Here is a 57,671-nt window from a genome sequence, read left to right on the forward strand (position 1 = left end):
GGCGCGCTCGGCGCGGCTGGGGCGCTCGGGACGCTCCCCGCGCTCGGAGCGCTCGGGATGCTCGACCTTGACGGTCTGCGCGCCCTCCCCCGCCGCGATCTTGGTGGAGCGGCGGCGGCGCGGCTTGCGCGTCTCGTCAGCCGCGGAGGCCGACCCGCCGTGCGCGGCGGCCCCGCCGCGTCCCCGCGAGCCGCCGCGTCCCCGCGACTTCGCCGAGGAGCCCGCAGAGCCCTTGCCGCCCTCGGAGCGCTTCGCCTTGCCGCCCGGCGTGCGGCGCACCGAGCCGGCCTCGGCCAGCTTGTCGGAGCCGGTGAACTGCGAGGTGAGGAACGTCACCGGATCGGAGGCGTAGCCTGATGACGCGTCGGCGGTGGCGGCGTCCCACGCGTCGTCGCCCACGACGCTCGGGCGCGCGCCCTCCTCGGGCTCGTCGAAGTCGGCAAGCGGCACCTTCACGGGCTTCTCGCCCTCCACCTTCAGCGACACCACCTCGCGCGGCACGTCGAGCTCGACCACCTTGGCCGGCCCCGCGGGCGTCTGCACGGTGGCGTTGGCCTTCGGCGCGCGCGACTTGAAGTCCTTGTAGGCGTCGTACTCGTAGCGCAGGCAGCACATGAGGCGCCCGCACAGACCCGAGATCTTCTGAGGGTTCAGCGAGAGGTCCTGCTCCTTGGCCATGCGGATGGACACCGGGTTGAACTCGCCGCCCATGCGCTTGCAGCACAGCTCCTGCCCGCAGTGGCCCAGGCCGCCCACGATGCGCGCCTCGTCGCGCACGCCGATCTGGCGCATGTCGATGCGCACGTGGAAGTGCGCGGCCAGCTTGCGCACCAGGTCGCGGAAGTCGATGCGGTCCTCGGCCTCGAAGTAGAAGACGGCCTTGTCGCCGTCGAGCAGGAACTCCACCGACACCGGGTGCATCTCGGCGCTCGCCTCCGCCACCATGCGCTTGAACACGGGCAGCGCCTCGCGGCCCCGCTTCTCCATCTCGCGCGACCGCTCGACGTCCTCGTCGGTGGCGAGGCGCAGCACGCGGCGCAGCGGGGTCTTCAGGGCCTTTATCTCGGCGTGCGGCACCTCGATCACGTCGCTGGCCGCCCTGCCGAACTCGGTGCCGCGCGCGGTGTCGACCACCACGGGCGCGCCCTTGGGCACGTCGAGCTCGCCGGGGTCGAACCACAGCGTGCGGGGATTGTAGGCAAGATTAATCGGTGCGACCCGAACCATGCAGAACCTCTCTCACTTCGAACAGCAACGCGTCGATGCACGTTTCTGGGGATACATTATAGGCAAGCGCCTGCTCGGCCACGCGCACGCAGGACAGCGCGCGCGACGCGCGGGCCACGTCGGAGGTGCGCGCGGCGGCCTCGATGCTCTCGCGCGCGTCGACGTTGATGACCAGCTCGGGCGCGCCCGCGCACGTGGCGCACACGTCGCGCAGCCACGAGCCGATGATCGCGGTGGTCTGGCGCAGGTACTCGCTCGTCTTCGCCGTGATCTGGCGCTTGTTGCGCGCCTCGATCTGGCGGATGGCCGACTTCGCGAGGAAGTCGGCGTTCTCGGCCAGCTCGGCCTCCTGGGCGGCGCGCACCTCGTCGAGCGGCGCCTTCGACTTCTCCACGAGCGTGCGCGCGTACCCGATGACGTCCCAGTCGTCGGCGTGCGCGAGCGACGCCATGACCGCGAGCACCTCGCCGCGGAAGGCCAGCCGCTCGTTTCCCGGCGCGCGCAGAAACTCGATGGCGCGCGTGATGGAGCCGCCGCACGCCTCCACGGCCATGCGCGCCTGCGCGACGGGCGCGCCCGTGTTCTGGCTCACGATGCCCGCCGCCTCGGTGGCCGGGATGTGCCGGAAGGGCACCACCTGGCAGCGCGAGAGGATGGTGGGCAGCACGCTCTCGCGCGTGCGGCCGAGCAGGATGAGCACCACGTCGGCCGGGGGCTCCTCGAGGGTCTTCAGAAACGCGTTGGCCGCGCTCGTGCCGAGCAGGTCGACGCGGTCGAGGATGTAGACCTTCTTCTGGGCCTGGATGGGGGCGAGCGCCGTGTCGGCCACGATCTCGCGGATCTGCTCGACGAGGTAGCCCGACGCGCCCGCCGGCGCGAAGAAGCGCACGTCGGGGTGCTTCTGGCGCTTGATGCGCGCGCAGGCGTCGCACGCGCCGCACATGCCGCCGCGCGGGCCGCGCGGGCCCTTCGGGCACATGAGCGCCTGGGCGAGGGCGTAGGCGGCCGCCGTCTTGTTCGAGCCCGCCGGGCCCGTGAACAGGTACGCGTGCGTCACGCGCTCGGACTTCACGCTCGTGCGCAGGAAGTCGCGCACCTTCGGCTGGCCGAGTATGTTCTCGAACGCGTCAGCCACGGGCGCGCTCCTGGGACGACCGGGAAGCTCGCGGGGACTGGGACGCCCGGGACGTCGCGCCTGCTTGGGAAGCCCGGGGCGTCGCGCCCGCAGCGCGCCCGCCCGGCACGTCGAGCACGGCGAAGTACTCCTCGTCGCAGATGCGCGCGTCGGCCATCCAGGGGAACAGGTCGCTCAGCGCGTGGAAGATCATCGCCGCCGTGACCGAGCGCGGGCCGTCCGAGCTGATGACCCTCACGCGCGCGGAGTCCTCCTGCGCAATGGCCGCGAAGCCCGCCGCCACGCGCTCGTGGAACGCCGCGCCCGCCTGCTCGAGCCGGTCGGCGGCGGCGCGGCGCGCGCCCACGCGGACGAGCCCCTCCTCGGGGCCCCCGCACGTCATGAGCAGCGTGCGGTCGGGCATGATCCCGCGCGTGGAGAAGCGGTTGGCCGCGTCCACGAACGCGCGGTCGAGCCCGCGGCCGAACGCCTGGTAGGCCACCGTGGAGTCGAGGAAGCGGTCGCACAGGACCACCGCGCCGCGCTCGAGCGCCGGCTCTATCACCTCGGCGACGATCTGGGCGCGCGCGGCCTCGTAGATGAGCAGCTCCGCCTCGTCCGCCAAGCTCTCGTGCGCGGGGTCGAGCACCACCGCGCGCAGCGCCTCGCCCACCGGCGTGCCGCCCGGCTCGCGCAGGCGCACCACCTCCGCGCCCCGTTCCTCCAGGGCGTCGGCCAGAAACCCGATGTGGGTCGTCTTGCCCGCGCCGTCTCCCCCCTCGAAGGTGACGAAGACGCCGCGGCTGCTTGGTGCGGATGCGGTCATGCCCATGCGCGCTCCGTGCCCGCGCCTAGGCGCGGCTCGCGGCGCGAGCCTCGAGCGCGCAGGTGCGCACCGCGCGCGCCACGCACTCGGCCACGCGCGGGTCGAACGGGTCGGGCATGATGAAGTCCTCGCAGAGCTCCTCGTCGGACACGAGCGACGCGAGCGCCTCGGCCGCCGCGAGCTTCATGGGCTCGGTGATGCGCTCGGCGCGCGCCTCGAGCGCGCCCTTGAAGATGCCGGGGAACGCGATCACGTTGTTCACCTGGTTCGGGAAGTCCGAGCGCCCCGTGCCCACCACGCGCGCGCCCGCGGCCTTCGCCTCGTCGGGGAAGATCTCGGGCGTGGGGTTGGCCATGGCGAACACGATGGCGTCCGGCGCCATGGAGGCCACCATGTCCTGGCTGATGACACCGGGCGCCGACACGCCGATGACGATGTCGGCCCCGCGCATGGCGTCGGCGAGCGTGCCGCTTTCGTCCTCGAGGTTCGTCCACTGGAGCATGGCGCGCTGGGCGCCGTTGATCCCCTCGTAGCCCGACCACAGGATTCCCGCGCGGTCGCACATGGTGAGCGTGGTGAAGCCGTAGGACAGCAGCAGCTTCGCGATGGCGATGCCCGCCGAGCCCGCGCCGTTCACCACCACGCGCGCGTCCTCCTTGCTCTTGCCCACCAGGCGCAGCGCGTTGATGATGCCCGAGAGCACCACGATGGCGGTGCCGTGCTGGTCGTCGTGGAACACCGGGATGTCGAGCGCGTCGTTCAGGCGCGCCTCGATCTCGAAGCAGCGCGGCGCCGAGATGTCCTCCAGGTTGATGCCGCCGAACGCCGGCGCGATCTGGATGCACGCCTTGATGATCTCCTCGGTGTCCTGCGTGTCGAGGCAGATGGGGAACGCGTCCACGCCGCCGAACGTCTTGAACAGCGCCGCCTTGCCCTCCATGACCGGCATGGCGGCCAGAGGCCCGATGTTGCCCAGTCCCAGAACCGCGCTGCCGTCGGAGACCACGGCCACGGTGTTCGACTTGATGGTGTAGTCGTAGGCGGCGTCAGGGTTCTTCGCGATCACCTTGCAGGACTCGGCCACGCCGGGCGTGTAGGCGCACGCCAGGTCATGGCGCGTGGCGATGTCCATCTTCGGCGTGGTGGCGATCTTGCCGCGCCACTGCTCGTGCAGACCAAGCGACTCTTCTGCGATGTCCATGGGTTTTCCTCGCTATCGTGAAACGGCGGCGCCCGAGCGCCGTCGCGTTTGCTTCGTTTTCCTACTTAACCTCGATATTGTATACCTTATGCCTTTGCGCGCCCGCGAGGTCACGCATGGATTACACTATTCACAGAGGACATGCCTGCTCCTGCGGGCAAAAGCACCGAGCGATGAGGGAGAGACCTATGCCGCAAGGCAACCAAACCGCGCCCGCGCTCTCGCCTGAGCGCGTGGCGTCGGCAACCTACGACGCCATCCGTGAATGCGCCACCACGCTGCGCCCCGACTTCAGACGTGCCGTCAAGTCGGCGCTCGACAGCCTGCGAGCCGGCGACTCGGACAAGGGCGCCAGCGTCCTTGGGCAGATCCTGGAGAACGCGGCCATCGGCGAGGCTGACGCCGTGCCCATCTGCCAGGACACGGGCACCGTGTGGGTGTGCTTGGAGGTCGGAAGCGAGCTCGCAGTCCCCGGCAACGTGTTCTCGCAGGTGGATGACGCGGTGGCGCGCGCCTACGCCGACGGGCGGCTGCGCATGAGCGTGCTGGCCGACGCGCTGTTCGACCGCACGAACACGCGCGACAACACGCCTGCGTTCTGCGAGGTCAAGCTGGTGAGCGGCGCCGGCGCCACGCTGCACGTGCTGCTCAAGGGCGGCGGCTCGGACAACGCGAGCCGCGTGGTCATGCTGCCGCCGGGTGCCGGCGCGGACGGCGTGCGCAAGGTGGTGCTCGACTGCGTGCGCGAGAAGGCCGCGAACGCCTGCCCGCCGCTCGTGGTCGGCCTCGGCGTGGGCAGCACGTTCGACAAGGTCGCGGGCCTCGCGAAGCACGCGCTGCTGCGCGCGGTGGGCTCCCCCGCGCAGAGCGAGGAGGCCGCGGCGTTCGAGCGCGAGCTGCTCGACGAGGTGAACGCGCTCGGCATCGGACCGGCGGCGCTCGGCGGCTCGCCCACCGCGCTCGCCGTGCACCTCGAGACGGCGCCCTGCCACATCGCCGCCCTGCCGGTGGCGGTGAACATGGGCTGCTGCGCCATGCGCTCGAAGTCGGTCGAGCTCGTGCCGTGGGACGGCGGCACCGCCGCCTGCGCCGCCGACGCCGCAGGAGCTGCGGGCGCTGAGGCCGGCGAAGGCCCTCGGGCGAAAGGAGGCGCGCGATGAGCGACCCGATCAAGCTGACGCTGCCGCTGGCGCGTGAGGACGTGGCGGATCTGCGCATCGGCGACGAGGTGCTCCTCTCCGGCCCCGTGTACACCATGCGCGATGCGGGGCATGCGCGCGCGCTCGAGGCCCTGCGCGCCGACGGGGCGCTGCCCTTCGGCCTTGAGGGCGCCACGCTCTTCTACGCCGGGCCCACCCCGCCAGCTGCCGGCCGTCCCCTGGGGTCGGTCGGGCCCACCACCGCGAGCCGCATGGACTTCGCCACGCCAACGCTCATGGAGGCCGGCATCGTGGCGTGCGTCGGCAAGGGGAAGCGCTCGCCCGAGGTAGTGGAGGCATGCCGCGCGACGGGCAGCGTGTACTTCGCGTGCGTGGGCGGCATCGCGGCGCTCCTGGCCACGCATGTGGCGAAGAGCGAGCTCGTGGCCTGGGAGGACTTGGGCACCGAGGCGCTGCGCCGCCTTGAGCTCGAGGACTTCCCCGCCTTCGTCGCCGTCGACGCCCGCGGCGGCGACCTCTACCGCGCCATCGAGCAAGCCGCGCAGTAGGGGCACGAGCTTCGCTACTTCTTCTTGCGCGCAGGAGCCTTCTTCTTCGCGGCAGGCTTCTTCGCCGCCTTCTTCTTCTCCTCCTCGGCCTTGCCGGGGCAGTCGAAGTTCGGGCAGAGCTTCCACGGGCCGCGCGCGGTGGTCACGATCACCATCGGCGCGCCGCAGTGCTCGCACGCCTCGTCGGTGGCGGTGAGCTTGCCGTACTGGGGCAGCGGGTAGCGCGTCTGGCACGTCTCGAAGTTCTCGCAGGTGATCGAGCGCTTGAGCGTGCGCGGGTTGCGCCGCGCGATGAGCTTGGCGTCGACGCCCCTGTCGCCGCAGTTCGGGCACAGGCCCACCATCACCTCGGGCTCCTGGTTGGTGGGGCAGGCGGGGTCGATGCACACGGTGCGCGGCTTCGTGCGGAAGGCCGTCACCTTCACCTGCGGCATGCCGCAGGTGGGGCACGCCTCGGGCACGGACTCCACCTTGCCCTTCGGCAGCGGGTAGGTCACGTCGCAGTCGGGCCAGCCGGCGCACCCGATGAACATGGACTTCGTCTTCTGGCTCGCGCGCAGCTGCAGGTCGCGCCCGCACTTGGGGCACGGCCCCACGTAGGCGTCAGCCGCCACGGCGTCGGCGAGCGCGTCCTTGACCTCCTCGGAGTGCGGCATGAGGTCGGCCAGCTGCTGGGCCAGAAGGTCGCGCGAGGTGCTCACCACGGCCTCGCGCGTGGTCTTGCCCTCGGCGATGTTGTCCATCTCCTCCTCGAGCTCTGCCGTCATGTCGGGATGCGTGATGTGCGGCGCGAACTTGTCGAGCGCGTCGATCACCGCGATGCCGAGCTGCGAGGGCTCGATGGGGTCGTTCTGCACGTACTTCACCGCGTAGAGGCGCTCGATGATCGAGTGGCGCGTCGACTTGGTGCCCAGCCCCAGCTTCTCCATCTCCTGGATGAGCTTGCCCTGGCTGTAGCGCGCCGGCGGCTCGGTCTGCTTCTTGGTGCAGGTGGCGCCGTTGAAGGCCACCTGCGCGCCCTGCTCGAGGGCGGGCAGCTGCTCGTCCTTCTTCAGCCCGTAGGGGTAGATGCTGCGGAAGCCCGCCTGCACGAGCACGTCGCCCTTGGCCACGAAGGGCTCGCCGGCCACGTCGAGCGTGACCTTGGTGCCCTCCACCACGGCCGCGTCCGACAGCGTGGCCAGAAAGCGCCGCGCCACCAGGTTGTAGAGCTTGTACTCGGCGGCGGGCAGGTCGTCCGGCGTGGCCTTCGCCGTAGGGTAGATGGGCGGGTGGTCGGTGGTCTCCTTCTTGCCGCGCGTGGCGGTGAGCTTGCCCTTCGCGAGCAGCGCCTTGCACGTGGGGGCGTACGCCGGGTTGCCCGCGATGGTGCGCACCACCTCGGCGAGGTCGAGCGACGCGGGGTACACCGTGTTGTCGACGCGGGGGTAGGAGATGTAGCCGTCCATGTAGAGGCTCTCGGCGATGCGCATGGTGCGCGCGGGCGTGAGGCCCTCGGCCGAGGCCGCGGCCATGAGCGCGGTGGTGTTGAACGGCACGGGCGGCGGCACGCGGCGCTTCTTCTTCTCCACGGAGGCCACGCGCGCGCTTGCGGCGCCCGCCACGTGCTCCATGGCCGCGGTCGCCTCGGCCTCGGACTTGAAGCGCGCCGTGGCGTGCCCCGCCTCGAAGGCTCCCTCCCCCGCCCCGTCGGTGGGGCCGACCTGCGCGGCGGCGTCGAAGGCGCCCTTGATCACCCAGTAGTCCTGCGGGACGAACGCCATGCGCTCGCGCTCGCGCGCCACGATGAGCGCGAGCGTGGGGGTCTGCACGCGCCCTGAGGAGCGCACGTTGCCGTAGCCCGCGAACTTCACGAGCGTGAGGTAGCGCGTGAGCGCCGCGCCCCAGATCAGGTCGATGTCCTGGCGCGAGGCGCCGGCGGCGGCCAGGTTGTCGTCCATCTCCACCAAGTTCGAGAACGCGCCCTGGATCTCGGGCTTCGTGAACGCCGAGTAGCGCGCGCGGCTCACGGGGGCGGTCTTGTTCACCTCACGGCAGCACGAAAGCGCGTCCGAGCCGATGAGCTCGCCCTCGCGGTCGAAGTCGGTAGCGATGACGATGGAGTCGGCCTTCTTCGCGAGGTTCTTCAAGCTGCGGATGATGTCCTTCTCCTTGGGCAGCTTCTCGATGGGCGCGTACGCCAGGTACGGCAGCGCCTCCATCTTCCAGCCCTTGAGGTCGACGCCGTCCTCGGTGAAGGGCTTCTTCTTCTTGAAGGGCGGGCGCGCGAGCGTGGAGGGAATGCTGGCGGGGACGACCTCGCCGTCGGCGGTGACGCCCTGCCAGCCGCCGCGCTTCTTGTACACGAGCTGCGGCGCGAAGTCGGGCTCGAGGATGTGGCCGCGCAATCCGATGGTCACCCACTCCTCACCGTCGAGCTCGAACCGGTACACCGGCGTGTTGAACACCTTGTCGGACTTGGGCTTCGTCGCGCCGAGCAAGTCGGCGATCTTCTGGGCCGCGTCGTTCTTCTCGGTTACCACCAGCTTCACGCGGTTCCTCCTTCTCGTCTGCCGCTCCAAGCCTGCACGTGAAGGCAAGCCGCGGCGCTCAATCACACGATGACCCCACTTGTTTATTAACGTGTGCGGGGATGGCTCGCCTTCGGCGGGGCCGACGGCGAGGCTGCGCTCGGTCGGCGCAGCATGCGATAGCATACACGATTTAGCCGCGCGGCTGGGGAAATCCCGCAAATGCCAACTTTCAGGAGGCAGACTGGGCAGCCTGTGCGGCCTCCAGGGAAGATTGCGCGGCCAGTGCGGCCTCCGCGGCCGGGATGGCTTACGCAGCGGCGGCCTCCGGGGAAGCTGCGGCCTGCGCGGCCGCGGCTGCGGCCTCCTCGCGGACGAGGACGCGCTGCATGGCGGCTATCGCGCACTCGAGCTGCTCGTCGTCGGGCTCGTTGGTGGTGAGGTACTGCATCTGCATGCCCGGCCACAGGATCACCTTCACGAGCGGGTTGTCGGGGTGGCTCCCCGCCCACTTCACCGTGATCTCGTAGCTGATGCCCGCGATGAGCGGCATGAGCACGATGCGCGACGCGATGACGAGCGCGAGCTTCGGCGCGCCGTCAGGCACCCCGAGCCCCGCGATGAGCGCGTTCAGGGGAACGACGGTGTACACCAGGATGGCGATGATCATGACCATGATGAGGAACGCCGTGCCGCAGCGCACGTGCAGGCGCGGGAACCGCCGCGCGTTCTCGGGCGTGAGCGGCAGGCCGTGCTCGTAGCAGTGGATGGTCTTGTGCTCGGCGCCGTGGTACATGAACATGCGGCGGATGTCCTGCATGCGCCCGATGAGCCAGATGTAGAACACGAACACCGCCACGCGCAGCAGGCCGTCCACGGCGTTCCACGCAAGCGTGCTCTGGTCGTACTCGCCCACGATGAGGTTGGTGAGGAAGGCCGGCGCCACGATGAAGAGCACCACGCCGAGCACGAGCCCGAGCACGAGCGAGATGGTCATCTCGGCCCCGCTCAGCCCCCCGCCGGAGGACTCCTTGGGCCCCTGGGGCTCCTGGGCGGCGGGAGCCTCCTGCGCGCGCTCGTCCACCACCTCGAGCATGCGCTGGGCCCCGAGCGCGTCGATCATGGCGTCGGGGCGCCCGAAGTCGTCCTTCCAGGAAAACGCCTGGTCTTTGGCCACGGACGCCTCATCGGCTTCGACAGCGCGCTTGGCGGCGGGCTCATCATCGGCAGCATCAGCGCGCTTGGCGGCGGGCGCAGCTTGCGCGTCCTCGTCCTCGTCGGCGAACGCATGCTGCGCGGCGATCTCGAGCGCCTTGTAGCCGAGCATGAGCGACTCCACGAGCGCCGTGCACCCGCGCACGAGCGGCACGTGCAGCCAGCGGTTCTTCGCGCGACCCGACGCGAGGTCGTGCTCCTCCACGTAGATGCCGCCGTCCGGCTCGCGCACGGCGACCGCCCAGTTGAGCTTGCCGCGCATCATGATGCCCTCGAGGAGCGCCTGCCCGCCGACGTGCGTCTTGCGCGCGCCGTCCTCGGAAAACGCGCGCGACAGGTCGCTCCTCTTTCCCTTGCCGCCCACGTTAGCCCCTCTGAACGCTCGGGTACGGGTTGCCGCAGGTCATCTTGCCCTCCGGGCACACGCCGCGCACGCAGGGCGCGCCTGCGGCGGCGAACACGTACGGGGCGGTGGGGCGCGCGAGCTCGAGCATGCGGTGCGCCATCTCGCGGATCTCCCACTGGGCGCGGTTGCAGCAGCGCAGGTCGAAGAAGTGCAGCAACTCGCGCACGTTCATGGTGACGACGATCTTCGTCTCGGCGGCGTTCGGGAGGAGGTAGCGCGCGTCCTCCGCGGGAATCCCCAGCTCGACGAGCTTCGCGTACGCCTCCTTCGCCGCCTCGACGGCCTCGTCGAACACCTGGCTCGCCTCGGCGCTCTGCGCGACCGTGCCGGGCTTGATCGTCTCGAGGCCGCTCGTGAACTTCACGTAGCGCTGCGACTGCTGGTTGAAGCTGGCCAGGCGATGGCGCACGAGCTGGTGCGTGAGCGCGCGCGACACGCCGTCGATGGCGAAGGTGTAGCTCGCGTGCTCGAGCGTGGAGAAGTGGCCGCTCTCCATGATGGTGGAGAGCACCGAGCGCACGCGCTCGGCGGGCATGGTCTCCATGAGCTCGGAGGCGCCGACGGGCGCGTAGCACAGGCGCGCGGCCGTGGCGATGGCCCGCTCGGGGTCGGGGGTGTGGTAGAGCAGCTCAACCTGCATGAAGGTCCTCCTGGGTGTCAGCCGAGCGAGCGCTCGGTTCGGGCGTCGGCGCACTCGCGGCACGGCGCGCGTCTCGTTTCCTGACAGTATAGCGGCGGCGCGGACGCGGCCGGCCCTTCCTCCGACAAAACGCAAACCCTCGACGGCGAGCAGACACACGGGATGATGCTTGGGGTCGCTTGGAGGCTGAGGTCTGGCGGGGCTGGGGCAGAGCTCAGTCGCTCGAACAGTCCTGCTCGCGCGAAAGCGCCGCTGGCGCTTTCGGCTCGTGCGGAACTCGCTTGGTGAGCACCGCCCCAGTCCCGCCAGACCGGGCATCGCCAGCCCGCTCTTCAGCCTGCCCCAGCCCCCGCCGAATCGGGCGGATCCGCGGTGACTACGCCGGCGTCACCTCGTACTTCGCGTTGATCGGAGCAATGTCGGACTGGACGCTTCCCTCAGGCTGCACGTCGACCGTCGCCGGATCCCCGCCAGACTCCACCACGTCCATGAGGGCCCTCCACTTGTCAGGCTCGTTGGGGATCAGCCACAGCTCAGTGTCCGGGTCAATCCCGCCGAAGGTCGGGCCGCTCGTTCCGTACACCGTGAAGGAGTCCATCGACGCGTACTCCGCCGCGACCTTGAGCACGCCGCCGAGGGGGATGTTGGTCGTGACGTTCTGATACAGGTCAGACAGCGCCTTCTCGCTCCCGCCCTCGCTCTCGTACACGGCAGCCATGAGGCGCACGAACATCTGGCGGTCGACGACCTGGCGCATCATGTCGTTGTCAAGGTCGAAGTCGCTGTACGAGGTGCGCGCGCGAGAGAGGGCCATCGCGCGCCACGGCGTGAGGGTCTGCTCCCCCGCCTCGAAGACCTCGTTGGGGTAGTCGTTGGTGTAGAACGAGTAGTCCAGCGGGTAGGGCAGGTCGATGGGAAGCTCGCCGAAGTAGCCCACGATGCTCTGCAGCTGGTCAAACCCGATGATCGCATACTGCTTCACGTCGACCCCCGTGATGTCCTTGACGGCGGCGAGCGCCCCTTCGACGCCATCGCGCTCGTAAGCCATGTTGGCTTTGATCACGCTGCCGTCAGCGGTGACGTACGCCGTGTCGCGGGGAACGGAGATCAGGTACATCTGCTTGTTAGCGGGGTCAAGCTTGAGCAGCGCCATGAGGTCAGAGCGGCCCGGCGTGTAGCTCTCCCACGAGTCGTCGCCGATGACCAGCACATAGGGGTCAACCGTCTCCTCAGCGTGATCGCTCACCTCAAGCGACACGCGCGCATCAGATGACGACTGCTGCTCCTTCTGCCCCGAGCAGCCGCAGAGCGCCAAGGCAAGCAAGGCCGCAGAGGCAACGATGAGCGCGCCGCGCACGAGGCGCCCCGTCCGTCGAACGTTCTCCATGAACCGATCCTTTCGTAAAGCTTATCCCAGGCGCCGCAGCGCCCCAACATGCAGCTCACAGGGCAAGACATGAGCTTCCGATGCCCCCGAGCCTGCCTTAGAGGACCTCGGTCCCCTCAAGCTGGACCTTGCCGTCAGCGGACTGGCTCACGTCGACGATGCCCGAGGGATCCTGGCCCGCGTCGACCGCCTTCATGAGCTCGGCCCACTTCTGGGGAGCCTCGTCTGTCAGCCAGAGCTGCGTCTCCTCGTCAATGCCGCCCTCCGTGGGGCCCGTGCACGAGTACAGCACGACTTCGTCAGCTTGCGCCATCTTGGTGGCCCAGCTCACGAGGTCGTCAAGCGGGATGTCCGTCTGGATCATGCCCGAGAGCTTCTCGATCTCGCCGGGAATCGAGGGAATGGGCTGCGACAGGACCTGCTTCATGACGCCGACCATCATCGCTCGGATGTTAGCTTGGCGGATGGCGTCCTCGGAGACGCCGGCCTCGTAAGCTGTGCGCATGCGCGCGAGCGCGATGGCCTGCTCGCCTGTGAGAAGCTGCTTCCCTGCGTCAACGTGCACCACCGGCTCGTCGAGCGTGTACACCTGGTAGTCGAACGTGTAGGGAACGTCCACCATGACCCCGCCCAGGCTGTCGACGACTGATTGCAGCTGGTCGAACTCGAGCTCGACGTAGTGGGATATGTCAACGCCCGTCAGGTTCGACACGGCCTCGACGCAGGCGATCTCGCCCTCGCGCGAGAACACCTCGTTGAGCTTGACCTTCTGCCCGTCGATCTGATAGGGCGTGTCACGAGGAATCGAGACCATCGTGATCTGGGGCTTGTTGAGGTCAACGCGAGCGAGGATCATGGCGTCGCTGCGAGCGCCGTAGTCCTCCCAGTGGTCAGACCCGATGACGAGCACGTAGAACGGCTTCTGGTAGTCGGCCTCGGTGAGGATGCCCTTGAGCGCCGAGAGGTCGCCGTCGAAGCCGATGTTCGACTTGAGGTTGTTGTAATAGGCACCTGCGGCGATGCCGACGCCGAGGGCGATGACGAGGATGCCTCCCAGAATGCCGAGGAGGACCTTCTTCCACGTCTGCATCTTCTTCTTGACGGGCATGTGGGGAATCTGACCCGGAGGGTAGGTGCCGCCCGCGCCGTAACCGCCGCCCGCCGCCGCGGGGACGTAGCCGGCCTGGCTGTATGCAGGCCCCGACGCGTATCCCGTGCGCGACCGCTGGCCTGCCTGAGCCGCATTTGGACCGCCCGCGCCCCGAACCGCCCGCTGGCCTCGCGCGACACCGCCGGGCTGTGCCGCCGCCTGCTGACGTTGCGCCTGCAAACGGGGGTTGTTGCTGCCCGTCGCACGCGCGACGCCCTTGCCTACGTGAGCACGCCTTCCGCCCGAAGGGGAACCGCTGTCGTAGGGTGAAGTCATGACAAACTACTCCTTAAAAGTCGGCAAAACTCTCGTCAGTTTATCATCCCGAACCTGACTCTGACGAAATGACCAGCCATTCTACACGAGCGGCTAAGCCCTGCCTCAGCGCCTGGCGAGGCAAGGGCTAGAACGGAGGCGCGGGCTGGGGCGGTGCTCACCAAGCGAGTTCCGCACGAGCCGAAAGCGCCAGCGGCGCTTTCGCGCGAGCAGGACTGTTCGAGCGACTGAGCTCTGCCCCAGCCCGCGCCGGACCGGGCATCGTCAGCCCACTCTTCAACCTGCCCCAGCCCCGCCAGACCTGACACGCCCGCCATCAGGCGGCAGCATCTCCCCGAGCTGGCCCCTCCTTGAGCCTTCGCGCCAGAAACGCCAGCATGATCGCGGAGGCCACGGCGTAGGCGACGGAGACGGCGAAGCTCACGCCGTTCCCGCCGAACGCCTGCACGAGCACCACCGAGCACGGCAGCGACACCAGAAAGCCCGCGCCGTTGCCCACGAGGTTGCCGCGCATGTCGCGCACGGAGATGAGCAGGTCGCTCAGAAACGACACGTACGCCGTGAGCACCACGCACACGAGCGCCGGGTACAGCAGGTACACGTGCGCGGCGATGCTCGGGCCGAACACGAGCACGAGCAGGGGCTCGCCCGCGAACGCGAACAGCACGAAGCAGGCTGCGAACAGCGCCGCGATGCCCGCCGTCACCTTCCCCAGAAGGCCCCAGAAGCCGCGGCGGTCGCCGTCGGCGAACTTCTGCGCGAACACGCCGAGCAGCGGGTCGTAGAGGTAGCTCGCGCCCGCCTGCACCGCCACCGCCGGCGTGCACACCGACGCGTACACGCCGAGCGCCGCGTCGCCCGCCCACGCGCCCAGGTACTGGCGCGGCACCGTGGCCACGCAGATGTAGAACACCGCGCCGAGAACAGCCGGCAGGCACGTCCGCGCCAGCTTCCAGGCGCGCGCCGGGGTGATGGAGGGGCGCAGCGCGTCGAGCTTGCCCGCGCAGCGCACGTCGTAGACGATCACCGGGTAGGTCACGGCGATCATGGCGAGGATGGCCAGCGTGAGGTCGCCCGTGACGCCGAAGACGCCCGCGAACGCCGCCAGGAACAGGATGCCGCGCATCATGAGCGACTTGCCGCAGAAGTCCATGCGGAAGTTCTGCTGGTCGACGCCGTGCAGCACGTCGATGAACACCTCGCCCGCGCGGAACGCCAAGTAGAGGAGCACTGGGGCGTAGGCTGCCGTCGCGCAGGTGGCAAGCGCGTACGCCCCCACCGCCGCGAAGGCCACGCCTATGGTGATCAGGCGGAACGCCACGTACTCGTGCGCGGACACCGCGCGGTTGACGTCCGAGACCTGGTACGCGCGGATCTTGTAGAGCGCGATGTGCGCGAAGATGTTCGACACCGCCATGGCCAGCGCCAGCACGCCGGCGGCGTCGTAGGTGGGCGACAGCCGCGCCACCAGCACCGTCACCACCCACTGGGACATCAGGTAGACGAGCGAGCCTGCCGAGTTCCACAGCATGTTCCTCTTTATCGAAAGCTCCTGCATCTCCCTCGCTCCTCGCAGCCGGCTCGCAACCCTCTTATTTTCCCAGAAAACCTTGGTACAATGAGAGAACGCGACCAGACTGCACGGAAAACCGACGGCGCCGCGGCGCCGCGCCCAGCCTCGCCTGCGTGTACGGCAGATCTACCAACCGGGAAGGCGAATCTTGAAAGCGACCATCGACGAGGTCTACGACCCGCAAACGCTGCGCCGCCTGCAGCTTGTCGAGCTCGACATCCTGAAGCGGTTCGACGCCATGTGCGCCAAGCACAGCCTCGAGTACTTCGCCGTGTACGGCACAGTGCTCGGCGCCATCCGCCACGGCGGCATCATCCCCTGGGACGACGACATCGACATCGCCATGCCGCGCCGCGACTACGAGCGCCTCGCCGAGCTGGTGCCGCTCGAGTTCGGCGACGAGTTCTCGCTCCTCAACGGCCAGATCGACCCGCGCTACCCCTTCTGCACGAGCCGCATCATGAAGAAGGGCACCGAGTTCCGCATGCTCTCCATGAAGGACTGCCCCTTCGAGCTGGGAATATTCCTCGACATCTTCTGCTTCGACAACCTGCCCGACGATGAGCGCGCGCGCCGCCGCCTCGTGCGGAAGTGCTGGGTGCTCGAGAAGATGTGCATCCTGCGCAACACCCCCTTCCCCAACCTGCCGTACCGCGGGCTCAAGCGCGCGGTGACGTACGCCCTGTGCGCCGCGGGGTCGGTGTGCATGAAGGTGTTCCCACGCGCCAAGCTGCACGAGTGGATGCAGGGCGCCGCGCGCGCCTACGAGCACGAGGAGACCGGCTACATCGGCTGGCCGTTCGGGCTCGACCCCTCGCAGAGCATCTACCCCAAGAGCATGGTGTACCCGCTCACGCGCGCGCCGTTCGAGGACATGCAGGTGGTCATGCCGAGCGACCCGCACGGACAGATGCGCCTGTGCTACGGGGAGACGTACATGACGCCGCCGCCCGACGGGCAGAAGTCCTACATCGTGCCCTACCGCCTGAGCTTCGGGGACGAAGGGGAAGAAGGGACTGGGCGCGCCTAGCCCAGCTTGCTGCGCTCGCTGGGCCGAGAGCGGAGCTCATCCGTTCGGACAATCCCACTCGCTGCGCCCGGCGGGGCTGGGGCAGAGCTCAGTCGCTCGAACAGTCCTGCTCGCTCGAAAGCGCCGCTGGCGCTTTCGGCTCGTGCGGAACTCGCTTGGTGAGCACCGCCCCAGCCCCGCCGGGTGCTTGGCATTACTTCACGCCAGAAAAACCTGTCCCAACCTCCATCAAACCAGGCGGCATGCGTCCATGCCGCTAGCTTGTAATGCGGTACAGGCGCATGTCTCCTTCTGCCAGAACTGGCTCGAACCCGGGCGTGTTGTCGCTGATCGCGCTCACGCCCTGCCACTGCTGCCACTCGAACGTGAACAGGTGCCTGCTCCTCTCGAGCTTGGGGTCGCCCTGGTCGAGCAGCAGCAGATAGGTCGCTCCCACCGCGTCAACGGCGTCCCGCACGTCGGGCTCCGTCGCTATGCCGCGCAGCTGCTCGCGGATGAGGCGGCTCTCGGGCGTCTCGTCGCCCTTGCCGTAGGGGCCGTTGTAGCGGTAGTAGGTGTTCATGCCGCAGAGGGCGTAGGCGTACTCCGAGCCGTCATCGGGCATGTTGAGCACGAGGTCGCCCCGGGTGATCGCCGCCGCCTCCTGCGCGAACGCGCGCTCCTCGGGACTGAGGATGTTGTCGGCCGTCGGGTCGTAGGCGACACGCGTCGAGTGCGCGAGGTCGCCGAACGCCGTGCGAACAGGCCCTTCGCCAAGCGGACAGAAGCTCACGACGGCGAACGCCAGCACGCACGCGCAGGCCGCAGCCGCCGGGGCACGCCCGCCTGCCGCGCCCACCACCCGCGCGCTCGCCGCGGCATGCGCCGCGCGCGCCAGCCCCAGACTCGCAAGCGGGACGGCGTAGAACGCGAGCGATGACCCGAGGCGCGCCGCGTCGGTGTACCAGAAGCCCGCGAGCAGCTGCTTCGCAAGCCCGTCAGTGGCGAGCGTAACCACGTAGATGCCGCCCATGAGCGCGTACGCGCACAGGATCCAGGTGTAGCGTCGGTCGCGCCACGCCTGCGCCGCGCCCGCGAGCACGAGCACGCCGAGCAGCACCTGGGGCAGCGTCTCGCGATAGCTGAGCAGAAGCAGGTTGCCCAAGGCGGTCTGCGGGCTCGCGTAGGCGGGCCACACGTGCCAGACCACCTCACGCAGAAACGGCAGGCTGAACAGCGCGCACCAGATGGCGACGATGCACGCCACCGCCACAAGCGAGGCCAGGTTCCTGCTTCGCCTCGTGTCCCTGCCTTCGCCCAGAAGGCGCGGCACGCGGCGGGCGAGCTGCACGCAGTACGGGATGAGGAACACCGCGGCCGTGAACACGGCGTTCGGCTGGGCGAGCGCGAGCGCCACGATGCCCGCGGCGAACAGGCCTGCCGCCGCCACGCGCTCGCCGCGCGCGGCCCCCTCGGCGAAGATCGCCATGAAGAAGCAGATCACCGACGGCATGAGCGCGAAGGCGGCGAGGTTGGGGTACAGCGGCCCCCAGTTCACCATCTGCCAGGGAAACGCCGCGAACGCGAGCGCCGCGAACGCTCCGCACAGAAGCGCGCGCGGGTTGTCGCGAAACACGCAGCGCAGAAGCGCGAAGGCGCCCGCCGGGTACACCAGCCCCGCGAACAGGAAGTTCGTCGCATTCGCCGCCACCGCGACCGGCGCGCCGAGCGCGGACGCCGAAAGCGCCGCCGCAACGTGCCATGCCGTGGGGTAGAAGCTCCACCCCGCGATGGGCATGGTCGTCGCGCGCACCTCGGGCGCGTACGTCGCCACATCGAGCGATGACCAGCAGCCCGTTTCCGCGAACGTGCGGATCATGCCCAGATGGTGCATGCTGTCGAACGATTGTGTGAAGCCCTCGGGGCTGCTCAGCGAAAGCACGGTGAACCACGTGGTCACGACAAGACCTGCGCCCACGTAGAGCGCGAGGCACTTCGCGTCGAAGCGCTCGCGCAAACAGCGCGGCGCGCCAGCTACTTCGACCGCGCAGACGAGGCGTGCCGGCGCGCGCCACGGGCGCGACAGCGCGAACATGAGCGCGCAGGCCGCCGTCGCCAGCACGCCCACGCTCGCCCAACTCGCGAACACGCCGAGCTTGGCGTAGACGATGCCGAGAGCGCCGAAGAGCGCCACCGAGGCAACGGGCGCGCAGGCAAGCGCCGTCAGGCGACTCACCCGCATGCTCCTGATCAGAAGGTATCCCGGGACCCACAGAGAGGCCGCCTCCAGAAGGACGCACCCGGCGAAAAGCCCCCAAGCTCCCAAGCTGCTCAACGCCTCTCCCCGGCACCGCCCGCGTCAGCCGCGCGCGAGCCAGAGGCGGCAGCGGCTCCTGCGCCAGCGGCGGCAGCGGCAACCTCCGCGCCTGCGCCAGCGGCAGCAGCCGCGCGCGAGCCCGCAGCCTCCGCGCGCGCATCCCGGGCCGAGCATGCGGCACCGGACGCGGCGCCATCCGCGTCCGCATACCCGAAACGGCCCGCGTCCAAGTCAGTCAGCGCCTTCTCCTGGATGAGCTCAGCCTGCTTGGTGCGCAGCCGCGCGATCTCAGCCGTCATGTAGAACATCTTCACCAGCAGAACCGCGATCACGTAGAGGAACACGAAGTTGACCACCGACTGGAACCCGAGCACGTCGGCGATGACGAAGGCGAGGCGCGGGAAGACGGCCAGGATGACCAGGCTGAGCGCGAAGAAGAACCAGAACACCGAGTCGGCGACGGCGATCTCGGACCGCCTGATCTTCTTGAGGGCCAGCGCGAAGATGCCGACCGCGCCGATTATCAGCAGTATGGCAAACGGCGGCGTCACTTCAACCTCCTGAACCACTGGGCGACGAGGATGGAGATGCTCATGCGCAGCATGTACGACACCGACTTGGTGAGGTTCAGATAGCTCTCCCCCGCCATGCGGTCGCGCATCTCAACTTGCACCTCGGACACCTCGGTTCCCCGACGCATGAGGAACGCCAGGGAGTCGGGCTCGGGACCGAGGTCCGTCTCCTGCGCGAAGAGCCTGATCATCGAAGCGTCGAACAGGCGCATGCCCGAGGTGGGGTCCTTGACCGTCCGCCCCGTGGTCAGGCGGATCATGGCCGTGATCAGCGTCGACCCCATCATCCGCGCGGAGAGCGGCTTCTTCTGCGTCTGGAAGCGCGACCCGATGACGATGCTCGCGCCCGACTTCTCCGCCTCCTCCACCATGTGGGGGATGTAGGCGGCCGAATGCTGCCCGTCGGCGTCGAACTGGATCGCGTAGTCGTACCCGTTGCGATAGGCGTACTTCATCCCCGTGCGAAAGCCGCCGGCCAGCCCCATGTTGGCGCACAGCGACACGAAGCGGTATCCGCGCTCACGGCATATCGCAGCCGTGGCGTCGCGCGACCCGTCATCGACGACGACGTAGTCAACCCCCGGCGCGTTGAGGCGCAGGTCCTCAACGGTGGAGACGATGTTCGCCTCCTCGTTGTACGCCGGGACGATAGCGAGTATCTTCTCCCTCACAACCCTGTTCACTTCCCGGATGAAGACGGCGGGCCGTAAAGCCGCGTCTCCAAAATGGTCCCCCTTGAGCGCTCGCCCCACGCCGAGCCTCGGACTCGCGCCGATGAGAAGCGCTCTTTACACTGGCTTTTCATTATCCTTCAAGCGACGTCCCGTGGCAATGCGTCTCTTTTCGTTCGATTCCTTGCACAGGGCGTTCCAAACCAGTATACTCAGCCGTTGTTTTGAACATCCCTTGCATCCGGGAAGGCATGGGCTACCTGAATATGAACCTCTCTGAGAACGAGTTCAAGGTCCTCGCAACCTTGAACGGCGGCAGCGTCGCCTCGCAGCGCGACCTCGCAGCAGCGGCTGGCGTGTCGCTCGGAACGGCGAACCGCTCCCACCGCGCGCTCGCGGAAGCGGGCCTCGCGGCAGGCTTCGACCTGACGGAGGCCGGGCGCGCGGCGCTTGAGCCCTACCGGGTGGAGAACGCGGTCATCATGGCGGCGGGCCTCTCGTCCCGCTTCGCCCCCATCTCCTACGAGAAGCCGAAGGGCCTGCTCAAGGTGCGCGGCGAGGTGCTCGTCGAGCGCCAGATCAAACAGCTCCAGGAAGCCGGCGTCACCGACATCACCGTCGTCGTCGGCTACAAGAAGGAGTACTTCTTCTACCTGGAGGACGCCTTCGGCGTGTCGATCGTCGTGAACCCTGAGTACGCGTCGCGCAACAACAACTCGACGCTCAAGGTGGTCGAGCACCTCCTCGGCAACACCTACGTCTGCTCGTCGGACGACTACTTCACCGTAAACCCCTTCGAGCCCTACGTCTGGAAGGCCTACTACGCCGCCGAATACGCCGAGGGGCCGACCAGGGAGTGGTGCCTCAAGACGAGCGCCCGCACGCGCGACCGCATCGCCGGCGTGACCGTCGGGGGCTCAGACGCCTGGTACATGATCGGGCACGTCTACTTCGACCGCGCGTTCTCGCGGCGCTTCGTCGAGATCCTCGACGCTGAGTACGACCTGCCCCAGACTGCCGGCAAGCTGTGGGAGGAGCTCTACCTCGACCACGTCAAGGAGCTCGACATGCGCGTGCGCCGCTACGAGCCGGGCGTGATCTTCGAGTTCGACTCGCTCGACGAGGTGCGCGCGTTCGACCCGCACTTCCTCGAGAACCTCGACTCGGAGGTGTTCGACAACATCACGCGCACGCTCGGCTGCGCGAAGTCCGAGATCCACGACGTGTACCCCTTGAAGCAGGGCCTCACCAACCTGTCATGCCACTTCCGCACGTCAGACGGCGAGTACGTCTACCGCCACCCCGGCATCGGCACCGAGAACCTCGTCGACCGCGCCGCCGAGGTGAAGGCACAGGAAGCCGCGCGTGACCTGGGGCTTGACGGCACGTTCATCTTCGAGGACCCCGTGCGCGGCTGGAAGGTCTCGCGCTTCATCCCCCGCTGCCGCCACCTCGACCCGCATGACGACGCGCAGCTCGCACGCGCCATGCGCACCGCCGCCCGCCTGCACGCCGCCGACGTGAGCGTCGAGCGCGCCTTCGACTTCTACGCCGAGGGCAAGCGCTACGAGTCCATCCTCCTCGCGCGCGGGAGCATCGACGTGCCCGGCTACCACGAGATGGCTGCCGACGCGCGGCGCGTGAAGGAGCTCGCCGACGCAGACGGCGCGCCTGCATGCCTCACCCACAACGACTTCTTTCACCTCAACTTCCTCATCGACGAGGACGACCGCTTGAGCCTCATCGACTGGGAGTATGCCGGCATGGCCGACTACGCCAGCGACTTCGGCACGTTCACCGTGTGCTGCGAGCTCACCGACGAGGAGGCGCGCCGCGCGCTCGCCCACTACTTCGGACGCGAGCCCACGCCTGCCGAGGTACGCCACAACTTCGCCTACGTGGCGCTCGCCGGCTGGTGCTGGTACGTGTGGGCGCTCGTGAAGGAAGCCGAGGGCGACTTCGTGGGCGAGTGGCTCTACATCTACTACAACTACGCCAAGCGCTACCTCGGCGAGGTCCTGCGCCTCTACGAGGAGGCCGTCTAGCGAAAGCACGGGCAGGTGCGGGCACCCGACGCCTCAGCCGAGCGCCCCAGCCGAGCGCGCCCCGCAAACGGCACCCGCAAGCAAGCCATCAAGAGAATCGAGCACAGCATGGAACAACGCGTCAGGAAACTTCGCGAGGAGCGCAGGAGGAGGTACTTCGTCCGCGGCGTCGCCTTCGCCGTGGCCTCGGGCATCTGCTACGGGCTCTACACCGGGTTCCTCACCCTGGCGGAGACGCAGGGCGTGTGGGGCGAGTGGTTCGCGGGCGGCCCGTGGGGCGGAGGGCGTCCGGCGCTTTCCGCGTTCACCGTCACGTTCGCGCTCGCCGCGCTCGCCGCCGGCATCAACGACCTGTTCAGCGGCGTGTGGTCGCTCGCCGTCTGCGCGAAGAACCGCCAACTCGGCGACTTGGCCAAGACCGTGAGGACGAAGCCCGGGCTCGTCATGGTGCTCTGCGCGGCGATCGGCGGGCCCTTCGCCACCATCGCCTACATCGTCGGCCTCAACGCGGCCACCGCGGCGGGCAACCCCGGCGTCATCGTGCCCATCGCGGCCCTGAACTGCGCCATCGGCGCCGTCCTGGGGCGCGTCCTGTTCAAGCAGGACCTGAGCGCGCACAAGGTCGCGGGCATCCTCGTCTGCCTGGTCGCCGCCGCGCTGATCGGAGGCACGAGCTTCGCGTCCATGGGCCCCGAGGCGCTCACGGGCTGCCTGTTCGCGTTCCTCGCGGCCTTCGGGTGGGGCTTCGAGGGCTGCGTCGCCGGCTTCGGCACCGTGCTCATCGACTACCGCATTGGGATAGCCATCCGCCAGGCCTCCGCGGGCATCCTCGAGCTCCTCGTCATGTTCCCCCTGCTCGCGGCCATGGGCGGCGAGGCGGGAAGCGTGCTCGACCTGGCAGGGGCCGCCCTCGCGAGCCCGACCGTCCTGGTCTTCGTGGTGTCCGGCTTCTTCGCCATGCCCGCGTTCTCGTTCTGGTACAAGGGCAACTCCATGTGCGGCACCGCGCTCGGCATGGCGTGCAACGGCATGTACGCGTTCTGGGGGCCGTTCTTCATCTGGGTCATCATGGGCGTGCTCGGCATCGGCGGGATGCCCGAGAGCTACCCGCCCCTCTCGCCGGCGCAATGGATAGGAGCCCTCATCATGGTCGCGGGCATCTTCTGCATCGCCGTCAACCCCGTGAAGCTGCTTCGCGCGAGCAAGGAGGAGGAGTAGCCATGGGCAGGGACCTGATGCCGCTGTACTACGCCATCGTCAAGCACTTCGAGGGCGGAGCGGAGGACTGCGCGGAGGGCGTCGTGCGCGCGCTTGAAGCGGACTACGGCAGCTACAAGCTCCTGACGCGCCCCGACGTCGAGGAGGCGCTCGCCACCGCCAAGGAGAACGGCCTGCTCGACGAGACGCGCTGCGACCTCGACGGAAACGGCGAGCTGCGGATCTACTACCGCGTGTCGGACTTCGGCGCCGACATGATGCGCCGCTACCTCGGCAGGTAGCGCGCGAGCGCCCGGCCGTGGCGGCCGGCTTCGCGCGAACGGCCGAGCTCGTCGCAGGTAGCGAAACGGCAACGGATGCGGACGTCCTACCCTGACCTTTTCGCACAGCGTTAGAATAACGCTTAGGACAAACGCAGCGAGCCGAAGCTCGCTATCCCGAAGCCAACCATATCGCGGAAAGGACGCTCACATGACCGCCGACCTCGCCAGCAAGCTTGCCCCCTTCGGCATCGACTACGCCGACGCCATCGACCGCTACGACGGAAACGCCGCGCTCTACGAGCGTTTGGCCGTGAAGTACCTGAGCGACACGCGCTTCGCGAGCCTCGTGGCCGCCCTCGAGGTCGACGACTTCGACGAGGCGTACCGCCAGGCGCACACCTTGAAGGGCGTCGCGGGCAACCTGTCGCTGTCCGACCTCTACCGCACGGCGGCCTTCATCTCCGACGCGCTCAAGAACGGCGAGCCCGAGCTGGCGAAGTCACGTCTCCCCCAGCTCGAGCAAGCCCACCGTCAGGCCACGAAGGGCCTCGAGCTGCTCCGCGACAAGGCGCTGTAGGAGCCGCCGTCAGAGCTTCGGCGCCGTCCACTCAGCGCTGTCGTCGCTACCAGCGGAACCGCCCGACTGGCCGGCGTCAGACCCTGAGGCCGCGCCGCCGCCCGACCCGCTCGGCGCCGGGGCAGGCGTCGAGCTGCTCGAAGACCCGCCGCCCGAAGCGGAGCCGCCGCCCGTGTTGGCAGGCGCCGAGTACACAGGGGCAGGAGCCGGCTCCTCTGCGGGAGGCTCCTCGACCACCTCGACGGGCTCCTTGCCCACGTGCACCTCGTCGATGTAGAAGGCGGTGCCGTCAACGTCGACGACAAGCGTCGTGCCGATGGAGTCGACCACGTTGAGCGCCTCGTTGACCTCGAGCTCCCTCGCGTCCCCCGTCAACCCGTAGTCGGCGTAGAGGAGCGCGCCCTCGAGGGCATAGCCCTCCCACGGCTCATACGCGGCAGCAGACTCGAGGCGCAGCAGCTTCTCGGGCAGCGTAACCTCCTGGTCGTTTATCACGACCGTGCACAAGTCCTCAGCGGACGCATCACCCTGCAGCTCCGCTTCCTCTCCGGAGCCTTGAGGCTGCGCCTCCTGCGCGTCAGACGCCGTGCCAGAGGCGGCTTCACCGTCAGACGAGGCGTCGGGGGCATCCTGCGCGCCTTCCTCGGAGAACCCGAAGAGGTCGTCCACCTTCACCGTCACCTCGTCGCCGCGATCCAGAATGCCGGCGTAGAGCTGCACGTCGTCCATGAGCACCACTGCCGTCAGCCCCTCGCCAGCCTGCTCAGCCTGGGAGCTCGACGGCTCGTCAGCATAGGCGACGCCGACGCCCCAGAGGAACGGGTCGGCAGGAGGAACATAGCCCACCGGCATAGCCATCTCGTCACCATCGCCCTGCGTGGCCCCCGTGCCACCGCCGCTCGAGCCAGAGCCGCCGGAAGGCGCCGGAGCCGGGCTGGGAGCGCTCGACGAAGACCCTCCGGAGTTGCCCGAGCCGCCACCCGAGTTCCCGCCGCCGCTTGAGCTCGGGGCCTGATAGGAGGTTGAGCCCCCTCCGCTGGAGTAGTCGGCAGCCGGCTCCTCCTCAATCGGCTCGCGCATGATCTTGTCCGCGGGCACATAGCCCTCGAAGCCGTCTGCGTTGCGCACGAAGAGCAGGTCGCCGAACGCGTCGAGAACGGTGACCTCCTCGTTGAGCTGGAGCGTCAGGATGTCATCGCCCGTGAAGTCAGGACGCGCGTAGATGATCGCGTCAGCCGTCGCGTATCCGGTCCACTGCTCGGGAGCCTCCTCGGCAGAGGTCCTCACCGCAGACTTCGCCACGTATACCGTCTTGCCGTCGTACTCCGCCCGATAGTATGCGTCAGCGCGCTTCTCGCTCAGATCAGCTGCGGGGGCCACGTTCTCCAAGACGTCCCCGCGCTTGGCGACGCCAGATGGGATGAGGACGCCATCAGCTTTGACGAACGCCCGCTCCGTCGCCTTCGCGAGCTGCTCGTCGGCAGGCTGCTCGGAGGGAGCCTGCGGCGCACCGCCCTGCCCCAGGGAGGTTGCGGCGACCGCCACGCCCGCCCCCACCAGGACGAGCGCGCACACGCCGGCAATGACGAACTTGGCGCGGCTCGGACGGCGAGACGCATAGGAGTAGTTCCCCCGATCATACGTCGACGCATGCTGCAAGCCGTCACCCTGTGCGTTTTCCTCCCAGCCGACAGGCGCCGAATCAGGTGATTGCGAGACTTCTTCGAGGTCGCTTTGCGGAAGTTTAGCGTGCTTCATGTTTATCCCTTACAAGCGTCGATAATGCCGTGCACGAAATCATAGGCAGCCGTACCTGGGCTGAACGCATCCGCGTTCTGCTCCGCGATGTAGCCGATGCTGCGCTGGACGGTGCCGCCGTACACCACGAGCTGGTTGCCCGAGGAATCCTTCAGAATGGCGTAGGACCGCATGGCCATGTCTTTCTCATACTGGTCCGCCGAGGAGAAGCCCACGAGCACGTTGGTGTAGTTCTCGACGCCGTCCGCCTTGTTGAACACGGGGTTCTGCTTGCCTGCCACGTACGCCTTGCCCCGGCTCACGCCCGGCGTGTCGAAGGTGAGGCTGCCGTCCTCGACGCGGTTGCTCCAAGCGAGCAGCGTGCCCGTCTCGACGACGGTGTAGCCGAGCACCCCGCGGCCCGCAAGCGCAGACTTCGTCCCGCTCGCCATGCCCGTTATCATGCGGATGCCCTTCTTGCCGGTGATGCGGATGGAGCTGCCGGCGTACCTGAGGAGGTCGTTGAAGCCGTAGTACCGCTTCGCCACGTACGAGCCGCCCTTCTCGGTGACGGTCCATACGTACATGTGCGTCGGATACACCGCATGGGGATCCGACGAGGCGGAGTTGAACTCGTAGAGGACCACCGAGTGAGCGCCGGGGCCTGCCACGTCGACGAACCCGTACCCGCCCTGCACGTTCAGGGGCTTCGCCACGCCGTCGACGTATGCCACGCCCGGCTTGGCGAGGGAGCTCGGGACGTCGGCGAGGCTGAACTTGACGGAGGCCACCTGGCTCGACGCGCCGAGCAGCTCGTTAACCTTCTCCGTAAGCTGGTCGCCGTAAGTCGGGTCGGTTGCCCACTTGCTCGTGAGGCCCTTGACGCTCGGAGCGCAGCCGCGGGTGACCAAATGGAAGCGCGGATCAACGCAGTCCTTCTTGAGGGACTCCGTGGTGGCGTACGCCTTGAGGTGCTGGACCTGCGCACGAAGGCCGATGCGAACGGCGTCAGCGCCGTGCTCGCTGAAGTTAGCGCCCGCTGCGCTGCCGTCCGTGGCGCCGAGCCCGCCGAAGTTGCACTGCTCAGCATTGACCTGGTTGCCAAACTGGAGCCATCCGGTCTCTACCATGGACTGCGCGAACACGACCTCCGCGCGGACGCCCTCAGCAGCAGCCTCCTCGCTCACGATCGTGCAGAAGTCCTCGATCGTCGCAGCGCCATGCTTCTTGTAGGTGTCAGACGGATACGGATGTCCCTTCGAGTTGAACCAGGAGACCATGCGCTCAACGGACGCACGTGACGCGCCCATGATGGCGGGATCGTTCTCGTAGGTGGACTCGATCTTGGTGGAGACCTCCTCGCCTGTCTTCTCCAGGTTCGGATCCACCACGTCCTTCGAGAGGCCGTAGTACGCAGCGATGCCCGTGGCGTCCGCCACGCCTATCTTCTCGCACCACGAGGCGTCGCCCAGCTTGTCAGCGTCATCGGGGTTCGTCAAGAAGCCGTGCTCGATGATGATGCCCGGAATACCCCTCCAGCGGGACCAGTAGTTGATTCCGTACCAGTCGCAGATGCCGCCCGGATAGGGATAGGTCTCGCCGGTCGTGCAGTCGCGCGTCTTCGTCCCGCGGTTGTAGAGCCCGAGGGCGGACAAGTTGCTGAGAATGCTGTTCCCCAGGTTCTCTCCCGCCACATGAGTCTCGTTGTACAAGTACGCGCTTCCGTTCGGAACCCAGACCTCGCTGCCGTTGGCCGAGGAGGCGCTCGCCGAGTTGCAGTGGAAGCTGATGATGACGTCAGCGCCCTGGTCGACGCCGGATTGAACGCGCGGCTCAAGGCCGTGGCTGGAGCTGAACTGGGAGGTGAACACCACCTTCACGCCCGCGTAGGCTTTCAGCTCCTCAGCGCAAGCCTGTGCGATCCTCAGGTTAGCCGCAGCCTCCTCGACGCCGTTCCCCGAAGCACCCGGGTCATACGCCCCGCTCGAAGGATCACGGCCATGCCCAACGTCGATGGCCACAACGAGCCCGTCGGAGTCCGCCTCAGCCGGACGCGGCGCAAGCGCCGCAGGCAGAAGAGCCATGCCCAGAACGAGCAGAAGGCAGAGGGCCACTGAGACGGTTTTCCTTGCCAGCGTCCTGGAAAGCGGTTCACGAGTAATATGATGCATAATCAAGCCTGCCTCATTAAGCCAATCAAAAAGCGTAGTAACTGCACAATGATACAACCTCATCGGCTTATCGGCTCAATTTTTTCCGAGATCGCTTGAGTTTTCACGCAATCTGCGACATTTACGCGTACACGCTGTCGAGCGCTTGGAGCTCTTTGAAGGTGTCGATCTCCACGATGTCGTCAGAGCTGCACTCGCGCACATGCACTTGGTAGTGCTGCGAGAAGTAGCGCAGCGGGACCTCGTCCCAGTAGCGCTCCTTGCCTCCCGGCATGTTGAAGGTGGCGGGAATGTCGTCAACGAGCTTCCGCCCGTCCTCTTCGCTCCAATACGAGATGCCCACCATCTGCCAGCAGTCCTCGCCGCCCACCATGATGTCGGTGATCACGTCCTTCTTCACCTTGAAGCACCAGTCATCGCTGCGCTCCATGGGGATGCCCAGGTAGTTCGAATGATACTGGTACTTCGAGATCAGCTTGGGGTTGGAGAGCAGCAGGTCGGACTCGATCACGTAGGCGTTGGAGAGCAGGTACTTCGCCACCATGAGGCTTGAGATGTTGTTGGCCTCGTTGTACATGGGGTTCTCGAGGAACTTGACCGTGGGATACTTGTACAGCAGCTGGTCAAACTGCTCGCCATAGTACCCGCGCACGATGTAGATCTCCTCGATCCCCGCCGCGACCACGGCGTCAAGAAGCAAGTCGATGATGCGCTGGCCGTGCACGCGCACAAGCGGCTTCGGCGTGTTGAGCGTGATGGGCACGAGGCGCGAGCCGAAGCCCGCCGCCACGAAGACCGCGCGCTTGACGCGGTACGGCTCGAGCGCCACCCGCCCTTTGCCCGTCAGGGCGCCTTCTGACACATACCCGCGCTCAACCAGATCGGTCAGGGTCTTGTTCACCGTGCCCACCGAGGCCTTGACCTCCTGGGCGATCTCACGCTGGGTCAAGACGCGCCCCTCAGCCGCCTCAAGCGCCTCAAGCACCTTGAACTCACGGTATTCCAGACTCCCGCTCATGCAACACACTCCGTTCCGCCAAGCCGCCTCATGAACGCTGCCTTGTTCTGGAGGGGTGACGTCGTCGGGCGCCCGAGGTCGGGGCGCGACCCGACAGAGCACTTCACCTCGAGCATGACGGGGCCCTCGGCCAGCCGGACCTCCTCCAGGGCGGCGGCGAGCTCCTCCTCGGTCGACGCGGTCAGGGCGCCGCGGTAGCCGCACGCGCGGGCGAGGCCGGGCAGGTCGACGCCTTTGGCGGCCGTGGGCATGCCCCCGACGCTCTCATGCGCCTCGTTGTTCATCACCACGTGCACGAGGTTGGAGGGGGCGCACTCGCCGATGATCGCCAGGGCCCCCATGTGCATCAGGACCGCCCCGTCGCCGTCCAGGCACCAGATGCGCCGGCCGGGCTTCTGGACGGCGATCCCGAGGGCGATCGACGACGCATGCCCCATCGACCCCACCACCAGGAAGTCGCCGCCGTGGCCCTCCCCGCGCGCCTCGCGGGCCTCGAACAGCTCGCGGCTCGCCTTGCCCGTGGTGGACACGATGAGGTCCGAGCCGGCCGCCCGGCTCACCAGCTCCACGACGCGCTCGCGGGCCATCGCGTAGCCGTTCCCGTACTCGACCTCGTCCTCGCAGCTGAGGGCGCCCTTCCTGACCACGATCGCGACGCTTTGCCTCTTCTCGAGGTCACAGCGCAGATCGTCGACCGCGGCGCGCAGCTCGCCCTCAGTCGTCTCCCTCCCCAGGACGAAGTACCTGATGCCCAGCACGTCCAGCAGGTCCAGCGTGACACGGCCCTGCTGGACGTGCTGGGGCTCGTCGCGCACGCCCGGCTCGCCGCGCCAGCCGATGACGTAGATCACCGGGATGGCGTACACGTCGGCGCTGGTCAGTGACGTGATCGGGTTCACCGCGTTGCCTTGGCCCGAGTTCTGCATGTAGACGACCGGCACCTTCCCCGTCGCCATGTGGTAGCCGGCGGCGAGGCCGACGCAGCCGCCCTCGTTGGCGGCTATGACGTGGTGCGCGGGGTCCGTGCCGTAGCGCGCCATGAGGTGCGCGCACAGCGCCTTGAGCTGGGAGTCGGGAACGCCCGCGTAGAAGTCGGCGCCCAGCGCGTCGACGAGGATCTTCGCCTCCATGTCAACCCCCTACCTGACGCCGAGCGCCTCGAGCGCCTCGGACAGCACGCCCATGAACCCGTCGATGTCCTCGGGGACCAGCGCGCCCAGGGTGCAGAGCCGGAACGTGTCCTGCCCGTCGATCTTCCCGGGGTAGATGGTGTAGCCCCTCTCGTAGCAGTAGTCGTGTACCTTCCCGAAGTCCCACGCGGGATGGTCGGGGTACCTGACGGACACGACCAGCTGGCTCTGGTGCTCGGGGGCTATCGCCTCCTCGAGCCCGAGCTCTGCGAGCCCCGCGTGGATGCGACCGGCCAGGGCGCGGTGGCGCGCGTACTTGGCCTGCTCTCCCTCCTCGAAATACTCCCGCAGGGCCTGCCTGGCAGCGTAGACGGTCTGGACGGGCGGCGTGAAGTGCATCTGCCCGTGCTCCTCGAAGTAGCGGTACTGCCGGTAGAGGTTGCAGTAGTACGAGCGCTTGGGATGCCCCGCGCTCGCCTCGATCAGCGACCGCCTCGCGATGACGAAGGACAGCCCCGTCATCCCCTGGATGCCCTTCTGGGCGCTGGCCATGCAGGCGTCGACGTTGTCGGCGACCACGTCGATGGGGATCATCGCCAGCGAGCTGGTGGTGTCGACCACCAGCGGCACGCCGGCGGCGTGCGCGGCCGCGCCGATCTCGCGAATCGGGTTGAGCACGCCGGTGCCGGTCTCGTGGTGGGTGGTGTACACCAGCGACGCCTCGGGGTGCCTCCGCAGCGCGTCAGCCACCTGCGTCGGGTCCACCGGCCTGTCGACGGGCAGGTCCATGTCGACGAAGTCCAGGCCGTAGTACTCGCATACCTCGCGCGCGCGCTTGGAGTAGGCCCCGTTGTTCGCGAGCAGGACCGTGCCGCCCTCGGGGGTGAGGGAGCTTATAGCCGCGTCGATGCAGACGGTGCCGCTCCCGCAGAACAAGACCGCCGCGTATCCGGCGTCCTCGCCGTGCACGATCCTCACGAGGTCGGCTGACACGGCGCGCATGACCTCGCCGAACTCCTTCTCGCGCGGGCAGATGTCGGGAACGACCTGCGCCATCTTCACGGTGTCCGTGGTGGTCGAGGGACCCGGGTTCAGAAGGACGTTTCGCCTTACGCTCATAGCCTGCCTCCTACAGCTCGTCGATGAGGGTGATGATGTCGCCGATCGGCATCAGGCGGTCGTCGACCTCCTTGGCGCGATGGTAGCGGAGGATGTCCTTGGCCGTGGCCTCCATGGCCGGGAACGCGCTGCGCGTCAGCTGGTTGGCGTAGATGACCACGTTGACGCCGTGCGCGGCGAGCTCCGCCTCGGTGATGGAGTCGAACGACGACGGCACGACCACGATGGGAGTCATCGGGTCCTCAGCGCGGAACAGGTCGCAGAACTCGACGATCTCGGCCGGGTCCTTCTTGCGCGAGTGGATCATGATCCCGTCGGCGCCCGCGCCGACGTAGGCGGACGCGCGCCTGAGGGCGTCGTCCATGCCCTGCTCCAAGATCAGGCTCTCGATCCGGGCGATGATCATGAAGCTCTCGGAGAGCTGGACCTTCTTGCCGGCGGCTATCTTGGCGCAGAACCCCTCGATGCTGTCCTGCGCCTGCCTCACCTCGTTGCCGAACAGCGAGTTCTTCTTCAGGCCCACCTTGTCCTCGATGATGACGGCCGACACGCCCATCCGCTCGAGGGAGCGCACCGTGTAGACGAAGTGCTCGGGCTTGCCGCCCGTGTCGCCGTCGAAGATGATGGGCTTCGTGGTCACCTCCATGACGTCCTCGATGGTCCTGAAGCGGCTGGTCATGTCCACCAGCTCGATGTCGGGCTTGCCCTTGGCGGTCGAGTCGCACAGCGAGCTGACCCACATCGCGTCGAACTGGTCGAGGCCACCGTCCTCGGTCTCGACGATCGTCTTCTCCGCGATGAGGCCCGTGAGCCCGCTGTGGACCTCGATGGCCTTCACCGTCCCCCGCATCTCGAGCAGCTGGCGCAGGCGGCGGCGACGGTACTCGGGCATCATCAGCTTCTCGCGCATCTTGTCGTCGATGCGCCTGACCTCATCGCTGTAGGTGTAGGGCGCGTCGATGATCTGGCCGCCGTACTCCCCGAGGCACTTCTCCACGTCGTCCCGCAGAAAGCGCATGTGGCCCTCGAGCCAGTTGTCGCCGTGGATGACGTAGTCCGGTTTTAGCTCGGCGATCACCCTGTCGTACAGGACGTCGTCTTGCCGGACGACCCGGGACACGCCGTCGATGGCCTCCGCCATCGCAACGCGCTCCTCGTACGTCACGGTCGGGAATCGGTTGAACCGGACCATCGCGGCGTCGGAGAGGACGCCGACGACGACCTCCCCGTACGTGAGCGCGCGGTTGATGATGTTGAGGTGACCCTCGTGGATCACGTCGGTGCAAAAGCAGGTGTAAACGGTCTTCGCCACTTCGAGTTCCTTTCCGCGCCTAACCCGCGGTCTCCGTTACCGTTTTATCCTTATGTTAAATCCTTGTCAGAAAAACACGGTTAACGTTCAAGTCAAGGCAAAAGGGTACCCCTTTTGTTCATTTGTGTAAAGAACCGGTTAAGAAATGAACTTCTCGCCTACCGTTCGTCAACAGGCCAGATGTCGCCGGTGAACCTCCAGTTGCCAAAGTCGAGGACATCGCCGGTGATCTCGTACTTGAGGAGGTTGGTTACCTGACCGTCCTCTGCTTCGATCATATGCATCACCCGAACGCGGTCTTCGTCTTCCGAGGCGACGAAAGGCTCTTCCTCTTCTGCGCCCATTGAGCCGAGGAGGACCGAGAACAGATCCTCGTGGGACATCGGCGCATGGTCAACCTGCATAGGACGGTCAGCCCAACCGTTCTTCGCGGAGTCCTTCACGAGCAAGATCGGGGAGGACACGTCGGTGGGCAAGTCGGTCGAGCTTTCCCATTCCCCATGATCAGAGGTGATGACGATCGTGGCGTTATCGTACACGCCGAGGTCTTTGAGCTGCTGCAGGTAAGTTTGCACGATGAGCAAAGACCCCTTGGCCTGACGCTCGATAGACGAGTTGTCCATGCCGATGTCCAAGCCGTTCTCGTCCATGTTGAAGGGAAAATGAGGCCCGTTGAGGTGGATGAAGCGAAACGCTCCCTTGTACTCGCCTTCGGGTTCGAAGGAAAGGCCGTATTTCTGGAGCCTCTCGTAATACCGGGGGTCATCGAGAACATAGACCGTGCTCTCAGGGTCACCATCTGGGTCGTACTCGATAGACTTCTGGTTCACCTCATCCGTGTAGAACCAGAATCGCCATTTCAGAATCCACGGCATGTCCCGATAAAGCGCGCATTTCGTCAGCGAGGAGATAACCCCCAGCTTGTTCAGCGTCGTGGACTCCACCTCGTGCATGTTGATCGTGTTGGAGGCAACCAGGTCATACGCGTCCTCTTTCGACAGATACTGAAGGCTGAAGTTGTTCGAGTAGAGCCCTATCGAATATCCCTGCTCTTGAATCTCATCCAGGAACGTAGCGTCCTTGTATCTCCTCTGATGATAGTCCGACACCTTCTCCCCTATCTCAGGCTGCACGCCCGTGACGAGATACGGGATGGCGTAAGGGGTAGGTATCATGACGCCTGCGTTGTTGTCGTAATAGGTGAAGCCCGAGAACTGGTCGGCGAAGCCTGGCTCTTCCTGAAGAAGCTGGTTCATGAGCCTCGTGTCAAAGTAGTCCAGCACGAGGACGATGACGTTCTCGTCGGCAGAGACCTCGTAGAGGCCGTCCTCGGTAATGCCGAACGCACGAGAGCCGCTCTCATCGCCCTGGTCAGGAGATACGAACAGGCTTGCCACGCCGACGAGCTGGACCACGATGAGGCAGGCGCTGAAGAACCCCATGATGACCTGCGCCCGATACCGGTTGACTCGGCTCAGGACAGGGACGAGCACGAGTATCGCAACCCACACGACCGAGGAGACGATCACCATTCCCATATGATCGCCCCAGTAGTTCACCGTGTTGCCATCCGCCACCGGCAAGCCGTAGTTCATGAACATGGCCTGCAGATAGCAGCACAGCCCGCCGCCGAACAGGAGAGCAAGCAAGTAGCTGAACGCCTTGCCCCTCACGAGGGAGACGGCCAAGGACAACGCCAATACGCACAGAAGGACGACCACCGTCATGATGAGCCATATCTCATCAAGCGAGAACATCAGGTCCTTCTTGCCTCCTGCCACCATCTCGAAGGGAGCCACGATCCCCAGCGTGAACCCGCAGAAGCCGACGACCAAGAGCGAGAGCGCGAACCTTCGCCTCCACGCCGGCTTGTCACCCCTTTCGAGAGAATCACCAGCGCCGCGCTTCCGGGCACGCGCCTTCGCCCTGCGCTCGGAAGGCGCAGCCGGCGCGGCCTGCGCCAGGCCGTCGGCCCCGACCCTCGCCCAGTCGGGGTCCACCTCCTTGTTCGCGTTCTCGTCGATGTTGAGGACCTCGAAGAGCTTCCTGCGCGTCCTGCGCAGGGCCACGCCCAGAACCGCGCTCAAGGCGACGGCGACGCCCGCGAGCGCCTGGATGGTGTACGTCATGACCGAGGGGTCGACGTAGGCGAAGGCCGGGCCCGGCAGGGACGCGACGAGCACCGATGCGACCAGCGCAGCTGCGATGAGGTCGTAGAGCACCAGCGCCGTCCGCGCAGCAAAAACCCTCTTATTCACAAGCTCCACCTTCCACGCGCTCTCCCTGCTTCTCCAGAATCCGCCCGAGGAGATACTCGCCGGCAACCTCGCCGCTCCTCCCGACGTTGTAGATGAACCCTTCGCGGACGGCCCTTATCTCGTCACCCCACCGGGGGGCGTCGGCGAGCATGGCCTCCACCTTGTCACCCAGCACGCCGCATTCCTCCGGAGCAAGGGAGATGCCGATTTGGTTCCTCAAGGAGATGTCGGTTGGCTCCATGCCGAGCTCCTCGTAGTCAGGGTTGCACACCTTCATCGGCGTGTCGATGAAGATCGAGGGCTTGCAGGTTGAGAACGAGAACTCGCACGCCACCGAAGACCAGTCCGTGATGATGATGTCGGAGGTGAATATCGTGCGATTAGACGAGAAGTCCCTCTCGAAGTAGAGCTCGTCCTCGGAAACGCTCTCGTAGCGCGAGATCAGCGCCTGCCAACGCGCCTTGTAGCGCTTCGTGTACTCGGGATGGGGGCGCACTATGATTCGCCAGCCTCGTCCCAGCATGCTCTCAAGCATGCGGTCGATGCACAGATCGAGGATGCAATCCTCCTGCCATGAGGGCGCGATCAGGATGACGGGCCTCTCGTTCGCCTCCTTCAGCTGCCCGAACGACTCGATCTCGTGGTCGAGCAGGGCATAGCCGTACTCGACCAGGTTCTTCTCGGGCAGCGCGCGGAGGCTCTCGGCGCGCCTGATCTCCTTGACCTGGTGGGGGCCGGCGCACATGATGGTGTCATAGTGGTCGAGCGCTTCTCTCCGCGCAACCAGATGGGTCGAGGTCATGTGGTGGAAGAAGAACACGTACTCCGTGTCATCCCGCACGTACGACCGCTTGATGTAGTAGTTGTCCAGGTCCTCCAAGGTCGCGACCACTATGTCGGCGTCCATCTTCATCATGAGCGTGATGGCGCGCTTCTGCCCGATGTAATAGGGCCTGATGCGCGGCTGCTTCTCGGCGATTTCGAATATCTGGTCGTTCGGGTCGTTCGTCACGTAGTGGACGTCTCCCACAGAATGGTCGAGCAGGTAGGTGAGCGGGCCCTCGAAGTACTTGTAGAAGCCGCTCCCCTCCGAGTAGAACACCACGTGCTTGTTGATGACCTTGAAGAAGCGCTTGTAGTCCTGCTTCTCCCTCTTCGCCAGGGGATCCCGCTGATACCACTTCTTCGTCTTCCCGCCGTCGAGGGAGTTCAGGTCCTCCAGCTCCACGCGGCTCGCTTCCAAGTCAGCGTAGTCGATGTGCTTCCTCGGCTTGATGGCGATGTTGCACAGCGCCTGGATGAGGATGGCGGACAGGTTGGAGATGATCCAGTAGAAGCACATGCCCGCCGCAACGAATACGCCGAGGAAGAGGGACAGGCCGATGGAGAGGCCGTTCGTCATGTTCTTCTCAGCTCGGGACTGCTCTCTCTGCAAGGGGTTGATGCGGTTCTGGGCAAAGCCCATGGCCACCGCCGACAGCCCTGCCAGAAGCGGCATCACCCAAGAGACGCCGCCGTCCACCGAGGGGACCATCCCGAGGAACTCCGTGCCGGGCGCGCCGTTGTCCGTGATGAAGTGTATGACGTCAACGAGCCCGAAGAGGATGATGATCTGCACGGCAAGGGGGACCAAGCTGAGCATGGGGTGGTAGTGCTTCTCCTTGTACAGCGCGCTTTGCTTCTCGCCTATCGTCTCGCGGTCGCCGAAGTACTTCACCTTGATTCGGTTGAGCTCGGGCATGAGCTTGACCATGACGATGCTGTTCCACTGGCACCAGAGCGACATGGGGAACAAAATGACCTTGGTGATGAGCGTGAAGATCAGAATGGCAGCCCACCAGTTGCCCGTGAGGTCATAGCACGGTTGCATAACCAGCATGAGAAGGTCGGTCACAAAGGAAAACATATCGGCTCGCTTTACCTGAAGTTTACGGAGAGCCTTTATGTTATCGCTTTATCTTGATCCCGCAACCTCAGCGGTGGTTTTTTATGGTCGACACCACATCAAGCGTGCTCACGTACGTCCACAGCGTCGATGCGAGGTTGCCCCAGCTTCTGCGAGTCGCCATGCGTCCTCCCTCGGCTTCGCGGCGAAGGAGCTCATAGCGATCCTTCAGCCGGGGATACAGCGAGAAGAACTCCCATGCGTGCTTCCCCACCTCAAGCTCGGGAAGCGAGCCTTGCGTCAAGTCACGCACGAGCTGAGCCCGCGCAGCTCCTTCGGGCATGCTCTCGACGTTCCACAAGGCGAAGTCAAGCGCCCAGTTCAAAAAGCCCCGCTCGAGATCCTCGTAGCCCAAGCCGGCGCAAGTGCCAAGCGCCCCAGCCTCCTTCAGGCTGCCCTTGAGGATTGAGATCGCGCGGTAGAAGTCCGCCGGATGCTCCGGCTGAGAGAGCGACACCGACCCCTTCCGATTGGTTCGGTGGTGGATCAGCACCTGGTCGACGACGGAGATGCGCTGGGCCTTGGCAAGCGCCTCGTAGACGAAGCACAGGTCTTCGGAGTTGCGCAGGTCGGGGAAGCACAGCCTGTTGTCGCGGATGAAGTCTGCGCGAAAGAGCTTGTCCCAAGGCCAGCCTGCAAAGCAGCGAAAGACGTCTCCCCCCATGTCGCGTCCCGAGAACACCGAGGCACGCGGGCAGAGGTCAGCGCGGATCGTCCAAGGAGACTTGTGCCAGACGCCCGTCATGTGGTTGAACTCATTCGAGCGGCAGACGATGACGTCAGCTTGGGACTCGACAGCCCGACCCGCCATCATGCGCAGAAAGGACGAGTCGAGCAGATCGTCTGCGTCGAGCATCACGACGTACTCGCCGCGAGCTGCCTCCATTCCCTTGTTTCGGGCTGCGGCCGGGCCGGCGTTTTCCTGGCAGACGCAGGTCAGATCAGCAAACCTCTCCGCATAGCGCCCTATTATCTCGCCCGACCGGTCAGTTGAGCCGTCGTCTACGCATACGACCTCGTAGTCCTCGTAGTCTTGGCGAGCAAGGGACTCGAGGCATTCAGCAAGGCACTCCTCCATGTTGTACACCGTGAGAACCACGGAGACCGTCGGTCGTGTGCCCCGCATGGCGTTATCGGAAGTTCCTGTATGCGTTGCAGACATCCTTGACGTCACCGTTCATGCGCATCTCCCCCTTCTCGATCCACACAGCTTTCTGGCAGATGCGCTCGACCTGGTCAACGCTATGGGATACGAAGAGCAGCGTGGTGCCCTTGTCGTTGACCAGCTCGCTGATGCGGTTCTCGCACTTCTCCTGGAAAAGGAAGTCGCCCACGGACAGCGCCTCGTCGACGACGAGGATGTCGGGCGTCGTTGCCGTGGCGATGGCGAACGCGATGCGCGCGATCATGCCCGACGAGTAGTTCTTCAGAGGCATGTCGACGAAGTCCTCGACTTCCGCGAACTGGATGATGGACCCGAAGTTCTCGTCGATGAACTCCTTCTTGTAGCCGAGCAGCGCGCCGTTCAAGTACACGTTCTCACGTGCCGTAAGCTCGGGGTCAAAGCCCGCGCCAAGCTCGATGAGGGGGGCGATTGCCCCGTTGATCGTGCAGGAGCCTCGCGTCGGCTCCAAAACGCCCGCGACGATCTTCAGAAGCGTCGACTTGCCCGAGCCGTTCGTTCCCACGATGCCGTAGACGTCGCCTTTGTTCACCGTGATGGAGATGTCGCTCAGGGCTTTGAACTCGCGGAAGAAGAGCTCCTTCCTCATCGCCTTGATGAAGTACTCCTTCAAGCTGTTCAGCTGCTCGTTCGCAATGTTGAACACCATGTCGACATGGTCGACGACGATCATGGGCTCGTCGCCCAGCGAAGGATCGCCAGCTTTGCCTTTGAGATCAAGCGTCACGACTACCTCTTTACACGTACAGGATGAACTTATGCTCGGACTTGCGGAAGACCACCAGGCCTATGACGAGCGTGACGAGGGCCATTCCCAGGCAAATCGCATTCTCCGTCAGACCCGGGGTCGTGTTCCACATGCATATCTCCCGGAAGTAGGTCACGTAGTGGTACATCGGGTTGAACTGCATGACGGTCTGCATCCACCCCTCGAGCATGTCGACGGGGTAGAACAGAGGCGTAGCGTAGGTCCACGCCGTGATGACGACTCCCCACAGGTGCATGATGTCCTTGAAGAACACGGCTGCGGCGGCCAAGAGCAGGCCCAGGCCCAAAGAGAAGATCATCACGTAGAGGACGAGAAGCGGCAGCAACAGCAAGTTGAGCGTCGGCATCACACGGTAGAACAGCATGACCAGCACAACCGCGACCAGCGATATGACGAAGTTGACAACCTCGAACGACACCTTCTCCAAGGGGAAGACCAGCTTCTCCACCTTGACCTTCTTTATGAGCGGCGCCGCGTCGATGATGGACGTCATGGCGCCGGTGGTGGAGTTCGCCATGAGGTTGAACAGGATGGTTCCCAAGATCAGGTAAAGCGGGAAGTTCTCGATGGTGAAGCGGAACATGAAGCTGAACACCGCCGACAAGACCAACATCATCAAAAGCGGGTTCAGGACGCTCCACGCGACGCCCAGCACGCTGCGGCGGTACTTGAGCTTGAAGTCCTTCGTCACGAGCGTCTTCAGCACGAAGAAGGAACGCTTCCTTGGATTTGCCTCTACTGCCTGATCAGTCATTACCCCTGCTCCGTTTGTGCCAGCGAACGCCTCGCACACCCTCTCGGCATGGCGAGGAGATGCGCCTCTCCAGTTTGCATCCCGTAATAATACCCTCAAATCCCGAAGCGACATAGCGATAACGCCGAAAAAGCGATTAATATAGATTCGCCGCAGGTAAAGCGCACGGCGCCGCACCTGCGCACGTAAGACCCAAGCTGTCGCTCCCTCTTGCGAAAGTAGGATGATGAAACCTTTCTTCTCGGTGATAGTCCCGCTCTATCAATGCGAACGATACGTCGAGCAATGCCTGCGCTCTCTCACGGACCAGACGTTTGAGGACTTCGAGGCGATTGTGGTAGATGACGCATCGCCAGATGACAGCCTTTCCGTGGCCAAGCGGGTCGCCAACGGCGACGACCGATTCCTCTTCCTCGCCATGCCGTGCAACCAGGGGCAGAGCGCAGCGAGAAACCAAGCGCTCGACCATGCGCAAGGCGACGTCATAGTGCTTCTCGACGCCGACGACTACCTCGATCCCTCCGCGCTCGAGAAGATAGCGTCGAGGTTCCAACGACAAAAGCTCGACGATTTGTACTTCAACGCCGAGGCGTTCTACGAGGACGCCGAGTCGTACAAGCGCGTCGTCGAAGACTTCTCGAAGAGGCCCGAGTACCCGGGGGTCGCCACGGGCATGGAGCTGTTCACCTTCTTCGAGAGCCGCGGGCAGTGGATGCCCCACGGCGCGCTGAGGGCCGTCAAGCGCAGCATCATCGAGGACAACCACATCCGCTTCAAGGAGGGCATCATCCACGAGGACCTGCTCTTCACCTTCCAAACGCTGCTCCTGTCCAAGCGGTCATCCTACCTGGGCGAAGCCCTCTACCGCCGGCGCATCCACACCGGGTCCACCATGGCGGCACCGCGGAAAAGCATGAGGAACATCGAGGGTCACCTCATCGCCGTCAACTACCTGAGAGGGTGGATGCGGGAGCACGCAAGCGAGATAGAGCCAGAGTTTGCAGCCGCAGCCGCGCATCGCATCGAGGACTACCTGAACACGTGCGCCATCGACTATCTCAACGACGTGCCCGAAGAGGAGCGCTCCCGCTTCCTGCGAGACCTGACCCCCCCGGAGCGCGTTGAGTTCGAGCTCGACATCGCACAGCGCGCGGCTCTGCTCTCGGACATCTACCAATCGAGGTCGTACCGCGTGGGCCACGCCCTCACCGCCGCCCCGCGCGCGCTCGCCAACGCGCTCGAGAAGGCGACGCGCAAGCACGCCCGCTAACGCGCCCGCCCTTCGGCGCCTAGGGCGCTGGAGGAAACGCTGAGGGGTGCTTTCGGAAGAACTCCCTTGCGCCTTCCTCCATGAGCTCGGCGAGCAGAGACCAGCTCTGCTCGTCAAAGGCTTCTTCGGAGAGCTCGCCCTCTCTGCGAGCCCTCTGGTATTCGCTGATCATGCGCTCGAGGAAGGCAACGCGCAAGCCCTCGGAGACGCGGGCATAGTTCCAGCGGTACTTTCCGAACTTGTCAGCGTGGAACCACTCGACGAACTTCGCCAACCGCTCGGGGCGGTCCCTCAGGAAGGACTCCGCCTCAGCCAGCTCGTCGCAGACGATCATGGCCCGGTCCGAGGTCTTGACCGAGGAGTTCGGGTTGTCCATGCGATAGTGGAGATAGGGCCACCTGACCAGCACGCACGAAGACGCAGCGAACCAGGACTTCAGCGTGAACGACGTGTCCTGGAAAGCGGCGCCCGGGGTCTCCCGAAAGCGGATCCCCTCTTCAACGAGCATCTTCCTGCGATAGAGGCCCGTCCATATGGCAGGGATGGTGCAGATGATGCTCGGTACGTCAGCCGGATCGAACCGCTTTCCGAAGGGGAAGCCGCTCAGGTACCGGTTCCAATGATCGCGCCCGTCGTACACTTCGAAAAAGGTTGACTTCACCAGGTCGCAGTCGAATCGAGTCGCCGTTCGGTACAGCTTCGCGAGCATTCCCCTGCTGGCATAGTCATCAGACTCGACAATCGACACGTACTCCCCCGACGCGCTGTCGAGCCCGCAGTTCATGGAGGCCCCGTAGCCTGAATTCGGCTTCTCTATCACCCTGATGCGCGGGTCTTCCCCCGCATAGCTCCTCAGGATGGACGAGGAGCCGTCCGTTGAGCCGTCGTTGATGCAGATTATCTCGATGTCACGCAGCGTCTGGCGGCAAAGCGAGTCAAGGCATTGCGGCAGAAAGCGCTCGACGTTGTATACGGGAACCAGCACCGACACCTTCGGAATAGCGCGATTCATTTCACCTCTGTCCTCCACGCGGACTCGCAAACGCCTCATCTCGCGACAGCCGCGAGCCAACGCCCTCAAAAGCGGCTACGCGAGCCACTCGGCCGCTTTTGACAAGGCGCTCTTCACGGTATCCTGCATATCGTAGTAGCGATACTCCCCGAGACGCCCGCCAAACCGAACGCGTCCCTCATCGCGCGCCTTCTCGCAATACTGGCGATACCGCGCCCGATTCCCCTCATCCTCCATCGGATAGTAAGGCTCGACGCCCGGCTCCCAGCTCTGCGGATACTCACGTGATATCACCGTGGTCGGCTGGCCGCCGAACTCGAAGTGCTTGTGCTCGATTATCCGCGTGTAAGGAGTTTCTCGGTCGTTGAAGTTCATGACCGCAACGCCCTGGTAGTTCTCAACCCCAAGCCGCTCGTGCTCGAAGCGAAGGCTGCGATACTCAAGGGGGCCGTAGCAGTAGTCGAAGTAGGAGTCTATGGTGCCGGTGTATATCACCTGGCCAGCCAAGCTGTTGTACCCTTCCTTGTCATCCAGGTAGTCAACGCCCAGGCGAACCTCGCTGCCCTCAAGCATCTGCTCGATTATCCGCGTGTAGCCGCCTATGGGGATGCCTTGGTAGCGATCGTTGAAGTAGTTGTTGTCGTAGATGAAGCGCAGCGGTATGCGGCGCATGATGCTCGGGGGAAGCTCGGTGCACGGCTTGCCCCATTGCTTCTCGGTATATCCCTTGACAAGCTTCTCGTAGATGTCGCGCCCCGCAAGCGAGAGGATGTGCTCTTCCAGGTTGCGCGGATCGTCGCAGGGCACGCACTGGCTGGCGATGACGTCTTTGGCCTCCTGCGGAGTGTTCACGCCCCAGAGCGCATGAAACGTGTTCATGTTGAACGGCATGTTGTACAGCTCGCCCTTGTAGTTCGCGACGGGCGAGTTGACGAAGTTGTTGAACTCGCAGAACTGGCCCATGTAGTCCCACACCGACTTGTCGTTCGTTCTGAAGATGTGAGCCCCGTACTTGTGGACGTTGATGCCGTCGACCTCTTCCGTATAGCAGTTTCCGCCGACGTGGTCGCGCTTCTCCAAGACGAGAACGCGCTTGCCCCTGCCCGTTGCCTCGTGCGCGATGATCGAGCCGAACAACCCGCTTCCCACCACCAGCAAATCATACTGAGACATGAAAATTCCTTCCGCCTGTCATCTGAAACAGCAGAGCACAGCCATGATGCAACGCGCTTCAACCGCTATCGCGCTTTTATCTTACCAAGCATACGGCAAAATAAGATCACCTTCTTTGTATATAATGATCAAATCCTAAAATCGAGAGAAGGAGAAGCCCGCGTGAAAACGCTTACCGTGTTCGGAACGCGTCCCGAGGCAATCAAAATGTGTCCTCTCGTTCTTGCCCTCGAGAAAGACCCTTCGATAGAAAGCGTCGTCTGCGTCACAGGACAACATCGAGAGATGCTCGACCAAGTGCTCAGCATCTTCAACGTCAAGACAGACTACGATCTGAACATAATGAAGCCTCGCCAGACGCTCGGAACGATCACCTCCTCAATCATAGAGCAACTTGAGCCCGTCATAAAGGAAGTCAGGCCCGACGTCGTCCTCGTCCACGGAGACACAACCACGAGCATGGCCTCGGCCTTGGCGGCTTTTTATCAGAAGGTTCCCGTTGGGCACGTTGAGGCAGGTCTGCGCACCTACGACATATACTCCCCCTTCCCCGAGGAGATGAACCGCAAGATCATCTCAGCCATCTCGACCCTTCACTTTGCCCCCACAAAGAGAAACAAGGAGGCCCTTGAAAAGGAATCCGTAAGGGAGAGCGTATTCGTAACGGGAAACACCGTGATCGATGCATTCCAGTACACAACTGAAGATCACTATGTCTTCGAAAACGAAATCCTTCGGGGCTACCAGTTCGGGGATAGCACCATTCTCATGACCGCCCATAGAAGGGAGAATCTCGGGAAGCCCCTCGAGCACATCTGCGAGGCGGTTCTCGAGCTGTGCGACATGCACCCAGAGCTTCAGGTCGTATATCCCGTCCATCTCAACCCTGCCGTAAGGGAAACCGTCTTCGGCAAACTCGGGGGATGCGATCAGGTTACCCTCATCGATCCCATCGACGTAAAAGACATGCACAATGCCATGATGCGAAGCAAATTGGTTCTCACCGACTCAGGGGGCCTCCAAGAGGAAGCCCCTCACCTCGGAAAACCCGTCGTTGTCCTGAGGACGGAAACGGAGCGACCGGAAGCCGTAGCCGCAGGCACTGCGGTTGTCGCAGGAGTAGAGAAAGAGAGCATCGTCAGGACAGTCAACGATATCCTGACCGACAAGGACAAGTACACCGCAATGAGCGAGGCGATCAATCCCTACGGGGACGGCAAGGCGTCCCAGCGGATCGTCGCCGCGCTCAAAACATTTTTCCTGTAAAGAGCAGCGAGACCGGAGGCAATCGTCATGCGCATCTTTGTCGCGAGTTGGTTTTTCCCACCTTCAACCTCTTCTGAAGGCATCGTCACATTCAAACTCTTGAAGAAATCCCAGCACCAGTATGACGTGTGCAGCGCAAAAAGCGACGCATGGAGCTACAAGCATGCCCTCCCCGTGACATCCGACAACATCAACGTTTTTGCAGTAGAGACCGACGACATCGATGTCTGGGTCGAGAGAGCCGCCGAGATTTTTTTCGAAAAGCATCAGGAGCGTCCTTACGACGCCATAATGACCCGCTCCATGCCTCCCGAGAGCATTCTCGTCGCTAAGAAAATCCGAGAAAGGTATCCCGACATCCCTTGGCTAGCGTCCCTCGCGGATCCCATGGCGCGCAGCCCCTATCACCTCAAGTTGCTTGTAGACGAGAACGAGATGCTCAAAGAGCACGAGAAGGCTGACTTCAAAGTTGCGCTTAAGTATGGTTGCGACTCCTGGGAAAACCATCGCTGCAAGGAAATCCGCTACCTCTGCGAACTCAAGAAGATTGAAGACTACGCGATAAACGACGCCACGACCCTCATCTTCCCTTGTGAGGCGCTGAAAAGCTACATGCTCGAAGGCAAGGTGAAGAACAACGCCGTCGTCATACCCCATTCCTTTGACAAAACCCTCTATCAGGAGCCGACAACGCCAGAGAAGGACGCCGTGAAGACGATTTCCTTCCTTGGGCACACCGATAATCTAAGATCCCTTGAGCCCATCGTGCGGGCCTTGTGGTTCCTGAAGCAGAACAGGCCTGAGGCCCTTTCAAACGTAAGGTTTCGCTTCGTTGGCAACATAACCGAAGACGTTCGCTCCCTTGTCTACAACTACTTCCTCTACGACGTAGTAAGCGTCGAAGGAAGCGTTGACTACGCAACCAGCCTCCGGATCATGAGAGAAAGCGACTGGCTGCTTCATGTTGACGCCTACTTCGAGTCATGCGAGAGCACGGGCGGCTCGATCTTCTTCGCAGGAAAGCTCGCTGATTACATGGGGACGAGCGCTCCCATACTGTCGCTCACGGGACGACGCTCACCAGCCGACTACCTCACGAGAAACGCTGGCGGCATCGCCGTCGATCCCACGGACATACCAGCTATCGCAGACGCCATTACAGATATCGCCTTTGGCAACAGCATCTGCGCTAATCTCTCTTTCCGCGAGCGGTTCTCCAATTCAAACGTAGCCAAGTTGCTCGACGAGCGGCTTGACGCCCTCGTCAAAGCATCAACCGAGCCCACCCGCGAGGAGTGGCCTGATGCGCCTTGCGATACCTTTGAGGAAAAGCTGATCTCCATCTGCATTCCCGCCTACAACGTCGAACCTTACCTCGACAGATGCCTCCAATCGCTTCTCTTGTGCAAGACGGCAAACGCCCTCGACATAATCGTCGTCAACGACGGATCCAAGGACCAGACTTCAGCTATTGCTCACTCGTACGAAGAGCACTTCCCTGAAATCATCCGCGTAATAGACAAGGAGAACGGTGGGCACGGATCTACGATCAACGCAGCCCTCAAAGTAGCTCGCGGCGTCTACTTCCGCGTAATCGACGGCGATGACTGGGTTGATAGCATCAACTTCGACAAGCAGATACGCTCCATATTCAAGCTCGATACATTTCCCGACATCATCTCCGGAAACTATGATCAAGTTTACCTGGAGAGCGGAGAGATGGTTGCCTGGACGAAGCACGGCAATTTCAAAGACTACGAGGTCTTCGACTTCGCCACATCGGACTTCTCGCAGGAATACTTCACCATGGCAAGCGTTCTCTTCAAAACGACGATGATGCGAAACGCTCATTTCGAACTTCAAGAGCACACCTTCTACGTGGATGTGGAGTATCTCCTGTTCCCCATCCCTTATGCCCAGACGGTCATGTTCACCCCTGAGCATGTTTACCGCTATGCCGTAGGAAACACGAACCAGAGCATCAACCCGTCCGTCTTCACCAACAGGTACGACCACCATGATCGCGTGATACGACGCATGGTCACCTATTACGTTGAGCGCAGCGAGGGCATGGGGGAAGGACAGCGGGAGTACATGAGAAGCCTCCTGCTCCGCCACCTGCTCCCCAGCCACTATACGCTCAGCCTTGTATGGGATCCGGACAGGAAGCGGGGCTGCGAGCGAGCACACGACTTCGACTCGTTCCTCGAGCACACGAGCAAAGACCTCTACGATGAGTGCGGGAAGCGCCTTCGATCTGTAAGGCATGCAAGAAAGGCTCACTACAACCCGAGCGTATTCGCGCAGCCAGGAGACGTGGGAATGAGAAAAGAGGATCGGCTGGAAAACGCCAAGACCACTTTGGTCGAGACCCTTTATCAAAGCGACATCGGACACAAGATCGCGAAGAACAAGCTTGCCTACAAGGTGTACGAGAGGTATTTCCAACAAAAGTAACTATGCAGGGCGCACGTCCTTACAAGAAGCTTTGACTTGTCCAAGCTTCTTTGCATCCAGGAAGGTGAAGGGTAGAGAGATGCCAGTAATTCCTCTTTTTAAGGATAACTACGCCAAGGGCAACTGGTACGTCAACTCTGGCCACCCTGCCTGGTCTTTCAGTAAGCAAGATGGCCTCGTCATCGAAGCAACCGACGATGAGGCCATGCTGCGATTGGAGATCCCTGAATCAGGGAAAGCGACGGTGCGCCAGACCACGTTCATGGGTGATATAGTCTGGGGAAATCCCGGGGTCCTCTACACCGTAGACGAGTACAACCGGATACACGGAGAGACGCCCCTTAACGCAACGTCACTGGACTTAATCCCTGTCGCAGCACACCATGCGCTGATCATCAAGATTCCAGCACACTCCAAGCTGAAAGTCAGGAAGATCACCTCCCTTGCCCTCAAAGATACGCTGAGCGCAGCTGTCGATCACATGCTGAAGAGGAACCTCAAAGGCGGCATTGCCGTCATAGTTCCCTCGTATCCATCCGAGGAAAACCGCTACCTGTGCGCCTTCGTGCACGCCCGCGTCAAAGCTTATCGCGAGGCCGGAGTTCGCTGCGATGTCATTTGCGCCTTTGACACCTATGAGTCCCATTGCACATACTCTTTCGAAGGGGTGTCCGTTACCAGAATCCCCCTCTCGACGCTCGAAAGGGCGCTCGAAGTAGGTCGCTATAAGAAAGCACTCATCCACTTCTTCGATGACAGATATGCCCCCATCGTAAAAAGTCAGTTGACGAGCCATACCGACTTCCTCATTTGGTCGCACTGTCCCGAGACGATGTACTGGGACTGGCCCGTATTCGCGACGCCGTATTTCCAAGAGCCAGCCACCTTGAACGCTGGTCAGATCGCGGAGTTCGAGAAAAGAGATGAGCTCGTCAAGGCGCTGAATGACCAGGAGAACGTGTCTTGGATATTCGTTTCCCCCTTCTTGAAGGAGCGCAGCGAAAAGCTGATCGGCATAAGATTCAGGCGAAGCCACATCATACCGAATGTCGTTGACGAGAAGATGTTCCCCTTCTCGGAAAAAGATCCCGACCTGCGGAAAAGGGTTTTCGTCGCAAGGAAGTTTGACAATGTCAATACCTACTCCCTCGATCTCGTCGCCCAATGTATCATCGAGCTGAGCAAGCGGCCCTTCTTTTCCGACATGGAGTTCAGCATCTTCGGCGAGGGAAACTACTTCGACGAGCTAACCGCGCCCATATCCGATTTTCCAAATGTGCGCATCGAGCAGCGCTTCCTAAGTAGGCAGGAAATCGCCGAAGAACATTCCAAGCACGGCATCGCGCTTTTTCCTACTAGATGGGATTCTCAGGGAGTCTCAATGGGAGAAGCGGCTATGTCCGGGCTTGCGGTTGTTAGCTCGTCAGTTGAGGCAGCTCAGCTCTTCCTGCCAAACGACTGCGGACTGCTCGCAGAAAACATCGAGGATCCCGTCGAGTATGCGGACATCATCGAGCACCTTTACCGCGATCCCGACTACTTCCTTCTCTGCTCGAAAAAGTGTCACGAGGCAGCCTTCAACACGGCACGACGCGAGCTGACCATAAGAAGAGAGATCCAGCTGTTTAGGTAAAGTGGCGGCACAGCTTCAATGAGCTACCCCGCCTGTTGGAACACCAGATAGTACCATGATCTTTGTCTTAAAAAGGAGGAGACTGTGGGTCAACTCGAGCTTTCCGCCAAGGAAGCGCTTGAAATCGCAAGAAAATGGAAGCGTGATCCAAACCCCTGCTCTTTAGCAGCCGAGTTCGATGAGGTGTTCTTCGGAACGGAGAACATCGAAGTGCTGCTAGGCGCCCTTTCCGCAGAATACTCCACCCCCGACAGCCAATACGACCTGCTCTCGCTGCTCGGCTCATCCAAGGCCCTGGAGCTGAAGGACTGCGGCGGAATCGCCGCAGTCGGATCGTACTACTATGCCTTGTCTGGAGGGGGAATAGAGAGCACGCTCGCGTCAACCTCGCACGCACTCTCCAGCTTGGGCATAAGGAGCATCGTAATCGCAAACGCCCTCGATGGCAGCCCCTCCCCCGACTGCCTGTCGCTTGACCTAGCTTCCCTCAGCACCCTGCCGGATCTCGAGAGATCGATCGCGCGCTTCCAACGCCTGAGATCGGCGCTAGTCCAAAGCAGAACAGATGCGCTCATCCACCATGCCTGGTTCGACACAAACCTGCTCTGGGACCTTCTTCTCTGCAAGAAGCTGGGGATTCGGTTTCTCCTGTACGTCCATGGCGTCTTCTCGCATTTTCTCTGCGTGAGCGATGGGGATTCCCACGCCTGGAACGACGGTCGTCTTTTCGCCTCCGTTCCAGCCCTGTGCAAATACGCCGATGGCGTGATATGCGGCGCGCAACCGAGCGCCTTGTTCTTCTCTTTCTTCAACCATAACGCCGTCTTCATACCTAACGCAACCCCGGCATCTCTCTCCAAGGTGGAAAAGCGCCTGTCTCCGCCCTCGGAGGATGTTCTGCTCTGGGTTGGACGCTTCGACATATTCAAAAGACCCGAGGAAGCCCTGCGCATAGCGAAGCTCGTTTTCGACTCCAGGCCAAACGCCCGTCTCGTCTACGTTGGCGCCAGCGGATACGAGACCTATGAAGAAGAGCTTTGCGAAACGGCACGCGAGCTGGGAATAGCGGATCGGGTGCAACTCTGCGGCTATCAAGACGATACTGCTCCCTACTACCAGGAAGCTTCTGTTCTGCTCCTCACCACCGAGGTGGAGGGTTTCTGCATGGTGCTGCTAGAGGCAAGCGCATTCGGAGTCCCTGCCGTAGCCTATGAGCTGCCCTACCTCCCCTTCGCCGACAACAAAGGCATATCCTGGGTCCCGCAGGGGAACGCCGAGCTAGCGGCAAAGGCCGTCGTAGAGCTCTTAGAGTCGAAAGAGGCCTACATGGAGCGATCAGGGCAGATGAGATCCTTCTTCGACGAGTACCACGCCACCTCATCGCAGCGAGAATGGGCCTCCCTGCTCGACAGAGTGGAGCATCCCGACGAGAAAGCCAACCCGTCTCCCAAAGCAAGCGAGATGATGTGGGACACCCTCTTCCGACATTACCTCACCGGGTACCAAAGGACCGCAGCGCGCAGAGAAGAGCTGCTCCAACAGCAGATCCGGCAGCAAGAGCAGCGCGAGGAGGCCCTTGCAGCCACAGTACGCCAAGAATACGAGTCTTCTCCGTCCTATCGCATCGGAAGAATCCTCACAGCCGCCCCACGCAAGCTTCGAGATCTGCTGACGCGTCACAACGCTTGAACTCGACGCAGGGACTCGAGGCATTCCCGAGTCCCTGCGTGGATCAAAACACTATGTCCTATGCCTTAGCCGTCAAAGAGCCAGCCTCAACTGGCAGAGGGCAGCTTGCGTTCAAGCAAGCTACGCGAGCTACGCAAGCGCCTCAGCAACAGCATTGAACGTGCTCGGCAGAACCGCCATAGGTCCGCCATAGACAAAGGCCGAGGATACGGATCCCTTCTGGGGCTTGATAAACGCATCAACGGCGTTCTTGTTCTCCTTGTCGGCCAAGACGATGACCGAGTTGTTGTAGCCGCAGAGAGCTGCGCCCGCAAGCGCATCCCAGTACCCCGTCGCCGTCGCAACACCGACGTGCTCAGCCGTCATTCCTTCGGACAAGCACCATTTGGCGATCTCGACAGACGTCTCGTAGGCGGTAGCGCCGCCCTTGCGAACGATCTCCAAACCGGAAAGCTGCTCCTCTACCGACGAAGGGATGGCAGCCGTGCCGCCGCATATCAGCACGCGGGCAAATCCCCCGTCTTTGATGGCCTTCTCTACGTCAGCGTCAAGTTCCTTGGTAGACGAGTTCGTCAGAAAGATAGGCGACTGGCTGGCATACGCATAGGGGCTTGCGGAAAGCGCATCATGGTAGGTTTGCGAGGTAGCCACGATGGCGGTTTTACCCCATCCGCCGTTGATCTTCTTGCCTTTTTCATAGGTGTCAAGCGCAGTATGAATCGCATCGGCTCCAGCCATGCGCTCCGTCGATCCAACGATGGACTTGATCTGCTCCTCAACCTTCGGCGAGACAGCAGCGGTACCGCCCGATATGTAGACCTTCTTAACGCCAAGCTCCTTGAGCGCCGAAATCGTCTCATCGCTGAGCTCGCTCGGATCAGAGAGAAGAACGGGGCATTGCTGAAGACCTGCGACCGAAGACGCCGTGAGGGCATCCCAGAATCCATCTACCGTAGCCACGATAGCCGCATCGACGCTCTCAGCGTTGAACTGTCCGGAGACGGCCTCCATCGTTCCCAAGGCGGTATTTCCAGCAATTCGCATCACCTTGTCAGTATCGACATCCCTGACGAAGTAGATGATGGCACTACCCTCGAGGTTGTAGCCGGGATTCGAAACCTTCTTCGCCGCATCGGGAGAGAAGCACTGAACCCAGCAGATCTGGCCTGAGTCATCCACGAAGCAGCCTATGCCGATGCTCTTCGAGGCAGACGCCAGAATGTTGTCCTTATGTCCCGAAGAGCCCATCCACGACTGGAAAACCGATTCCGCAGAGGTCTGCCCGGCAGCTATGTTCTCGGCGCTCATCTTGTCAGACGCCGTGAAGCACGGGGTTCCGTCAGGCCTTGTATGGCTGAACTTAACCGAGCACTCAGCGGCCCGGTACATGGCAACCTCCAGCAGCTCCTCGTCCATCTCGAGAGCGCCCAAGTTGTTCTTCGCGCGCTCAGCGTTCACCAGATCAAGGACTTCATAAGCCTCGCTAAAGTACAGCGTACCGCTCACCGTCACTACTTCATCAACCGGCTGAGCAGCCGTCCGCGCATAAGGAGCAGCTGCAGAATCTCCAGCGCTATCCAGCGTGACGCTGGAGGCATCCGTCCCAACGCCCTCACCCGACGCGGGCAGCTGAGCTCCAGAATAGGGGACCTCGGCGCGATCCGTCCAAGTTGCCGAATCGACCGCTAAAGCCCTGCAAGGACCCAGACAGCACAGCAGCAAGCATCCGACCAGAAGAAAGAGCGCTCCGGCAATCTGCCTTTTCCAAGTTCCCGAACACATCAAGTCATTCGCCTCCCTTTGCACCTCAAAGCGCCAAATTGAAATGGCTGCGTGATCGATTATATACGCAGAAGATCACCTGCGCAGAACCAGCTCGCCCCGCATGTAAGGAGAGCTGTCTATTTTGCAACATATGAGGCATCGGGGGTCTCCGCGCCATTTCCCTGCTATAATTCCGCATATGGAGAGCCCTTCTCGACACCATCCCCAGAACGGCGGCGCAAAGCCCGTTCAAACCCCTGACGCAGCGGCCAACCTCTCCGCTCGCCTGGATACCGTGCCCTCAGGCGGCCGTCGGCCTCGCATCGCCGTGGTCACCATGGGCGTGAAGCTCGGAGACGAGACGCGCGGGTACACGCGCTTTCGGTTCCTCTCCGAGCTGCTCGTGCGCGAGGGCTTCGACGTCGACCTCTTCACCTCGTCGTTCCAGCACTGGGAGAAGGCGCAGCGCGACACCGCGCGGGCGTGCTACCGAAACCTACCCTACCGCGTGCGCTTCATCGAGGAGCCCGGGTACAAGAAGAACCTCGACCTCACGCGCATCCGCAGCCATCGCATCGCGGCGAAGAACCTGCGCCGCATGCTCGGCGAGGCGTTCGCACATGACCCACGCGCCTATAACCTCATCTACGCCGAGATCCCGCCCAACGACGTCGCGCGCACATGCGCCGAAGTCGCACGTGATCACGGCATTCCCTTCGTGGCCGACATCAACGACCTGTGGCCCGAGGCCATGCGCATGGCCGTCAGCATCCCCGTCGTGAGCGACATCGCGTTTCACCCCTTCGCGCGCGACGCGAAGGCGACCTACCGGCTGCTCTCCGCCGCCGTGGGAACCTCCGACGAGTACGCGGCGCGCCCCCTGGCCGACCGCGAGGCGCCCTGTCCCACCGTCACCGTGTACGTGGGCAACGACCTCGCGACGTTCGACGCGGGCGTCGCCGCGCATGCGCCGCATATCAGCAAGCCCGCCGGCGAGTTCTGGGTCACCTACGCCGGCACGCTCGGCGCAAGCTACGACATCGCCACGCTCGTCGAGGCCGCGAGCGCCCTCAACGACAGGAAACCATCGGGGTCCGCGAAGCACGTCCGCATGAAGATCCTCGGCGACGGCCCCGACCGCGCCTCCCTCGAGGAGCTCGCCGCACGCAGGGGCGCCCCCGTCGACTTCCTCGGCTACACGCCCTACGACCAGATGGCCGCCTACCTCAGCGCGTCCGACGTCACGGTGAACTCGCTCGTGGCCTCCGCGCCGCAGAGCATCGTCACCAAGATCGGCGACTACCTGGCCAGCGGCAAGCCCCTGATCAACACCGGATCGAGCCCCGAGTTCCGCGCCAAGGTCGCCCACGACGGCTTCGGCGTCAACGTGCCCGCCGAGAACGTCACCGCGCTCGCAGACGCCATCTGCGATCTGGCCGCCAACCCGCAAGCATGCGCGGACATGGGAGCGCGCGGGCGCGCCATCGCCGAGCAGCAGTTCGACCAGCCCAAGGCGTACCTCAAGATCGTGGATTTGATACGCAGTTTGCTCTAGTCTGCTGCATGCAAGCTCACTTCGGAGGAGAATATCTGATTTGGGTTTCGCTTTCTGCTGCCGATACCGCACACGATACCGCGCACGTGGGAGATCGCGGGGCGACATTGCGCGCACAGCAAGCTCAACCCGCCAAGGCAACCAACGACGAAGGACCCTCATGGCTGAAGCCGTATCGCGTCACATAGCGTTCTCCCCGCCTGACATCACAGAGGAGGACATCAGCGAAGTCGTCGAGGCGCTGCGCAGCGGCTGGATCACCACCGGTCCGCGCACCAAGCAGTTCGAGCGCGACCTCGTCACGTTCACCGGCGCAGCGGGCGTGGCCACCTTCTCCTCGGCCACGGCGGCGCTCGAGTGCGCCCTGCACGCCTTGGGCATCGGCCCTGGCGACGAGGTCATCACGAGCGCCTACACCTACACGGCCTCGTGCTCGTGCATCTGCCACGTCGGCGCCACGCCCGTCCTCTGCGACACGGCGCCTAGCTCCTTCGAGATGGACTACGACCGGCTCCCGAGCCTCGTCACCGAGCGCACGCGCGCGATCATCCCCGTTGACATCGCTGGCCGCATGGTCGACTACGACCGGCTGACCGCAGCCCTCGAGAGCGCCTCGAGCCGCTGGAAGCCGGCGAACGCCGCTCAGGCGCGCTTCACGCGTCCCGTCATCATCGCGGACGGCGCGCACTCGCTCGGCGCCACCTACCACGGCCGCGCGTCGGGCTCCGTCGCCGACTTCACCGCGTTCTCGTTCCACGCCGTGAAGAACCTCACCACCGCGGAGGGAGGCGCGCTCGCCTGGCGCGAGGGCGCCGCCGACTCCGACGAGCTCTACCATGAGCTCATGCTGCTCTCCCTGCACGGCCAGAGCAAGGACGCGCTGGCGAAGGACCGCGCGGGCGCCTGGGAGTACGACATCGCGTTCCCCGGCTACAAGTGCAACATGACCGACCTGCAGGCGGCGCTCGGGCTCACGCAGCTCAGGCGCTACCCTGCGCTCATGGCGCGGCGCCACGAGATCATCCGGCAATACGAGGCCGGCCTCGCCGCGCTCGACGTGGAGACTCTCGCGCACGCAGGCGACGTGTCGGGCGGCAGCTTCCAGTCAAGCGGGCACCTCATGCTCACGCGCCTTAAGGGCAAAAGCCTCGGCTTCCGCAACCAGCTCATCGAGCGCATGGCCGCCGCCGGCGTGGCGGCGAACGTGCACTACAAGCCGCTGCCGCTGCTCACGGCCTACAGGAACATGGGGTTCGACATCGCCGACTTCCCCTGCGCCCTCGCCCAGTACGAGAACGAGGTGACCTTGCCGCTGCACACGCTGCTCACCGACGATGACGTGGCCCTTGTGCTCGACACGCTCAAGCGCGCCTACGCGGACCTGGAAGCCGAAGGCGTCCGCTAGATGTACCAGCGCTTCGGAAAACGCCTGTGCGACATCGTGGTCAGCGTGGTCGCGCTGCCCTTCGTGCTGCTCATCATCGCCGTGCTCGCGCCGTTCATCCACTTCGAGGACGGCGGCCCCGTGTTCTACAACGCGCCGCGCGTGGGCAAGGACGGCCGCGACTTCACGATGTACAAGCTGCGCTCCATGCGCGTGAACGCGCCCGACCTGCTCATGCCCGACGGGTCGACGTATAACGGCGAGGACGACCCGCGCATGACGCGCGTCGGCGCCTTCATGCGCAAGACGAGCCTCGACGAGATGCCGCAGTTCCTCAACGTGCTGAAAGGCGACATGAGCGTGGTGGGCCCCCGCCCTGACCTGCGTCGCGAGACCGAGCTCTACCAGGGCGAGGAGCACCGCAAGCTCACCGTGAAGCCCGGCGTCACCGGCTACGCCGCCGTCTACGGCCGCAACTCGCTCCCCTGGCACAGCCGCCTCGCGCTCGACATCTACTACATCGACCACCTGAGCTTCCCCCTCGACGTCAAGGTGTTCTTCAAGACGTTCTCCACCGTGCTCGGCCAGGAGGGCGTGTACGTGGAGGAGAGCGCAGAGAGCCAGGAAAGCGAAGAGTCTCGATAGCCCGATGGACCCGTTCGTCAGCATAGTCGTCCCGGCATACAACGTCGAGCCCTTCCTCTCACGCTGCCTGAGATCACTCGCCCGCCAAACCTACCGGAACTTCGAGGCGATCCTCGTCGACGACGCCTCAACCGACCGAACGCTCGAGCTCCTCGAGCAGCACGGCGACTCGCTTCCCTCGTGCAAGATCATCCGACATGAACGCAACCAGGGCCTTTCCGGCGCGAGAAACACCGGACTTGAAGCGGCACGCGGCGACTACATCGGGTTCGTCGACTCAGACGACTGGGTCTCCCCGACGTTCGTCGAGACGATGGTCGACCTGGCAAGAAGGACGAGCTGCGACATAGCCCAGGTGCAGTACGTCATCGCCCCCAGCGAGAGCACCAAGGCGCCCCAAGAAGCCCTCAGCGAGAGGGTCCTCTCTCGCGACGAGGCGCTCTGGGAGATGCTGGAGACGGAGCAGTTCGCCGTGTGGAGCAGGCTGTACAAGCGCGCGCTGCTCGACGGCTTCACCGCAGGCGACCCCTGCTTCCCTGTCGGGCTGACCTGCGAGGATCGAGTGGCGAACGCCAAACTCATCTCGAAGGCGCAGACCGTCGCCGTCACGAGCCGCTGCGAGTACTTCTACTTCCTCAACCTGAAGAGCATCTCCGGCGGCGGGCTCACCTCACGCAGCTTCGACCTGCTCAAAGCCGATCGCCTGATGCTCGACTCCATACGGGTCCTGGCAGACCCCCGCCTGACGAAGCTGGCCGAGGCGCGCGTCGCCAAAGGCTCGTACTCGCTGCTGATGAAGTGGGCTCAGTTCGGCGTAACCGACGCCTCCCTTGACGAGAAGGCCGCCCTGTCCTTCCTCCGAAGCGACTTCGAGAAGAACTACGAGCTGATGACGGCAGCTCCCCTGCCTCGCAGCAAAAGGCTCACAGCGCGCATGCTGAAGGACTGCCCCGGCGCGCTCCGCGGCCTCTTCTCCCTCTACAACGCCCTGCCTGACGCGATAAAGAAGAGGTAGCCACCATGGGCAAACTACTCACGATCGCGGTGCCGAGCTACAACGTCGAGGCGTACCTCGACCGCGGCCTCTCCTCCTACGCAGACCATCGCTTCGATGAGGTCCTCGAGGTCCTCATCGTCAACGACGGGTCAACCGACTCCACCGCCGCAATCGCGCAAAGCTACGTCGAGGCGTTCCCCCTTATCTTCACCCTGGTAAGCAAGGAGAACGGCGGGCACGGCTCCGCGGTGAACGCCGGCGTCAGCCGAGCAAGCGGGAAGTACTTCCGCGTCATAGACGGGGACGACTGGGTCGACACCGAGGGGCTCGCGAAGCTCCTGACGTCGCTGAGCCGCGTCGACGCAGATCTCGTCGTTGACGAGATGAGCCGCGTCGACATGCAGTCAGGGGAGAAGACGCCCTTTCCCTTCCCTGAGTACGTCAAGACGAATCGCATCGTCGACTTCACCGACGTGTGCAACGTCCAGGACACGGAATCCTACATCGACATCCACACCCTCACCGTCCGCACCAGCCTCCTCCGCGAAAACGAGGTGCGCATCAGCGAGGGGATCTTCTACGTCGACTACGAGTTCATCGTCAAGTCGACCTGCTTTGCGAGCAGCGTCATGTTCCTTCCCGTCAACGTCTACCAGTACCTTGTCGGCAACGCGGGGCAGAGCATGGCGGCAGCGAACATGGTCAAGCGCTTCAAGCACCACGAGGCCGTGTTGAGGGAGCTGCTCAGGTTCGAGGAGGAGAGCGTCTTCGAAAGAGACATCAGCGCGTACCTGGAGACGAAGATCGACCTTCTCATCAACACGCACCTCAACATCTTGCTGATTTTCGACGAGGACCGCAAGCGCGGCATGCGCAGGGCCAAGGAGTTCCGATCATGGCTGAAGTCTAACCACCCGAGCCATGCTGCCAAAACCCGCTCGCGGTATTTGCAGGCCAGCGCCTTGCACTATCTCGGCTTCGACGAAAAACGCCTCAACAAGATCATGGGACGCTAGGAATACTGCGGCACGAGGAACCGCAGCCCGCTTTCAGACATGCCCAACCCGCAGTTTCTGTAGCAGTTCCCCATGACATTCGCTATGCCCGTCGCCCACGTCTTGCTCGTAGCGTACTGCTTCCATACCTCTCCCGAAGACGATGCCTGCTTGTAGTTCCAACGCATCTTGTAGAGGGTGTTCTGCTGCCACTTGTTATTCAAGTATCCCGAGGAGATCCAGTGAGCCGCACCCTTTATCGCCTTCTCAGGAGAATCCCAGCCGTTCCGTATAGCCATGCTTCTGCCGCCAGACAGAGGGCTGCTATCATAGGCACCTATGCCGAAGAAGTTGTAGTACGTGCCCGCCGGATAGCACTTCCCCTCTATGGCAGTTTTCCCGTCATAGTAATACCCGCTAGCCAGATCGGACTTCCCCCATCCGCTCTCCAAGATAGCATGAGAGAGCAGGTAGACCTCGTTGACTCCGCTTTCCTTCGCCGCATCGACAAAGGTTCCCCCCATGCCTGC

The 57,671-nt window shown here is 64.1% G+C and carries 45 protein-coding genes (1 of these 45 running past the window's edge); 17 read left to right on the forward strand and 28 right to left on the reverse strand.

Annotated features, from left to right (window positions below; genetic code table 11):
- From G7Y49_RS05505 to G7Y49_RS05520, 4 genes are all read right to left on the reverse strand, one after another.
- Window positions 1–1,227: regulatory iron-sulfur-containing complex subunit RicT (locus G7Y49_RS05505; protein ID WP_165171885.1), on the reverse strand; the 1,227-nt coding region annotated here is incomplete at its 3' end.
- Complete coding sequence (locus G7Y49_RS05510; RefSeq protein WP_165171886.1) at window positions 1,205–2,362, reverse strand: ATP-binding protein; 1,158 nt, start codon at window positions 2,360–2,362, stop codon at window positions 1,205–1,207. The genes G7Y49_RS05505 and G7Y49_RS05510, both read right to left, overlap by 23 nt.
- Window positions 2,355–3,173, reverse strand: coding sequence for a dTMP kinase (tmk, locus tag G7Y49_RS05515; protein WP_241157274.1), 819 nt, complete (start codon window positions 3,171–3,173; stop codon window positions 2,355–2,357). Before tmk ends, G7Y49_RS05510 begins: the two co-directional genes overlap by 8 nt.
- Before the next feature lie 19 nt (window positions 3,174–3,192).
- Entirely contained in the window at window positions 3,193–4,368 is a 1,176-nt protein-coding gene (locus G7Y49_RS05520) for an NADP-dependent malic enzyme (protein ID WP_165171887.1), read from the reverse strand.
- Between the two features lie 188 nt (window positions 4,369–4,556).
- On the opposite strand from G7Y49_RS05520, the gene G7Y49_RS05525 reads away from it, so the two are divergent.
- Both G7Y49_RS05525 and G7Y49_RS05530 read left to right on the forward strand, forming a co-directional pair.
- Entirely contained in the window at window positions 4,557–5,528 is a 972-nt protein-coding gene (locus G7Y49_RS05525) for a fumarate hydratase (protein WP_165171888.1), read from the forward strand.
- Window positions 5,525–6,076, forward strand: a complete 552-nt coding sequence (locus G7Y49_RS05530; RefSeq protein WP_165171890.1) for a FumA C-terminus/TtdB family hydratase beta subunit — start codon at window positions 5,525–5,527, stop codon at window positions 6,074–6,076. The genes G7Y49_RS05525 and G7Y49_RS05530 overlap by 4 nt, the downstream gene beginning before the upstream one ends.
- A 14-nt stretch (window positions 6,077–6,090) precedes the next feature.
- Here G7Y49_RS05530 and G7Y49_RS05535 read toward each other — a convergent pair whose 3' ends face one another.
- The 6 genes from G7Y49_RS05535 to G7Y49_RS05560 form a co-directional block, all read right to left on the reverse strand.
- The gene (locus G7Y49_RS05535) at window positions 6,091–8,607 is read right to left on the reverse strand and encodes a DNA topoisomerase I (RefSeq protein ID WP_165171892.1); all 2,517 of its coding nucleotides are present in this window, start codon (window positions 8,605–8,607) and stop codon (window positions 6,091–6,093) included.
- Window positions 8,608–8,896: 289 nt separating this feature from the next.
- Window positions 8,897–10,165, reverse strand: coding sequence for a DUF1385 domain-containing protein (locus tag G7Y49_RS05540; RefSeq protein WP_241157275.1), 1,269 nt, complete (start codon window positions 10,163–10,165; stop codon window positions 8,897–8,899).
- Between the two features lies 1 nt (window position 10,166).
- The gene (thyX, locus tag G7Y49_RS05545; protein WP_165171894.1) at window positions 10,167–10,847 is read right to left on the reverse strand and encodes an FAD-dependent thymidylate synthase; all 681 of its coding nucleotides are present in this window, start codon (window positions 10,845–10,847) and stop codon (window positions 10,167–10,169) included.
- 376 nt (window positions 10,848–11,223) lie between these two features.
- On the reverse strand, window positions 11,224–12,234 hold the full coding sequence (locus tag G7Y49_RS05550; RefSeq protein ID WP_165171896.1) for an LCP family protein: 1,011 nt from the start codon (window positions 12,232–12,234) through the stop codon (window positions 11,224–11,226).
- A gap of 97 nt (window positions 12,235–12,331) precedes the next feature.
- The gene (locus tag G7Y49_RS05555; RefSeq protein WP_165171898.1) at window positions 12,332–13,660 is read right to left on the reverse strand and encodes an LCP family protein; all 1,329 of its coding nucleotides are present in this window, start codon (window positions 13,658–13,660) and stop codon (window positions 12,332–12,334) included.
- Window positions 13,661–13,976: 316 nt separating this feature from the next.
- The gene (locus tag G7Y49_RS05560) at window positions 13,977–15,218 is read right to left on the reverse strand and encodes a lipopolysaccharide biosynthesis protein (protein WP_165171900.1); all 1,242 of its coding nucleotides are present in this window, start codon (window positions 15,216–15,218) and stop codon (window positions 13,977–13,979) included.
- Window positions 15,219–15,381: 163 nt separating this feature from the next.
- Between G7Y49_RS05560 and G7Y49_RS05565 the strand changes: the two genes are divergently transcribed.
- Window positions 15,382–16,263 carry a phosphorylcholine transferase LicD gene (locus tag G7Y49_RS05565; RefSeq protein WP_165171902.1) on the forward strand — a complete coding sequence of 294 codons (882 nt, stop codon included), beginning with the start codon at window positions 15,382–15,384 and terminating at the stop codon, window positions 16,261–16,263.
- A 256-nt stretch (window positions 16,264–16,519) separates the two neighbouring features.
- Here the strand turns inward: G7Y49_RS05565 and G7Y49_RS05575 are convergent, their stop codons facing one another.
- The 3 genes from G7Y49_RS05575 to G7Y49_RS05585 are packed head-to-tail and all read right to left on the reverse strand — an operon-like array spanning window position 16,520 to window position 19,802.
- Window positions 16,520–18,577 (reverse strand): DUF6541 family protein, encoded by a 2,058-nt coding sequence (locus G7Y49_RS05575; RefSeq protein ID WP_370519606.1) that lies wholly within the window; start codon window positions 18,575–18,577, stop codon window positions 16,520–16,522.
- Window positions 18,574–19,110, reverse strand: coding sequence for a DUF2304 domain-containing protein (locus G7Y49_RS12085; RefSeq protein WP_206214568.1), 537 nt, complete (start codon window positions 19,108–19,110; stop codon window positions 18,574–18,576). The genes G7Y49_RS05575 and G7Y49_RS12085 overlap by 4 nt, the downstream gene beginning before the upstream one ends.
- The gene (locus G7Y49_RS05585; protein WP_165171906.1) at window positions 19,107–19,802 is read right to left on the reverse strand and encodes a glycosyltransferase family 2 protein; all 696 of its coding nucleotides are present in this window, start codon (window positions 19,800–19,802) and stop codon (window positions 19,107–19,109) included. The genes G7Y49_RS12085 and G7Y49_RS05585 overlap by 4 nt, the downstream gene beginning before the upstream one ends.
- A 251-nt stretch (window positions 19,803–20,053) precedes the next feature.
- Between G7Y49_RS05585 and G7Y49_RS05590 the strand changes: the two genes are divergently transcribed.
- The 4 genes from G7Y49_RS05590 (at window position 20,054) to G7Y49_RS05605 (ending at window position 23,905) form a co-directional block, all read left to right on the forward strand.
- Window positions 20,054–21,847 carry a phosphotransferase gene (locus tag G7Y49_RS05590; RefSeq protein WP_241157276.1) on the forward strand — a complete coding sequence of 598 codons (1,794 nt, stop codon included), beginning with the start codon at window positions 20,054–20,056 and terminating at the stop codon, window positions 21,845–21,847.
- Window positions 21,848–21,955: 108 nt separating this feature from the next.
- A complete protein-coding gene (locus G7Y49_RS05595; RefSeq protein ID WP_165171910.1) occupies window positions 21,956–23,065 on the forward strand; it encodes a hypothetical protein in 1,110 nt (369 codons plus the stop codon).
- Between the two features lie 2 nt (window positions 23,066–23,067).
- On the forward strand, window positions 23,068–23,346 hold the full coding sequence (locus tag G7Y49_RS05600; RefSeq protein WP_206214569.1) for a hypothetical protein: 279 nt from the start codon (window positions 23,068–23,070) through the stop codon (window positions 23,344–23,346).
- A 190-nt stretch (window positions 23,347–23,536) separates the two neighbouring features.
- Entirely contained in the window at window positions 23,537–23,905 is a 369-nt protein-coding gene (locus tag G7Y49_RS05605) for an Hpt domain-containing protein (protein ID WP_165171912.1), read from the forward strand.
- A gap of 9 nt (window positions 23,906–23,914) precedes the next feature.
- Here G7Y49_RS05605 and G7Y49_RS05610 read toward each other — a convergent pair whose 3' ends face one another.
- The 11 genes from G7Y49_RS05610 to G7Y49_RS05660 form a co-directional block, all read right to left on the reverse strand.
- Window positions 23,915–25,663 carry a hypothetical protein gene (locus tag G7Y49_RS05610; RefSeq protein ID WP_165171914.1) on the reverse strand — a complete coding sequence of 583 codons (1,749 nt, stop codon included), beginning with the start codon at window positions 25,661–25,663 and terminating at the stop codon, window positions 23,915–23,917.
- Window positions 25,664–25,665: 2 nt separating this feature from the next.
- Complete coding sequence (locus G7Y49_RS05615; RefSeq protein ID WP_165171916.1) at window positions 25,666–27,756, reverse strand: N-acetylmuramoyl-L-alanine amidase; 2,091 nt, start codon at window positions 27,754–27,756, stop codon at window positions 25,666–25,668.
- 178 nt (window positions 27,757–27,934) lie between these two features.
- The gene (locus G7Y49_RS05620) at window positions 27,935–28,831 is read right to left on the reverse strand and encodes a sugar phosphate nucleotidyltransferase (RefSeq protein WP_165171918.1); all 897 of its coding nucleotides are present in this window, start codon (window positions 28,829–28,831) and stop codon (window positions 27,935–27,937) included.
- Window positions 28,828–29,961, reverse strand: coding sequence for a phosphonopyruvate decarboxylase (gene aepY / locus G7Y49_RS05625; protein WP_165171920.1), 1,134 nt, complete (start codon window positions 29,959–29,961; stop codon window positions 28,828–28,830). Before aepY ends, G7Y49_RS05620 begins: the two co-directional genes overlap by 4 nt.
- A gap of 9 nt (window positions 29,962–29,970) precedes the next feature.
- The gene (locus tag G7Y49_RS05630) at window positions 29,971–31,080 is read right to left on the reverse strand and encodes a 2-aminoethylphosphonate aminotransferase (protein ID WP_165171922.1); all 1,110 of its coding nucleotides are present in this window, start codon (window positions 31,078–31,080) and stop codon (window positions 29,971–29,973) included.
- Between the two features lie 10 nt (window positions 31,081–31,090).
- Window positions 31,091–32,392 (reverse strand): phosphoenolpyruvate mutase, encoded by a 1,302-nt coding sequence (gene aepX, locus G7Y49_RS05635; RefSeq protein WP_165171924.1) that lies wholly within the window; start codon window positions 32,390–32,392, stop codon window positions 31,091–31,093.
- 158 nt (window positions 32,393–32,550) lie between these two features.
- Window positions 32,551–34,650: an LTA synthase family protein gene (locus tag G7Y49_RS05640; RefSeq protein ID WP_165171926.1), complete on the reverse strand. Its 2,100-nt coding sequence runs from the start codon at window positions 34,648–34,650 to the stop codon at window positions 32,551–32,553.
- Window positions 34,643–36,529 carry a membrane protein insertase YidC gene (gene yidC / locus G7Y49_RS05645; protein WP_241157277.1) on the reverse strand — a complete coding sequence of 629 codons (1,887 nt, stop codon included), beginning with the start codon at window positions 36,527–36,529 and terminating at the stop codon, window positions 34,643–34,645. The genes G7Y49_RS05640 and yidC overlap by 8 nt, the downstream gene beginning before the upstream one ends.
- 94 nt (window positions 36,530–36,623) lie before the next feature.
- Window positions 36,624–37,694 carry a glycosyltransferase gene (locus G7Y49_RS05650; RefSeq protein WP_206214570.1) on the reverse strand — a complete coding sequence of 357 codons (1,071 nt, stop codon included), beginning with the start codon at window positions 37,692–37,694 and terminating at the stop codon, window positions 36,624–36,626.
- Between the two features lie 31 nt (window positions 37,695–37,725).
- Window positions 37,726–38,505 carry an ABC transporter ATP-binding protein gene (locus G7Y49_RS05655; RefSeq protein WP_241157278.1) on the reverse strand — a complete coding sequence of 260 codons (780 nt, stop codon included), beginning with the start codon at window positions 38,503–38,505 and terminating at the stop codon, window positions 37,726–37,728.
- Between the two features lie 10 nt (window positions 38,506–38,515).
- Window positions 38,516–39,301, reverse strand: coding sequence for an ABC transporter permease (locus G7Y49_RS05660; protein WP_165171932.1), 786 nt, complete (start codon window positions 39,299–39,301; stop codon window positions 38,516–38,518).
- 226 nt (window positions 39,302–39,527) lie between these two features.
- On the opposite strand from G7Y49_RS05660, the gene G7Y49_RS05665 reads away from it, so the two are divergent.
- Window positions 39,528–40,571, forward strand: coding sequence for a glycosyltransferase family 2 protein (locus G7Y49_RS05665; RefSeq protein ID WP_206214571.1), 1,044 nt, complete (start codon window positions 39,528–39,530; stop codon window positions 40,569–40,571).
- Between the two features lie 19 nt (window positions 40,572–40,590).
- Here the strand turns inward: G7Y49_RS05665 and G7Y49_RS05670 are convergent, their stop codons facing one another.
- Together G7Y49_RS05670 and glf are read right to left on the reverse strand one after the other, a co-directional pair.
- Window positions 40,591–41,583, reverse strand: a complete 993-nt coding sequence (locus G7Y49_RS05670; RefSeq protein WP_165171936.1) for a glycosyltransferase family 2 protein — start codon at window positions 41,581–41,583, stop codon at window positions 40,591–40,593.
- Window positions 41,584–41,658: 75 nt separating this feature from the next.
- Window positions 41,659–42,756 carry a UDP-galactopyranose mutase gene (glf, locus tag G7Y49_RS05675; RefSeq protein ID WP_165171938.1) on the reverse strand — a complete coding sequence of 366 codons (1,098 nt, stop codon included), beginning with the start codon at window positions 42,754–42,756 and terminating at the stop codon, window positions 41,659–41,661.
- Between the two features lie 162 nt (window positions 42,757–42,918).
- On the opposite strand from glf, the gene wecB reads away from it, so the two are divergent.
- The 4 genes from wecB to G7Y49_RS05695 all read left to right on the forward strand — a co-directional run bounded on the left by wecB (window position 42,919) and on the right by G7Y49_RS05695 (window position 49,801).
- Window positions 42,919–44,022 (forward strand): non-hydrolyzing UDP-N-acetylglucosamine 2-epimerase, encoded by a 1,104-nt coding sequence (gene wecB / locus G7Y49_RS05680; RefSeq protein ID WP_165171940.1) that lies wholly within the window; start codon window positions 42,919–42,921, stop codon window positions 44,020–44,022.
- Between the two features lie 27 nt (window positions 44,023–44,049).
- Window positions 44,050–46,479 (forward strand): glycosyltransferase, encoded by a 2,430-nt coding sequence (locus tag G7Y49_RS05685; protein WP_165171942.1) that lies wholly within the window; start codon window positions 44,050–44,052, stop codon window positions 46,477–46,479.
- Window positions 46,480–46,543: 64 nt separating this feature from the next.
- Window positions 46,544–48,112, forward strand: a complete 1,569-nt coding sequence (locus G7Y49_RS05690) for a glycosyltransferase (protein ID WP_206214572.1) — start codon at window positions 46,544–46,546, stop codon at window positions 48,110–48,112.
- 84 nt (window positions 48,113–48,196) lie between these two features.
- Window positions 48,197–49,801, forward strand: coding sequence for a glycosyltransferase family 4 protein (locus G7Y49_RS05695; protein WP_165171946.1), 1,605 nt, complete (start codon window positions 48,197–48,199; stop codon window positions 49,799–49,801).
- Between the two features lie 129 nt (window positions 49,802–49,930).
- On the opposite strand, the gene G7Y49_RS05700 is transcribed toward G7Y49_RS05695, so the two are convergent.
- Entirely contained in the window at window positions 49,931–51,307 is a 1,377-nt protein-coding gene (locus tag G7Y49_RS05700) for a cell wall-binding repeat-containing protein (protein WP_165171948.1), read from the reverse strand.
- 457 nt (window positions 51,308–51,764) lie between these two features.
- Here G7Y49_RS05700 and G7Y49_RS05705 point away from each other — a divergent pair, with 457 nt between their 5' ends.
- The 5 genes from G7Y49_RS05705 to G7Y49_RS05725 all read left to right on the forward strand — a co-directional run bounded on the left by G7Y49_RS05705 (window position 51,765) and on the right by G7Y49_RS05725 (window position 57,162).
- A complete protein-coding gene (locus G7Y49_RS05705; RefSeq protein WP_241157279.1) occupies window positions 51,765–53,120 on the forward strand; it encodes a glycosyltransferase family 4 protein in 1,356 nt (451 codons plus the stop codon).
- Between the two features lie 160 nt (window positions 53,121–53,280).
- The gene (locus G7Y49_RS05710; RefSeq protein WP_165171950.1) at window positions 53,281–54,525 is read left to right on the forward strand and encodes a DegT/DnrJ/EryC1/StrS aminotransferase family protein; all 1,245 of its coding nucleotides are present in this window, start codon (window positions 53,281–53,283) and stop codon (window positions 54,523–54,525) included.
- Entirely contained in the window at window positions 54,526–55,149 is a 624-nt protein-coding gene (locus G7Y49_RS05715) for a sugar transferase (protein ID WP_165171952.1), read from the forward strand.
- Window positions 55,150–55,153: 4 nt separating this feature from the next.
- Window positions 55,154–56,164, forward strand: coding sequence for a glycosyltransferase family 2 protein (locus tag G7Y49_RS05720; protein ID WP_165171954.1), 1,011 nt, complete (start codon window positions 55,154–55,156; stop codon window positions 56,162–56,164).
- A 5-nt stretch (window positions 56,165–56,169) separates the two neighbouring features.
- Window positions 56,170–57,162 carry a glycosyltransferase family 2 protein gene (locus G7Y49_RS05725; protein ID WP_165171956.1) on the forward strand — a complete coding sequence of 331 codons (993 nt, stop codon included), beginning with the start codon at window positions 56,170–56,172 and terminating at the stop codon, window positions 57,160–57,162.
- Here the strand turns inward: G7Y49_RS05725 and G7Y49_RS12400 are convergent.
- Window positions 57,159–57,671, reverse strand: partial view of a cell wall-binding repeat-containing protein gene (locus G7Y49_RS12400; RefSeq protein ID WP_165171958.1) — the end only. The gene runs 1,401 nt beyond the window's last position; 513 of the gene's 1,914 nt are visible here — the last part of the coding sequence; the start codon falls outside the window, past its right edge; it ends in the stop codon at window positions 57,159–57,161. The genes G7Y49_RS05725 and G7Y49_RS12400 overlap by 4 nt on opposite strands.

The organism is Adlercreutzia sp. ZJ242, assembly GCF_011038995.1.
Lineage (GTDB): Bacteria > Actinomycetota > Coriobacteriia > Coriobacteriales > Eggerthellaceae > CAAEEV01.

Excerpts from the sequence above, each read along its gene's own strand:
- tmk (WP_241157274.1), bottom strand. The coding sequence starts at position 3,173 with ATGGGCATGACCGCATCCGCACCAAGCAGCCGCGGCGTCTTCGTCACC.
- G7Y49_RS05520 (WP_165171887.1), bottom strand. The coding sequence starts at position 4,368 with ATGGACATCGCAGAAGAGTCGCTTGGTCTGCACGAGCAGTGGCGCGGC.
- G7Y49_RS05525 (WP_165171888.1), top strand. The coding sequence starts at position 4,557 with ATGCCGCAAGGCAACCAAACCGCGCCCGCGCTCTCGCCTGAGCGCGTG.
- G7Y49_RS05530 (WP_165171890.1), top strand. The coding sequence starts at position 5,525 with ATGAGCGACCCGATCAAGCTGACGCTGCCGCTGGCGCGTGAGGACGTG.
- thyX (WP_165171894.1), bottom strand. The coding sequence starts at position 10,847 with ATGCAGGTTGAGCTGCTCTACCACACCCCCGACCCCGAGCGGGCCATC.
- G7Y49_RS05550 (WP_165171896.1), bottom strand. The coding sequence starts at position 12,234 with ATGGAGAACGTTCGACGGACGGGGCGCCTCGTGCGCGGCGCGCTCATC.
- G7Y49_RS05555 (WP_165171898.1), bottom strand. The coding sequence starts at position 13,660 with ATGACTTCACCCTACGACAGCGGTTCCCCTTCGGGCGGAAGGCGTGCT.
- G7Y49_RS05560 (WP_165171900.1), bottom strand. The coding sequence starts at position 15,218 with ATGCAGGAGCTTTCGATAAAGAGGAACATGCTGTGGAACTCGGCAGGC.
- G7Y49_RS05590 (WP_241157276.1), top strand. The coding sequence starts at position 20,054 with ATGGGCTACCTGAATATGAACCTCTCTGAGAACGAGTTCAAGGTCCTC.
- G7Y49_RS05595 (WP_165171910.1), top strand. The coding sequence starts at position 21,956 with ATGGAACAACGCGTCAGGAAACTTCGCGAGGAGCGCAGGAGGAGGTAC.
- G7Y49_RS05600 (WP_206214569.1), top strand. The coding sequence starts at position 23,068 with ATGGGCAGGGACCTGATGCCGCTGTACTACGCCATCGTCAAGCACTTC.
- G7Y49_RS05605 (WP_165171912.1), top strand. The coding sequence starts at position 23,537 with ATGACCGCCGACCTCGCCAGCAAGCTTGCCCCCTTCGGCATCGACTAC.
- G7Y49_RS05610 (WP_165171914.1), bottom strand. The coding sequence starts at position 25,663 with ATGAAGCACGCTAAACTTCCGCAAAGCGACCTCGAAGAAGTCTCGCAA.
- G7Y49_RS05620 (WP_165171918.1), bottom strand. The coding sequence starts at position 28,831 with ATGAGCGGGAGTCTGGAATACCGTGAGTTCAAGGTGCTTGAGGCGCTT.
- aepY (WP_165171920.1), bottom strand. The coding sequence starts at position 29,961 with ATGGAGGCGAAGATCCTCGTCGACGCGCTGGGCGCCGACTTCTACGCG.
- G7Y49_RS05630 (WP_165171922.1), bottom strand. The coding sequence starts at position 31,080 with ATGAGCGTAAGGCGAAACGTCCTTCTGAACCCGGGTCCCTCGACCACC.
- yidC (WP_241157277.1), bottom strand. The coding sequence starts at position 36,529 with ATGCTGGTTATGCAACCGTGCTATGACCTCACGGGCAACTGGTGGGCT.
- G7Y49_RS05660 (WP_165171932.1), bottom strand. The coding sequence starts at position 39,301 with ATGACTGATCAGGCAGTAGAGGCAAATCCAAGGAAGCGTTCCTTCTTC.
- G7Y49_RS05665 (WP_206214571.1), top strand. The coding sequence starts at position 39,528 with ATGAAACCTTTCTTCTCGGTGATAGTCCCGCTCTATCAATGCGAACGA.
- G7Y49_RS05670 (WP_165171936.1), bottom strand. The coding sequence starts at position 41,583 with ATGAATCGCGCTATTCCGAAGGTGTCGGTGCTGGTTCCCGTATACAAC.
- glf (WP_165171938.1), bottom strand. The coding sequence starts at position 42,756 with ATGTCTCAGTATGATTTGCTGGTGGTGGGAAGCGGGTTGTTCGGCTCG.
- G7Y49_RS05685 (WP_165171942.1), top strand. The coding sequence starts at position 44,050 with ATGCGCATCTTTGTCGCGAGTTGGTTTTTCCCACCTTCAACCTCTTCT.
- G7Y49_RS05705 (WP_241157279.1), top strand. The coding sequence starts at position 51,765 with ATGGAGAGCCCTTCTCGACACCATCCCCAGAACGGCGGCGCAAAGCCC.
- G7Y49_RS05710 (WP_165171950.1), top strand. The coding sequence starts at position 53,281 with ATGGCTGAAGCCGTATCGCGTCACATAGCGTTCTCCCCGCCTGACATC.
- G7Y49_RS05715 (WP_165171952.1), top strand. The coding sequence starts at position 54,526 with ATGTACCAGCGCTTCGGAAAACGCCTGTGCGACATCGTGGTCAGCGTG.
- G7Y49_RS05720 (WP_165171954.1), top strand. The coding sequence starts at position 55,154 with ATGGACCCGTTCGTCAGCATAGTCGTCCCGGCATACAACGTCGAGCCC.
- G7Y49_RS05725 (WP_165171956.1), top strand. The coding sequence starts at position 56,170 with ATGGGCAAACTACTCACGATCGCGGTGCCGAGCTACAACGTCGAGGCG.